This is a genomic window from Caulobacter sp. GW822-FHT07D08 (assembly GCF_058798735.1).
Genome location: NZ_JBXAKU010000005.1, coordinates 169,979 through 226,171 on the forward strand (window position 1 = coordinate 169,979; position 56,193 = coordinate 226,171).

The 56,193-nt window shown below is 68.2% G+C and carries 55 protein-coding genes (2 of these 55 only partly in view); 39 read left to right on the plus strand and 16 right to left on the minus strand.

Features of this window, described 5'->3' with window-relative positions; translation table 11 throughout:
* The 5 genes from aroB to AC1RJ9_RS11755 form a co-directional block, all read left to right on the plus strand.
* Positions 1–424, plus strand: partial view of a 3-dehydroquinate synthase gene (aroB, locus tag AC1RJ9_RS11735; protein ID WP_492837064.1) — the 3' end only. It extends 689 nt beyond the left edge of the window; only the last 424 of its 1,113 coding nucleotides appear in the window; its start codon lies beyond the left edge, outside the window; its stop codon occupies positions 422–424.
* 99 nt (positions 425–523) lie between these two features.
* Positions 524–1,363 carry a hypothetical protein gene (locus AC1RJ9_RS11740; RefSeq protein WP_492837065.1) on the plus strand — a complete coding sequence of 280 codons (840 nt, stop codon included), beginning with the start codon at positions 524–526 and terminating at the stop codon, positions 1,361–1,363.
* A gap of 28 nt (positions 1,364–1,391) precedes the next feature.
* Positions 1,392–2,678, plus strand: coding sequence for an HlyC/CorC family transporter (locus AC1RJ9_RS11745; RefSeq protein WP_492837066.1), 1,287 nt, complete (start codon positions 1,392–1,394; stop codon positions 2,676–2,678).
* Positions 2,679–2,847: 169 nt separating this feature from the next.
* Entirely contained in the window at positions 2,848–4,383 is a 1,536-nt protein-coding gene (locus tag AC1RJ9_RS11750; RefSeq protein ID WP_492837067.1) for an HWE histidine kinase domain-containing protein, read from the plus strand.
* Between the two features lie 3 nt (positions 4,384–4,386).
* Entirely contained in the window at positions 4,387–4,755 is a 369-nt protein-coding gene (locus AC1RJ9_RS11755) for a response regulator (RefSeq protein WP_125155551.1), read from the plus strand.
* Between the two features lie 51 nt (positions 4,756–4,806).
* Here AC1RJ9_RS11755 and cdd read toward each other — a convergent pair whose 3' ends face one another.
* Positions 4,807–5,235, minus strand: coding sequence for a cytidine deaminase (gene cdd, locus AC1RJ9_RS11760; protein ID WP_492837068.1), 429 nt, complete (start codon positions 5,233–5,235; stop codon positions 4,807–4,809).
* 88 nt (positions 5,236–5,323) lie between these two features.
* Positions 5,324–5,596: a BolA family protein gene (locus AC1RJ9_RS11765; protein WP_492837069.1), complete on the minus strand. Its 273-nt coding sequence runs from the start codon at positions 5,594–5,596 to the stop codon at positions 5,324–5,326.
* 58 nt (positions 5,597–5,654) lie between these two features.
* On the opposite strand from AC1RJ9_RS11765, the gene AC1RJ9_RS11770 reads away from it, so the two are divergent.
* Both AC1RJ9_RS11770 and AC1RJ9_RS11775 read left to right on the plus strand, forming a co-directional pair.
* On the plus strand, positions 5,655–6,311 hold the full coding sequence (locus AC1RJ9_RS11770) for a J domain-containing protein (protein ID WP_492837070.1): 657 nt from the start codon (positions 5,655–5,657) through the stop codon (positions 6,309–6,311).
* 116 nt (positions 6,312–6,427) lie between these two features.
* Positions 6,428–6,859, plus strand: a complete 432-nt coding sequence (locus tag AC1RJ9_RS11775; RefSeq protein ID WP_492837071.1) for a hypothetical protein — start codon at positions 6,428–6,430, stop codon at positions 6,857–6,859.
* Here the strand turns inward: AC1RJ9_RS11775 and AC1RJ9_RS11780 are convergent.
* The gene (locus AC1RJ9_RS11780; RefSeq protein ID WP_492837072.1) at positions 6,831–7,538 is read right to left on the minus strand and encodes a phosphatase PAP2 family protein; all 708 of its coding nucleotides are present in this window, start codon (positions 7,536–7,538) and stop codon (positions 6,831–6,833) included. The two genes, AC1RJ9_RS11775 and AC1RJ9_RS11780, sit on opposite strands and share 29 nt — an antisense overlap.
* Positions 7,539–7,661: 123 nt before the next feature.
* Between AC1RJ9_RS11780 and AC1RJ9_RS11785 the strand changes: the two genes are divergently transcribed.
* Both AC1RJ9_RS11785 and cobS read left to right on the plus strand, forming a co-directional pair.
* Positions 7,662–8,042 (plus strand): RcnB family protein, encoded by a 381-nt coding sequence (locus AC1RJ9_RS11785; RefSeq protein ID WP_492837073.1) that lies wholly within the window; start codon positions 7,662–7,664, stop codon positions 8,040–8,042.
* Between the two features lie 145 nt (positions 8,043–8,187).
* The gene (gene cobS / locus AC1RJ9_RS11790; RefSeq protein WP_492837074.1) at positions 8,188–9,198 is read left to right on the plus strand and encodes a cobaltochelatase subunit CobS; all 1,011 of its coding nucleotides are present in this window, start codon (positions 8,188–8,190) and stop codon (positions 9,196–9,198) included.
* 4 nt (positions 9,199–9,202) lie between these two features.
* On the opposite strand, the gene AC1RJ9_RS11795 is transcribed toward cobS, so the two are convergent.
* Together AC1RJ9_RS11795 and AC1RJ9_RS11800 are read right to left on the minus strand one after the other, a co-directional pair.
* On the minus strand, positions 9,203–9,529 hold the full coding sequence (locus AC1RJ9_RS11795) for a HigA family addiction module antitoxin (protein ID WP_492837075.1): 327 nt from the start codon (positions 9,527–9,529) through the stop codon (positions 9,203–9,205).
* A complete protein-coding gene (locus AC1RJ9_RS11800; RefSeq protein ID WP_492837076.1) occupies positions 9,504–9,785 on the minus strand; it encodes a type II toxin-antitoxin system RelE/ParE family toxin in 282 nt (93 codons plus the stop codon). The genes AC1RJ9_RS11795 and AC1RJ9_RS11800 overlap by 26 nt, the downstream gene beginning before the upstream one ends.
* 204 nt (positions 9,786–9,989) lie before the next feature.
* Here AC1RJ9_RS11800 and AC1RJ9_RS11805 point away from each other — a divergent pair, with 204 nt between their 5' ends.
* A complete protein-coding gene (locus tag AC1RJ9_RS11805) occupies positions 9,990–10,232 on the plus strand; it encodes a DUF2188 domain-containing protein (protein ID WP_492837077.1) in 243 nt (80 codons plus the stop codon).
* Between the two features lie 78 nt (positions 10,233–10,310).
* A complete protein-coding gene (locus AC1RJ9_RS11810) occupies positions 10,311–10,862 on the plus strand; it encodes a bactofilin family protein (RefSeq protein WP_492837078.1) in 552 nt (183 codons plus the stop codon).
* A gap of 69 nt (positions 10,863–10,931) precedes the next feature.
* Here the strand turns inward: AC1RJ9_RS11810 and AC1RJ9_RS11815 are convergent, their stop codons facing one another.
* Both AC1RJ9_RS11815 and AC1RJ9_RS11820 read right to left on the minus strand, forming a co-directional pair.
* Positions 10,932–11,159, minus strand: a complete 228-nt coding sequence (locus AC1RJ9_RS11815) for a hypothetical protein (RefSeq protein WP_492837079.1) — start codon at positions 11,157–11,159, stop codon at positions 10,932–10,934.
* 184 nt (positions 11,160–11,343) lie between these two features.
* Positions 11,344–11,736 carry a hypothetical protein gene (locus tag AC1RJ9_RS11820; protein WP_492837080.1) on the minus strand — a complete coding sequence of 131 codons (393 nt, stop codon included), beginning with the start codon at positions 11,734–11,736 and terminating at the stop codon, positions 11,344–11,346.
* 206 nt (positions 11,737–11,942) lie between these two features.
* Here AC1RJ9_RS11820 and AC1RJ9_RS11825 point away from each other — a divergent pair, with 206 nt between their 5' ends.
* From AC1RJ9_RS11825 to AC1RJ9_RS11840, 4 genes are all read left to right on the plus strand, one after another.
* Positions 11,943–12,416, plus strand: a complete 474-nt coding sequence (locus AC1RJ9_RS11825) for a chemotaxis protein CheW (RefSeq protein WP_492837081.1) — start codon at positions 11,943–11,945, stop codon at positions 12,414–12,416.
* A gap of 89 nt (positions 12,417–12,505) precedes the next feature.
* Entirely contained in the window at positions 12,506–13,606 is a 1,101-nt protein-coding gene (locus AC1RJ9_RS11830; protein WP_492837082.1) for a Zn-dependent alcohol dehydrogenase, read from the plus strand.
* A gap of 81 nt (positions 13,607–13,687) precedes the next feature.
* Positions 13,688–15,742 (plus strand): phosphocholine-specific phospholipase C, encoded by a 2,055-nt coding sequence (locus AC1RJ9_RS11835; RefSeq protein ID WP_492837083.1) that lies wholly within the window; start codon positions 13,688–13,690, stop codon positions 15,740–15,742.
* Between the two features lie 170 nt (positions 15,743–15,912).
* Positions 15,913–17,205, plus strand: a complete 1,293-nt coding sequence (locus AC1RJ9_RS11840; RefSeq protein WP_492837084.1) for a M20/M25/M40 family metallo-hydrolase — start codon at positions 15,913–15,915, stop codon at positions 17,203–17,205.
* 70 nt (positions 17,206–17,275) lie between these two features.
* Here the strand turns inward: AC1RJ9_RS11840 and AC1RJ9_RS11845 are convergent, their stop codons facing one another.
* A complete protein-coding gene (locus AC1RJ9_RS11845) occupies positions 17,276–18,235 on the minus strand; it encodes a DMT family transporter (RefSeq protein ID WP_492837085.1) in 960 nt (319 codons plus the stop codon).
* Positions 18,236–18,553: 318 nt separating this feature from the next.
* On the opposite strand from AC1RJ9_RS11845, the gene AC1RJ9_RS11850 reads away from it, so the two are divergent.
* From AC1RJ9_RS11850 to AC1RJ9_RS11860, 3 genes are all read left to right on the plus strand, one after another.
* A complete protein-coding gene (locus AC1RJ9_RS11850) occupies positions 18,554–20,113 on the plus strand; it encodes an ATP-binding protein (protein WP_492837086.1) in 1,560 nt (519 codons plus the stop codon).
* Between the two features lie 59 nt (positions 20,114–20,172).
* A complete protein-coding gene (locus AC1RJ9_RS11855) occupies positions 20,173–21,027 on the plus strand; it encodes a LytTR family DNA-binding domain-containing protein (RefSeq protein ID WP_492837087.1) in 855 nt (284 codons plus the stop codon).
* A 115-nt stretch (positions 21,028–21,142) separates the two neighbouring features.
* Positions 21,143–22,345, plus strand: coding sequence for a serine hydrolase domain-containing protein (locus tag AC1RJ9_RS11860; RefSeq protein ID WP_492837088.1), 1,203 nt, complete (start codon positions 21,143–21,145; stop codon positions 22,343–22,345).
* A 23-nt stretch (positions 22,346–22,368) separates the two neighbouring features.
* On the opposite strand, the gene AC1RJ9_RS11865 is transcribed toward AC1RJ9_RS11860, so the two are convergent.
* The 5 genes from AC1RJ9_RS11865 to AC1RJ9_RS11885 form a co-directional block, all read right to left on the minus strand.
* On the minus strand, positions 22,369–23,760 hold the full coding sequence (locus AC1RJ9_RS11865) for a M23 family metallopeptidase (RefSeq protein ID WP_492837089.1): 1,392 nt from the start codon (positions 23,758–23,760) through the stop codon (positions 22,369–22,371).
* 259 nt (positions 23,761–24,019) lie between these two features.
* Positions 24,020–24,715 (minus strand): response regulator transcription factor CtrA, encoded by a 696-nt coding sequence (gene ctrA / locus AC1RJ9_RS11870; protein ID WP_492837090.1) that lies wholly within the window; start codon positions 24,713–24,715, stop codon positions 24,020–24,022.
* Positions 24,716–25,154: 439 nt separating this feature from the next.
* On the minus strand, positions 25,155–25,931 hold the full coding sequence (locus tag AC1RJ9_RS11875; protein ID WP_492837091.1) for a LytTR family DNA-binding domain-containing protein: 777 nt from the start codon (positions 25,929–25,931) through the stop codon (positions 25,155–25,157).
* 39 nt (positions 25,932–25,970) lie between these two features.
* Positions 25,971–26,291, minus strand: coding sequence for an addiction module antidote protein (locus AC1RJ9_RS11880; RefSeq protein ID WP_492837092.1), 321 nt, complete (start codon positions 26,289–26,291; stop codon positions 25,971–25,973).
* Positions 26,285–26,581 carry a type II toxin-antitoxin system RelE/ParE family toxin gene (locus tag AC1RJ9_RS11885; protein ID WP_492837093.1) on the minus strand — a complete coding sequence of 99 codons (297 nt, stop codon included), beginning with the start codon at positions 26,579–26,581 and terminating at the stop codon, positions 26,285–26,287. Before AC1RJ9_RS11885 ends, AC1RJ9_RS11880 begins: the two co-directional genes overlap by 7 nt.
* Positions 26,582–26,803: 222 nt before the next feature.
* On the opposite strand from AC1RJ9_RS11885, the gene AC1RJ9_RS11890 reads away from it, so the two are divergent.
* The 6 genes from AC1RJ9_RS11890 to AC1RJ9_RS11915 all read left to right on the plus strand — a co-directional run bounded on the left by AC1RJ9_RS11890 (position 26,804) and on the right by AC1RJ9_RS11915 (position 33,708).
* Positions 26,804–27,808, plus strand: a complete 1,005-nt coding sequence (locus AC1RJ9_RS11890; RefSeq protein ID WP_492837094.1) for an alpha/beta hydrolase family protein — start codon at positions 26,804–26,806, stop codon at positions 27,806–27,808.
* 56 nt (positions 27,809–27,864) lie between these two features.
* Entirely contained in the window at positions 27,865–29,199 is a 1,335-nt protein-coding gene (fliI, locus tag AC1RJ9_RS11895; RefSeq protein ID WP_492837095.1) for a flagellar protein export ATPase FliI, read from the plus strand.
* Positions 29,199–29,618: a flagellar export protein FliJ gene (locus AC1RJ9_RS11900; protein WP_492837096.1), complete on the plus strand. Its 420-nt coding sequence runs from the start codon at positions 29,199–29,201 to the stop codon at positions 29,616–29,618. The genes fliI and AC1RJ9_RS11900 overlap by 1 nt, the downstream gene beginning before the upstream one ends.
* A gap of 63 nt (positions 29,619–29,681) precedes the next feature.
* Positions 29,682–30,746, plus strand: coding sequence for an endo-1,4-beta-xylanase (locus AC1RJ9_RS11905; RefSeq protein ID WP_492837097.1), 1,065 nt, complete (start codon positions 29,682–29,684; stop codon positions 30,744–30,746).
* Between the two features lie 57 nt (positions 30,747–30,803).
* Entirely contained in the window at positions 30,804–32,981 is a 2,178-nt protein-coding gene (locus tag AC1RJ9_RS11910) for a hybrid sensor histidine kinase/response regulator (RefSeq protein ID WP_492837098.1), read from the plus strand.
* A 223-nt stretch (positions 32,982–33,204) separates the two neighbouring features.
* Entirely contained in the window at positions 33,205–33,708 is a 504-nt protein-coding gene (locus AC1RJ9_RS11915; protein WP_492837099.1) for a VOC family protein, read from the plus strand.
* A gap of 81 nt (positions 33,709–33,789) precedes the next feature.
* On the opposite strand, the gene rpoD is transcribed toward AC1RJ9_RS11915, so the two are convergent.
* Positions 33,790–35,751, minus strand: coding sequence for an RNA polymerase sigma factor RpoD (gene rpoD, locus AC1RJ9_RS11920; RefSeq protein WP_492837100.1), 1,962 nt, complete (start codon positions 35,749–35,751; stop codon positions 33,790–33,792).
* 493 nt (positions 35,752–36,244) lie between these two features.
* Here rpoD and AC1RJ9_RS11925 point away from each other — a divergent pair, with 493 nt between their 5' ends.
* Positions 36,245–36,529, plus strand: coding sequence for a GIY-YIG nuclease family protein (locus AC1RJ9_RS11925; protein WP_492837234.1), 285 nt, complete (start codon positions 36,245–36,247; stop codon positions 36,527–36,529).
* A 174-nt stretch (positions 36,530–36,703) separates the two neighbouring features.
* Here AC1RJ9_RS11925 and dnaG read toward each other — a convergent pair whose 3' ends face one another.
* The gene (gene dnaG / locus AC1RJ9_RS11930; protein WP_492837101.1) at positions 36,704–38,632 is read right to left on the minus strand and encodes a DNA primase; all 1,929 of its coding nucleotides are present in this window, start codon (positions 38,630–38,632) and stop codon (positions 36,704–36,706) included.
* A gap of 232 nt (positions 38,633–38,864) precedes the next feature.
* Here dnaG and AC1RJ9_RS11935 point away from each other — a divergent pair, with 232 nt between their 5' ends.
* The 13 genes from AC1RJ9_RS11935 (at position 38,865) to AC1RJ9_RS11995 (ending at position 54,683) form a co-directional block, all read left to right on the plus strand.
* A complete protein-coding gene (locus tag AC1RJ9_RS11935; protein WP_492837102.1) occupies positions 38,865–39,728 on the plus strand; it encodes a BON domain-containing protein in 864 nt (287 codons plus the stop codon).
* Between the two features lie 198 nt (positions 39,729–39,926).
* Entirely contained in the window at positions 39,927–41,870 is a 1,944-nt protein-coding gene (locus AC1RJ9_RS11940) for a M61 family metallopeptidase (protein ID WP_492837103.1), read from the plus strand.
* Positions 41,871–42,133: 263 nt separating this feature from the next.
* A complete protein-coding gene (locus AC1RJ9_RS11945) occupies positions 42,134–42,640 on the plus strand; it encodes a hypothetical protein (RefSeq protein ID WP_492837104.1) in 507 nt (168 codons plus the stop codon).
* A 52-nt stretch (positions 42,641–42,692) separates the two neighbouring features.
* Positions 42,693–43,757, plus strand: a complete 1,065-nt coding sequence (locus AC1RJ9_RS11950) for a tetratricopeptide repeat protein (protein WP_492837105.1) — start codon at positions 42,693–42,695, stop codon at positions 43,755–43,757.
* 112 nt (positions 43,758–43,869) lie between these two features.
* Positions 43,870–46,290: a glycoside hydrolase family 3 N-terminal domain-containing protein gene (locus AC1RJ9_RS11955; protein ID WP_492837106.1), complete on the plus strand. Its 2,421-nt coding sequence runs from the start codon at positions 43,870–43,872 to the stop codon at positions 46,288–46,290.
* Positions 46,291–46,529: 239 nt separating this feature from the next.
* Positions 46,530–46,919 (plus strand): group III truncated hemoglobin, encoded by a 390-nt coding sequence (locus AC1RJ9_RS11960; protein WP_492837107.1) that lies wholly within the window; start codon positions 46,530–46,532, stop codon positions 46,917–46,919.
* Positions 46,916–47,623: a 2OG-Fe dioxygenase family protein gene (locus AC1RJ9_RS11965; protein WP_492837108.1), complete on the plus strand. Its 708-nt coding sequence runs from the start codon at positions 46,916–46,918 to the stop codon at positions 47,621–47,623. The genes AC1RJ9_RS11960 and AC1RJ9_RS11965 overlap by 4 nt, the downstream gene beginning before the upstream one ends.
* 114 nt (positions 47,624–47,737) lie before the next feature.
* The gene (locus AC1RJ9_RS11970) at positions 47,738–49,696 is read left to right on the plus strand and encodes an HWE histidine kinase domain-containing protein (protein WP_492837109.1); all 1,959 of its coding nucleotides are present in this window, start codon (positions 47,738–47,740) and stop codon (positions 49,694–49,696) included.
* 111 nt (positions 49,697–49,807) lie between these two features.
* Entirely contained in the window at positions 49,808–50,437 is a 630-nt protein-coding gene (locus AC1RJ9_RS11975; RefSeq protein ID WP_492837110.1) for a PepSY-associated TM helix domain-containing protein, read from the plus strand.
* A gap of 11 nt (positions 50,438–50,448) precedes the next feature.
* Positions 50,449–50,985, plus strand: coding sequence for a DUF2271 domain-containing protein (locus tag AC1RJ9_RS11980; RefSeq protein ID WP_492837111.1), 537 nt, complete (start codon positions 50,449–50,451; stop codon positions 50,983–50,985).
* Between the two features lie 8 nt (positions 50,986–50,993).
* A complete protein-coding gene (locus tag AC1RJ9_RS11985; RefSeq protein ID WP_492837112.1) occupies positions 50,994–51,896 on the plus strand; it encodes a DUF4198 domain-containing protein in 903 nt (300 codons plus the stop codon).
* A 274-nt stretch (positions 51,897–52,170) separates the two neighbouring features.
* On the plus strand, positions 52,171–53,172 hold the full coding sequence (locus AC1RJ9_RS11990) for an FAD:protein FMN transferase (protein WP_492837113.1): 1,002 nt from the start codon (positions 52,171–52,173) through the stop codon (positions 53,170–53,172).
* On the plus strand, positions 53,172–54,683 hold the full coding sequence (locus AC1RJ9_RS11995; protein WP_492837114.1) for a sulfite reductase subunit alpha: 1,512 nt from the start codon (positions 53,172–53,174) through the stop codon (positions 54,681–54,683). The genes AC1RJ9_RS11990 and AC1RJ9_RS11995 overlap by 1 nt, the downstream gene beginning before the upstream one ends.
* 109 nt (positions 54,684–54,792) lie before the next feature.
* Here the strand turns inward: AC1RJ9_RS11995 and mobA are convergent, their stop codons facing one another.
* Complete coding sequence (gene mobA / locus AC1RJ9_RS12000; RefSeq protein WP_492837115.1) at positions 54,793–55,308, minus strand: molybdenum cofactor guanylyltransferase; 516 nt, start codon at positions 55,306–55,308, stop codon at positions 54,793–54,795.
* 87 nt (positions 55,309–55,395) lie between these two features.
* Between mobA and xylR the strand changes: the two genes are divergently transcribed.
* On the plus strand, positions 55,396–56,193 hold the 5' portion of the coding sequence (gene xylR, locus AC1RJ9_RS12005) for a transcriptional regulatory XylR (RefSeq protein WP_492837116.1). 258 nt of this gene lie beyond the right edge of the window; 798 of the gene's 1,056 nt are visible here — the first part of the coding sequence; it begins with the start codon at positions 55,396–55,398; its stop codon lies beyond the right edge, outside the window.

The window sequence follows — 56,193 nt, forward strand, 5'->3', positions numbered from 1 at the left end:
TGAAATCGTCGAGGAGGACGAGAAGGAAGCGGGCCGTCGCGCCCTGCTGAACCTCGGCCACACCTTCGGCCACGCCATCGAGGCCGAGATGGGCTTTGGCGACGCGCTCAAGCACGGCGAGGCGGTGGGCGTCGGCATGGCCCAGGCGTTCCGGTTCTCGGCCAAGCTGGGCCTGTGCCCTAGCCAGGACGCGGTCCGCGCCGAGGCGGCGATCAAGGCGGCGGGGCTGCCGACCCGGATGAGCGACGTCCGCCCCGAACCGTTCAGCGCCAACGCCCTGATCGCCCACTGCGGCCAGGACAAGAAGGCCGAGGGCGGCAAGCTGACCTTTGTCCTCGTGCGCGGCATCGGCGACGCCTTCGTGGCCAAGGACGTGGATCGGGAAGCGTTGAAGGCGTTCCTGATCGAGGAAGGCGCGGTCTAGTCTAGGCCGGCTTGCGGCGGGATCGCGAATGCCCCTAAGGTTGAGCGACAATCGCTGGTTTACCGGCGGCAATGCGAGACGCCCACGACGGAGGCCTCGATGCTGAGCCACCCAAGCGCCGATGCCCCGGTGCTCGTCGACCGCGCCGCCTTCGCCAGACTGGTTGCGGCCGCCGAACGGGCCGCGCAGGACCCCGCCGCCGTCAGCAAACTGGTCGAGGCCGTCCGCGCCCTGGAGGCCGAGCGGCACGCGATCGAATGGGACGAGGCGGACGCAGAGGTGGTCGAGGGGACCTATTTCGGCGACGCGCACGGCTACCACCGGGCGCACCCCGCGCCCGACCTGGCGGGCGTGCGGCCCGACATGCCGCCCGCGAGGGTGCTGTTCAGGTCAGATCGGGCCTTCGGCGACATCATCGTCGCGGACGAGCCGCCCGTCCCGGTCGAACGGATCGCCCGGCTGGAGGCGCTTGGCATCGCCGCGCCCAGCGCGTGGGTTCTCTACCCGATACCCTACCGGACCATCTCCGTCAGCAAACCCCTACAGATGGGCTTCAGTTGGAGGACGCCGCGCGCGGTCGCCAAGGTCGAGAGCCCGCCCGGCGGCGCCTGGCTGGTTTCGGGAGCCGAGCGCCGGCCGTTCGCCTGGTTCGCGAATAGCGCCGACGCCGACTACATGGCCGCCAGCCTCGACATGGTCAGCACCCTATCCGGCGAGGTCACGCGGTTCGGCGGCGGCTCGTTCACGCCGCAGGACATCATCAAGAGCGGCTTCCTGGGCCTGATCCGGGCGCTGCGTTGGTCGGTGGAGCCCGGCGATCGCTGGGAGCGCGAACCGCCCGAAGCCCTGCGCGCGGTCGGGGTTGAGCTTGAGAAACGCCTTGTAGAGTTTCTAGCGGGCCGCGAGGCTTGGCGCTCCGGCGCCTCGACGGCTACCTAAGCTCCCGGAAGGGCTCTAGAACACCCCCATGCTCACCGCCCTGCTCGGCCTCGCGCCCATCGTCATCGCCCTGTTGGCCCTGTCGGCGATCTTCTCGGCCGCCGAGACGTCGATGACGGGGGCCAGCCGTTCGCGGATGCATCAGCTGGAGCGCGAGGGCGACGCGCCGGCCCGGCGGGTCAACAAGCTGCTGTCCGACCAGGAGACGATGATCGGGGCGGTGCTGCTGGGCAACAACCTGATCAACATCCTGGCCTCGGCCCTGGCGACCCAGGTGCTGACCCGTCTGATCCCCGGACCGTGGGGCGTGGCCGTGGCCACCGCCGCCATGACCGTGCTGGTGCTGGTGTTCGCCGAGGTGCTGCCCAAGACGGTGGCCATCGTCCGCCCGGACGACACGGCCCGCGCCCTGTCGGGCCCAACCCTGTTCATCGTCCGCGCGTTCGGGCCGATCATCTACGTGATCCAGTGGATCGTGCGCCGCGCCCTGCGGGTGTTCGGGGTCAAGCTGGACATGGCCGTCGACGTGCTGGCCGCCCACGAGGAGATCCGCGGCGCGGTCGACTACCACCATTCCGAGGGCCTGGTTGAGACCGACGACCGGCGGATGCTGGGCGGGGTGCTGGACCTGTCGGACATGGACGTCTCGGAGATCATGGTCCACCGCAAGTCGATGGTCCTGCTGGACGCCGACCAGCCCACCCGCGACCTCGTCGAGGAAGTGCTGGAGGCCCAGCACACGCGCATCCCGCTCTATCGCGACGAGCCGGACAACATCATCGGCGTGCTGCACGCCCGCGACCTGCTGAAGGCCCTCGCCCAATCGCCGACGGGCGTCGAGGGCCTGGACATCGCCGCCATCCTGCGCGAGCCCTGGTTCATTCCCGACACCACGAACCTGAAGGACCAGCTCAACGCCTTCCTCAAGCGCAAGAGCCACTTCGCCCTGGTCGTCGACGAGTACGGCGCCCTGCAGGGTCTGGTGACGCTGGAGGATATCCTCGAGGAGATCGTCGGCGAGATCGACGACGAGCACGACACCGCACTGGAGGGCGTGCGCCGCCAGCAGGATGGCTCGGTCTATGTCGACGGCCACGTCACGGTGCGCGACCTGAACCGCGCCATGGACTGGCGCCTGCCCGAAGGCGACGCCGTCACCATCGCCGGCCTGGTCATCCACGAGGCCCAGATGATCCCCGAGCCGGGCCAGACCTTCATCTTCCACCACCACCGCTTCCAGGTCTTCCGCCGGCAGAGGAACCAGATCACCGCCCTGCGGATCAGCGCGCCCCTGGACGAAGACGCCGAACTCTGAATCTCTACAGTCAGGGTCGCCCATTTCTGTGACTGGGAACCGGATCGAAAAAGGCGCGTTTTGCGTCCTTGCGGACCAGGGGCGGTCCGGACTTTAGGGGGCGCGTTTGGCCAGCTTGGTGGCTGAGAGCAGGGTTCGCGACGGCGATGAGCCGGACGCGCGAGCGCGCTTGGCCCAGCTGGAAGCCGCCCTCGCCGACGAAATCCGTAAGTCCGAAACCCTGGCCCGGGTGAACGCGGCCGTGACCAGCAGCACCGACATCGACACCTGCGTACAGGTGGTGCTGGACGGGGCGCGCGAGATCATCGGCGCCGCGTACGGGGCGTTCTTCTACAATCAGGTCGAGCCGGATGGGGAATCCTACGCGCTCTATCGCCTGTCGGGCGCCGCGCCCGAAGCGTTCGCCAGCTTCCCCAAGCTCCGCAAGACCGAGGTCTTCGCCCCCACCTTCGAGAACGCCGGCGTCGTGCGGTCGGACGACATCACCCAGGACCCGCGCTATGGCAAGAACGCCCCGCGCAAGGGCATGCCGGAGGGGCATCTTCCGGTTCGCAGCTACCTGGCCATTCCGGTCGCCACGCGGCGGGGCGAGGTGCTGGGCGGCCTGTTCTTCGGCCATCCCGAGCCGGGCCGCTTCAGCCTCCATGACGAGACCCTGGTCATCGGCCTCGGCGCCCAGGTGGCGGCCACCATCGATTCGATCAAGCTGAACGCCGGAGCCGTGGCCGAACTGACCCAGCGCCGGCGGGCCGAGGAGCGGCTGAAGTTCGCGCTCGACAGCGGCCGCATGGGGTCGTGGGATCTGGACGTCGCCACCAAGACCTACGAGGCCTCGGACCTCTGCAAGCTCAACTACGGGCGCCGGCCGGACGAGACCTTCACCTTCGCCGACCTGATCGAGACCATCCATCCCGAGGATCGTCCGCGCGTCCTGGCGGCGATCGAGAGCGCCATCCGTGACGGGACGAACTACGACATCGAGTATCGCGTGGTGCACCCGACCGGCGAGCTGCGCTGGCTGCACGCCCGCGGCCGCGCGGCCACGAGCGCCGACAACGGCGGCGTGCGGCGCCTGGCCGGGGTGTCGCTGGACATCACCGAGCGCAAGCGCGCCGAGGAACGTCAGAAGCTGCTGGTCAACGAGCTGAATCACCGGGTGAAGAACAGCCTGGCCACCGTGCAGTCGATCGCCGCCCAGACCCTGCGGTCGGTCGCCGCGCCGGAGTTCTTCCGCGACGCCTTCGAGACCCGGCTGATCGCCCTGTCGCACACCCACGACCTGCTGACCCGCGAAAGCTGGGCCGGCGCCAGCCTGCGCGAGGTGTTCGACCTCGAGCTGCTCGCCATGGCCGGCGAGGATCGCGTCGGCTTCACCTATGCCGGCGACGTGCGCCTCAATCCGAAGGCCGCGGTGGCCCTGGGCATGGGCATCCATGAACTGACCACCAATGCGGCCAAGTACGGCGCTCTCTCGACCCCGAACGGCCGCGTGGCCGTCGATTGGGCCATCGAGGACGGCGTTTTGCGTCTCACCTGGACCGAAAGCGGCGGTCCGCCCGCCTCGCCGCCGGCCCGTCGCGGCTTCGGCGTACGCCTTCTGGAGCGCGGCCTTGCGGCCGAGCTATCCGGCGCGGTCGAGCTGACCTATGATACCGTCGGCCTCGTCTGCCAAATGGCGTTGCCCCTGCGCGCGCTGGAGCCCTGAAACATGAAGACTCTTACGTCCCTGAAGGTCCTGGTCGTCGAAGACGAGGCGCTGGTCTCGATGCTGGTCGAGGACATGCTGACCGACCTCGGCTGCACGATCGTCGGTCCCGCGGCCGAGATCGAGGAAGCCTTGCGCCTGGCGGGGTCGGCCGACATCGACGCGGCCCTGCTGGACGTCAATCTGGGCGGCCGCCCGATCTTCCCGGTCGCCGACGCCCTGAAGGCGCGCGGCGTGCCCTTCGCCTTCGCCAGCGGCTATGGCGAGGCGGGCCTGACCGACGACCACCGCGGCGCGACCGTGCTGCAGAAGCCCTTCCGCGAGGCCGATCTGCGCCGTGTGCTCGAGACCCTGGTCGGCCAGACGGCTTAGGCCGCTCCCCTCCCAGGGAAACGGCTCATGGCGTGAATTTCGCGCGGCGGGTCAGTCCAGGTCGCGTGGCCCGAAGGAATGGGGCAGCAAGGTCCAGAAAGGGATCCGCTCGGTCGTCCGGCCGCCCTGGACCGAGACGATCTCGCAGGCTTCGCCCGCGAACTCGGCGATGCGCTGACGGCAGGCGCCGCACGGCTGGACCACCGCGTCGGAGCCGGCGGCGATCAGCACCTTGTCGATCTTCCGCGAGCCGCCGGCCGTGATCATCGCCCCGATCGCCGTCTGCTCGGCGCACGTGCCCGCCGGATAGGCGGCGTTCTCGACATTGACGCCGTAGTGCGCGCGGCCCTCGTCGTCGATCACCGCCGCGGCCACCGTGAAGTTCGAATAGCGGGCGTAGGCGCGCGACAGCAGGTCCGGCAGGATCCGCGCGGCGTCCTGTTCGACGGATTCGGGGCTTTGGGTGACGTCGGCGCTCATGCGGTTTCTGGCCTGCCGGCAGGATCGCGCCGGGGAGAGAGGCAATCAGCCGCAGAGCCGTCAGGCAAGCAAAAAAGTAAGCGCCGCCTTACGCTTCGCCGGGCGCCTTGGCGATGATCGACAGGGCGTGGACCGGCCCCGCCAACTCTTCGGCCAACACCTTCATCACCATGCGCTGGCGCATCACCCGGGCCTTACCGGCAAAGGCCTCGGCCTCGATTCGCAGATTGAAGTGGCTCTCGCCCGAACCGGTGTGGCCCGCGTGGCCGTGATGGCGGTCGCTGTCGTCGACCAGTTCGAGCTTCGAGGGCGAAAAAGCCTCGTTCAGCTTGCGAAGGAGGGTGTCCGTGACGTCGCCCATGTGCGTCTCTTGCATGTCAATCCTTGAACGGAAATAGCGCGGGATTACTCTAAGCGCCATGAACCGGCCGTTCGAGTATCGCCCCAAATTCACCGACATCCGTGTCCGCCCTCCCAAGAAGGGCGAGGACGACGTGGTCAACGACGTCCTGGGCCTCAAGCCCGGCGAAAAACGCTGCGATCATCCCGACTGCCGACTGGCGGGATCGACCAAGGCGCCGAAGTCGCGCGACCTGCCGAACCAGCACTACTGGTTCTGTCAGCAGCACGCGGCCGAGTACAACAAGAACTGGAATTTCTACGCCGGCATGAGCGAGGCGCAGATCCGCGCCGCCCAGGAGGCTGAGCGCCAGACCGGCGGTCGCCCGACCTGGAGCTTCAAGGCCGACGCCAACTCCCGGGAAGCCGCCGCGGCGGCCGCCCGCGACGCCCGCGCCTTCGCCGACCCGTTCGGCATCTTCCGGGCCCAGCAGCGCAAGGCCGAGTCCGCGCGCGACGCCGCCGAGCGCAGCCTGGGCAAGCTGGAACGCCAGGCTCTGGCCGACCTCGACCTGGAAGCCGGCGCCGACAGCGCCGCGATCAAGGCCAAGTACAAGGAACTGCTCAAGCGCTGCCACCCCGACGCCAACGGCGGCGACCGCAGCGCCGAGCACAAGCTCCAGAGGGTCATCAAGGCGTACAAGACCCTGCAGAAGTCGGGGATGGTGAAGGCTTAGGGCCTTCCCCTCCCCGCGCTCCCGGCCGCGCGACGGCCAAATCGCTCCGAGCTTGCGGAACGGCCCGCGCCTGGGCCATCCTCGCGCCGCCTTTCCGGGCGAGGGACAGACATCTCATGACCGACCCAGATTGGCGCGCGCCGGTCGATCCGCCGACGCCGGTGACCCCGGTGCCGTTCGGCAAACCCTGGAGCATCTGGGCCTGGGGCGGCCTCATCTCGACGGCGGGCCTGGCCCTGGCCGTCGCGCCGCGCCCGGTGCTGGCGCTGCTGCACGCCCACGTCGAGACGGCCTCCCTGCCCTGGGTGCGATTCGCCGGCCTGCTGCTGATGGCCTACGCCATGGGCTACCACGTCGCCGGCTGGACCGGGCAGCGCACCTATATGCGAGCGTCGGTGGTGCTGCGGGTGTTGTCGCTGGTGGTGATCGGCGCCTTCGTCCTGCTGGACTGGCTGCCCAAGGCCTGGCTGGCCGTGGGCTTGGCCGACATGGTCGGAGCCGTGTGGACGACGCTGGAACTCAGGTGGCGGCCAAAGCCGAAGGCCTGAACCGCCGCTGGACGAAGAACGCCGCCAGCCAGCAGGCCATGGCCCAGGCCGCGCCCATGCACCAGCCGGCCAGGACGTCGCTGGCCCAGTGGACGCCCAGATAGACGCGGCTGAGGCCGACCAGCAGGCTGACCAGCACCGCCGCCCCGACCGCCAGAACCTTGACCCGCCGACGGTCCGCGAAGCGCGCGGCCAGCACGCCCAGGGTCAGGAACACGACGGCCGACAGCATGGCGTTGACCGCCTCGACCGCGCGGTAGACCAGATCCGGCCGCTCGCGCTCGAACACCCGCTTCAGGCCCTGGCTGATCAGCAGGCCGCCCCCCGCCCCGGCCACCAGCAGCAGTCCCTCGCTCCAGCGGCGCAGGGACGCCAGCAGGGCGAAGGCCAGCAGGATGATCAGGCCCAGCACCGTCACCGAGCCCAGAGCGGTGATGTCGGCGGCGGCCACGTGCAGCCATCCGGGCCCGATCAGTTCGTGCGGCTGGCCGTCGACCCGCAGGGCTTTCAGCACCGAGAGATCCAGCGCCCGGGTCTCGCCCTCGGCCACCTCATCCGCGATCGACAGGAAGCCCCAGCCGCCCAGCGTGACCACCAGCAGGGCGCTGGTCGCGCCCAATTCGCGGCGCGCGGCGGACAGCAGTCCCGGAAAGCCGATACGGATCAAACGGATGGTCATCTAGTCGACACTTCTCGCAACAACATATCTCAAATGAAACATGAACTTAAGCTGAGCGGGGCCGTTCATCCCGCCTCTAGGTCGAGCATCCTAGGGTGCTCTCACCTTCCAAGGAGACCGACCATGAAACGTCTTATCACCGCTTCGCTCGCCGTTCTGATGCTGGCCGGCGGCGCTGGCGCCGCTTCGGCCCAGGACTATCGCAACGACAACCATCGCGGCAACCAGGCCTATGAACAAGGCCGCCGCGACCAGGCGCGTCACGAAAACCGTATGGATCGCCGCGACGACCGCCGTGACGACCGACGCGAGTATCGCCGCTGGGCCAAGGGCCAACGCCTGGACCACCGCTATCGCGGCAACAGCTATTACGTCAGCGACTATCGTCGCTACGGCCTGCGCCAGCCGCCGCGCGGCTATCGCTGGCAGCGCGTGAACGATCAATACGTCCTGGCCGCCGTCGCGACCGGCCTGATCGCCTCGGTGATCATCGCCAACCACTAGAAAATAGCGCTGGAGCGGGCGCCGCGACGCGGCGCCCTCTTCCCCTGCCCCAAAGCGTGACTTTGGTCGCGCTCCGCGGACTCAAACTTTCGTTTCAATTGGATTCCAATTGAAACGGGGGGGCTCAAGCGTTTAATCCGATGTCATGCCCGAGTTCGCCGAAACCAGCTCCGCCGCCGATCCGCTGATCACCCTGGTCCCCGACAAGTGGGTGACGCTCCGAGACGCGTTCGGCGTCGACAGCGACATGAAGGTTCCAGCCTTCTCGCACCGCGACCCGCACGTTCCCGAGATCGACACGGCCTACAAGTTCGATCCCCAGACGACCAAGGCCATCTGCGCCGGCTTCGCCAAGGATCGCCGCGTGATGGTCCAGGGCTATCACGGCACCGGCAAGTCGACCCACATCGAGCAGATCGCCGCGCGCCTGAACTGGCCGCTGGTCCGGGTGAACCTGGACAGCCACGTCTCGCGGATCGACCTCGTGGGCAAGGACGCCATCGTCCTGAAGGAAGGCAAGCAGGTCACCGAATTCCGCGAGGGCATCCTGCCCTGGGCCCTGCAGCGCCCGATCGCCCTGGTGTTCGACGAATATGACGCCGGCCGTCCGGACGTGATGTTCGTGATCCAGCGCGTGCTGGAAGCCGGCGGCAAGCTGACCTTGCTCGACCAGAACCGCGTCATCCGCGCCAATCCGTATTTCCGGCTGTTCTCGACGACCAACACCATCGGTCTGGGCGACACCACCGGCCTCTATCACGGCACCCAGCAGATCAACCAAGGCCAGATGGACCGCTGGTCGATCGTCACCACGCTGAATTATCTGGAGCACGACGTCGAGGCGGCGATCGTCCTGGCCAAGAACCCGTCCTACGACACGACGGAAGGCAAGCGCACGATCTCGGCCATGGTCCGCGTCGCCGACATGACCCGCAACGCCTTCATGAACGGCGACATCTCGACAGTCATGAGCCCGCGCACGGTGATCACCTGGGCCCAGAACGCCGAGATCTTCGATCACGACGTGGCCCTGGCCTTCCGCCTGACCTTCCTGAACAAGTGCGACGAGCTCGAACGCCCCACGGTGGCCGAATTCTTCCAGCGCGCGTTCGGAACGGACCTGCCGGAAAGCGCGGCGCGGGTGAAGGTGGCCTAAAAGATCACGCCGCCCGCGGCGTGATCTTGTCCAGCTCCGCGCCCATCTTCCGCTTCTGCTCCATCAGGTCGAAATCCGTCTGCAGGTGCAGCCAGAAGCCTTCCGACAGGCCCCAGTAGCGGGCCAGCCGCAGGTCGGTGTCAGCCGTCACCGCCCGCTTGCCCAAGACGATCTCGTTGATACGGCGCGGCGGCACGCCGATCGCCTTGGCCAAGGCCGTCTGGCTCATGCCGATCGGCTTCAGGAAGTCCTCCAGCAAAATATCGCCCGGCGTGGGATTGTGCAGCCAATCGGCCGGGTCGATCTCAATGGTAGTCGCAGATTTCGACATCCTCGGCATTCCCGTCGCGCCAGCGGAAGCAGATTCGCCACTGGTCATTGATGCGAATGGAGTGTTGCCCGGCGCGATCGCCCTGCAACGCCTCCAACCGATTGCCCGGCGGCGCGCGCAATTGATCGAGGCGCGCCACGCGATTGAGAATACGCAGCTTCCGCAGAGCCGAGGCCTGTATGTCACCAGGCAGTCGACGCGCGCGCACGCCTTCCCAGATGAGCTGGGTTTCGCGATTGGCGAAACCTCTGATCACCTTGGGGAACCATAACGCATAACGTTATGCGGTTCAATCATGGCGCTCTCACTAAGCTCGCTATAGTAGATTTATATTACCATAGATTGCAGCGCAATCGATGGACGGCGATCGTCATCTGCCGCACGATCCGACAAGACTCGCCATCCGGAACCCCCTCCCCTGGCGCCCCGTTCACCTGCGACGCTTACCTGGAGACGCCCCATGACCGACCTCACCTACATCATCGTCGAGCACGACGGCGGCTGGGCCTATAAGGTGGGCGACACCTTCTCCGAGACCTTCGCGAGCCACGACGCGGCGCTGAAGGCGGCCCAGCGCGCGGCCGGCGAGCAGCGGGTCTCGGGCGAGACCGAGGGCATCACCTACGAGGACAAGAACGCCGTCTGGCATCAGGAAGTCTCGTCCGGCGAGGATCGCCCCACCACTCACGTCAAGGACGCCTGACGGCTCAGTCCTGAAATCGGCCCGGTTCTTGCGGCATGGTGCTTCCTGAAGCCCATTTTGAGACAAAGGTCGCCGCCGATGTTCGCCAAGAAGAAAGACACCGCCGCGCCGCTGGCCCTGACCCCGCTGGATCAAGGTCGCGCCGCGGCGCCGCAGCCTCAGCAGGCCGCGCCCGCGCCCGCGCGCCCGAAGCCGGCCTCGATGTTCAGCCAGGGCCTGACCATCCGCGGCGACATCGTCGGCGACGTCGAGGTGCATCTCGACTGCGTGGTGCTGGGCGATGTGAAGGTGGGCAAGCTGATCGTCGGTCCGAACGCCCGCATCGAGGGCTCGATCATCGCCCAGGCCATTGAGATCCACGGCCTGGTGATCGGCGCGGTGACGGCCCAGGCCGTGCGCCTGTACGGCACGGCGCGAATCGACGGCGACATCACCCATGAGCAGCTGGCCATGGAGACCGGCGCTCAGTTCCAGGGCCGCAGCCTGAAGTTCCGCCGCCCGGCCCCGGCTCAACCGCAACCGCAAGCGGCTCAAGCTCAGCCCCAGGCCCACGCCCAGCCGGCCCCGCAACCGGCGCCGACCGCTCCGCCGTCGGCTTCGCAGACGCCGTACAGCCACGTCGCGCACTAGGTGTGTAGTCCCATGGCGCGTCATCGGTCCTGACTCGTCAGGAGTAGGATGGCCTATGGCAAGCGAAGCTCAGGCCGTCGCATTGGCCATCTTGCGCAGGCGGCGCGCCAGATCCTCGGGCCGGTCGGCGATCTGGTCGAACAGCGCCTGGACCTCGGCCTCGCCGAACCCGGCCGCGCGCAAGGTGCGCCACGCCCCCGCCAGCACCGCCTCGGCGATGTCCAGCCGATCGTCTGTCAGGCGCAGGCCAGCGCCGAACGGGCTCTGGAAGACGGAAGTCTGATCGGCGAACGACATGGGCGATCCTCCTGCGGCGCGGTAATGTTCCTTTTTTGTTCTTATTGTTCGCCAGAGTCGAGTCCCCGAATCCTCAAAACGAAAAGCCCCGACGTCCGAAGACGCCGGGGCTGGACGGCGATGTCGGGGCGGACAGCGCCTGTCGGATCGCCGGCTCACAACGGCGATCCGATTTCATGAACGCTTAGCGGCAGACAGTCCGTTCGTAGTACGCGCCGTTCCAGCGGTCGTACTCGCGGGTCGTCCAGCAATCGCGAGCGGGGCGGCCGTAGTACGGTCGCGGGGCGTAGCCGTAGCCATAGCCATAGCGCGGCGGGGGCGGCGGCGGGGCGTAGTAGCCTTGGTCGTAGTAGCCGCGGTCGTAGCGATCGTTGCGGTTGCCGTCCGAGATCGCCGCGCCGACCGCCAGACCAACGATGCCGGCGGCGACGGCCACGGCGGCGGTGTCATTGCCGCGATGGCCGCGATAGTGGCCGTAGCGCGGGTCGGCCGAGGCCGTGGTCGCGGCGGCGACCAGCGAGAGCGCGGCGACGCCGGCGGCGACCCGACCGACCGTGGTGATGATCTTGCTGGCCATGATGGCCTCCTTGGCTCTCTCGAACTTGGGTCCTTCGCTTCCTGGCGGCGCGGCGCGTCGTCTCAAGCGTCATGTGGACGATCGGACTCCGAGCCTGAACGGCGCCTGAACGGAGTCTTTCAACGATCGTCGGAACGGGTTTGTTCATCTTTTTCAGAAAAGGTGGGTCGGAACAGATCTTTGCGACCTCCACGGAGACCGCCCTCATGACCGACACCGTGTCCTACGCCCAAGGCCAAGCCCTGCAGGTCCTCTCGTTCGAGGTCGGGGCCCAGACCTATTGCGTCCCCGTCAGCGCGGTGCGCGAGATCCGCGGCGTGACCCCGCCGACTCCGCTGCCCGAAGCCCCGCCCTACGTGCGCGGCGTCATCAATCTGCGCGGCCAGGTCATGCCGGTCATCGACCTGTCGTGGCGCCTCGGCAAGGGCCCCGCCCAGGACGGCGCGCGCCAGGTGATCATCGTGGTCGAGAACCATGACGACGTCGCCGGCCTGCTGGTCGACGCGGTCTGCGACAGCTTCACCGTCGAGGCCGAGCACATCAACGCGCCCCCGTCCCTGGGCGACGGCGAGGACTCGCCGCTGGTCGCCGCCGTGATCACCAGCGGCGAAGGCGACATGACGGTCCTGCTGGCCGTCAGCCGCATCCTGCCGGAACGCCAACAGGCGCTGGCCGCGTAAAGCCGCCCAGTCCAAACATTTGTTCGAATACCTCTTCCGTTTGGGCTGGACGGAACGCTAGTCTCCCCGCAGGTCAAAGGGAGACACGCATGAAGGCCGCTGTTCTGCGCGAGGTGGGCAAGCCCCTCGAGATCGAAACCGTGGCCATCGGCAAGCCGGGACCGCGCGAGGTGCTGATCCGCACCAAGGCCGCCGGCGTCTGCCACTCCGACCTGCACTTCGTCGAGGGCTCCTACACCCATCCCCTGCCCGCCGTGCTGGGCCATGAGAGCGCCGGGATCGTCGAGGCGGTCGGCGACGAGGTGCGGACCGTGAAGGTCGGCGACCACGTCATCACCTGCCTCAACCCCTACTGCGGCCACTGCGAGGTCTGCCTCACGGGCCACATGAACCTGTGCATCAGCCCGGAGACCAAGCGTCCGAAGGGCGGCGAGCCGCGCCTCTTCAAGGAAGACCTGGGCGGCGGGACCGGTCCGATGGCCCAGTTCCTGAACCTGTCGTCCTTCGCCGAGTACATGCTGGTGCACGAGCACGCCTGCGTCGCCATCCGCAAGGACATGCCGTTCGACCGCGCCGCCCTGATCGGCTGCTCGGTGATGACCGGGGTCGGGGCGGTGATGCACACCTCCAACGTCCGGCCGGGCGAGACCGTGGCGGTGATCGGCTGCGGCGGCGTGGGCCTGGCCACCATCAACGGCGCGGCGATCGCCGGCGCGGGCCGGATCATCGCCATCGACCGCATGCCCTCCAAGCTGACCCTGGCCAAGACCTTCGGCGCGACGGACGTGATCGACGCCTCGGCCGTCGACGACATCGCCAAGGCCGTGGTCGAGCTGACCGGCGGCGGCGTCCACCACAGCTTCGAGGCCATCGGCCTGAAGGCCACGGCGGAAGCCTCGTTCAAGATGCTGCGCCGGGGCGGCACGGCCAATGTGATCGGCATGATCCCGGTCGGAACCAAGATCGAGCTGCACGGCGTCGACTTTCTCGGAGAGCGCCGGATCCAGGGCAGCTACATGGGCTCCAACCGCTTCCCGGTCGACATGCCGCGCCTGGTGGACTTCTACATGCAGGGCCGGTTGAAGCTGGACGAACTGATTTCGCGCCGGATCAAGCTGGAAGACGTCAACAGCGCGTTCGACGAGCTGAAGCGCGGGGAACTGGCGCGGTCGGTGATCGTGTTCGACTGATCGCCCTGGTCTAGTCCAGTTGTCACATCACTGACCAAATAGCTGTGCTAATTCCGGCGAAACCTTCTCCGGAGCCTCGCCATGCCCCAGCTCGACCGCCGCAGTCTGCTCGCCGCGATCGGCGCCATGGCTTTGCCGCCAGCCCTGGCCCGGGCGGCGGCGATCGACGCCGACGTCCGCACCGGCACGATCAAGGACGTCGAGCACGTGGTGATCCTGATGCAGGAAAACCGCGGCTTCGATCACTATTTCGGGACCATGGCGGGGGTGCGCGGCTTCGGCGACCGCTTCCCGGTTCCGGTCAGGGACAAGGGCGCGCGCAAGGGCGGCTCGGTGTTCGTCCAGAGCTATGGCGACCAGTTGCTGGCGCCGTTCCCGCTGGAGACCACCAAGACCTTCGCCCACATGCGGGTGGAGAGCACGCCGCACAGCTGGACCGACGCCCAGGACGCCTGGGACCAGGGCCGCATGGACCGCTGGCCCGACGCCAAGCACGCCTGGTCGATGGGCTATTTCGAGCGGGCCGATATCCCGTTCCAGTTCGCCCTGGCCGAGACCTTCACCCTCTGCGACGCCTATCACTGCGCGACCCAGACCGGGACCAACACCAACCGCCTGTTCCTGTGGACCGGGACCAACGATCCGTCCGGCACGCAAGGCGGCCCGTCGATCTCCAACTCGCACGACGACTTCCCGGACAAGGGCGGCGCGGCGGAGTCCTACACATGGACTAGTTATCCCGAGCGGCTGCTGAAGGCCGGCGTCTCCTGGCGGATCTACCAGGACATGGCCGACAACTTCACCGACAACCCCCTGGCCGGCTTCAAGGCCTATCGCGACGCCCACAAGGAGGTTCCGGGCTCGGACAAGCGCCTGAAGGACCTGGCCCTGAGCACCTGGCACCTGGACAAGCTGCGCGAGGACGTCGTCGCCGGCCGCCTGCCGCAGGTGTCGTGGATCATCGCCCCGGCCGCCGACAGCGAGCACCCCGCCCCGTCCAGCCCGGCCCAGGGCGCGGACTATACCGCCCGGGTCATCGACGCCCTGACCGCCGATCCCAAGGTCTGGGCGCGGACGGTGCTGATCGTCAACTTCGACGAGAACGACGGCTTCTTCGACCACATGCCGCCGCCGTCGCCGCCGTCCAAGGACGCGGACGGCAAGCTGATCGGCGGCTCGACCATCGACCTGACGGGCATGCACCACACCGTGCGCAACCCGACCGAGGCCAAGTCCGAGCGCGACGACCTGATGAACCGACCCTATGGCCTGGGTCCGCGCGTGCCGCTCTACGCCATCTCGCCGTGGAGCCGGGGCGGCTGGGTCGACAGCCAGGTCTTCGACCACACCTCGGTGATCCGCTTCCTGGAGACGCGCTTCGGGGTGATGGAGCCCAATATCGCGCCCTGGCGGCGGGCGGTGTGCGGCGACCTGACCTCGTGCTTCGACTTCAAGACCCCGAACCACAAGCCCTTCGCCCCGCTGCCGCCGACCGCCGAGACCGCGGCCCGCGCGGCCAAGCTGAAGGAGATCAAGCCGCCGACGCCGACGACGATCGTCGCCCCGGTCCAGGCCAAGGGCGTGCGGCCCTCGCGCGCTCTGCCCTACGCCCTGGCCGTGGACGGCCGGGTGAAGGACGGGGCCATGACCCTGACCCTGACCAATGCGGGCGCCCAGGCGGCGGTTCTGCACGTCTATGACCGCCAGCGGCTGGACGCGGTTCCGCGCCGCTACACGATCGGTCCGCAGGCCTCGCTGGAGGACGCCTGGCCCGCCGGGCCGCACGACCTGTGGGTGCTGGGGCCGAACGGCTTCCACCGCCGTTTCACCGGGACCGCAACGGGGGTCGAGGTCACCGGGCGGGCCAGCGGCGGCGCGATGCGGCTGACCCTGACCAATACCGGCCACGAACCGCGCATCGTCTTCGTCGAGGGGGGCGCCGAGCCCTGGCGCGTCAGCCTGGCGGCCGGCGCGACCCAGGCCAAGACCTTCGCCACCAAGCAGGGCTGGTACGACCTGACCGTCCGCGACGCCGCCGATCCGGCCTGGCTGCGGCGGCTGGCGGGCCGGATCGAGACCGGCAGGGATTCGATCAGCGACCCGCTGATGGGAGGCGCGGCGCGGCTGACCCTCTAGATTCCGATTTCCCCGGCGAAAGCCGGGGCCCAGATCGAACCCACGGACGCCGAAGAATTGGCTCGGCTTTAGGCGGCCCCACCCAAACCGCTCCGGAAGAACCTGGACCCCGGCTTTCGCCGGGGAAATCGGTTAGGGGTTAGGTCTGGGATTCGTTCAGGACCATCATCATGCCCCTCCGCCCGTCCCTCATCGCGCTGTCGCTGGCCCTCATCGCCACGCCGACGCTCGCCGCCCCCAAGCCTGACGCCGACAAGACCGTCGCCAGGATGGTCGCGTCGCCCGCCTTCAAGGCGGCGGCCGCCAAGCTGGACGCCGACTTCGATCGCACGGTCGCCGACATCGTCACCCTGACGCAGATCCCGGCCCCGCCGTTCAAGGAAGAGGCCCGCGCTAAGGCCTATCTCGAAATGCTGAAGGCCCACGGCCTCACGAGCGTCGAGATGGACGCCGAGGGCAATGTCATGGGCGTGCGCCCGGGCACGGTGACCAAGGGCAAGGGCCCGTTCGTGGTGCTGGCCGCCCACCTCGACACCGTCTTCCCCGAAGGCACGGACGTGAAGGTCAAGCGCGAGGGGACCAGGCTGATGGCCCCCGGCATCGGCGACGACACCCGGTCCCTGGCCACCCTGCTGGCCTATATGCGCGCCCTGGACGCGGCCAAGATCTCGACCAAGGCCGACATCCTGTTCGTCGGCAATGTCGGCGAGGAAGGCCCCGGCGACCTGCGCGGTACGCGGTTCCTATTCAACAAGGGTCCGTACAAGGGCAAGATCAGCGCCTTCTTCTCGATGGACGGCTCAGACCCGTCGCGGATCGTCGACCGGGGCGTCGGCTCCAAGCGCTATCGCGTGACCTTCAAGGGTCCGGGCGGCCACAGCTACGGCGCGTTCGGCCTCGTGAACCCGATGACCGCGATGAGCCAGGCCGTGGTCGACCTCTACGCCGTGCAGGCCCCCAAGGAGCCCAAGGTCACCTATTCGGCCAGCGTCACCGGCGGCGGCACCTCGGTCAATTCGATCCCGAACAGCGTGTTCATGGAGTTCGACATGCGCTCGGAAAGCGCCGCCGAACTGGCCAAGCTGGACCAGACCTTCATCGGCATCCTCGACAAGGCCGTCGCGGGCGAGAACGCCGCCCGCTCCACGGGGGCCGGCAAGATCAGCTACGACGCCAAGGTGATCGGCGAGCGCCCGGCCGGGACCACGCCCCAGACCTCCGACATCGTGGTGCTGACCGCCGCCGCCATCTCGGCCCTGGGCATGAAGCCCGAGCATCAGGACAGTTCGACCGACTCCAACGTGCCGATGAGCCTGGGCATCCCCGCCGTCACCATCGGTTCGGGCGGCAAGGCCGGCCGCGCCCACGCCCTGGACGAATGGATCGACGTCGAGAAGGCGCCCAGCGTGCAGGGCATGCAGGTGGGCCTGGCGGCGCTGCTGGCCGTGGCGGGGGTGAACTGAGAAGCGAAACCTCGTCCTTCGACAAGCTCAGGATGAGGTTTCTACTCAAGCCCCGCGCTAAAAGTCGTCCTCACCCTGAGCTTGTCGAAGGGCGAGGACGGCCGCGCCGCGTCACCAGCCAGATCCCCCCGCACACCAGCGCCAGCGCCGCCGCGTTCTTCCAGGCCAGCACCGGCTCGTGCAGGAACAGCCCCGACAGCAGCACGCCGAACACCGGGATCAGGAAGTTGAACACCGCCAGCATTCCGACCGGATTGTGCTTCATCAGCAGGCTCCAAAGCGCGAAGGCCGCCGCCGACAGGCCGGCCATATAGGCCAGCAGCGCCAGCGACCGGACATCGAAGCCGGAGAGGTGGCCGCCCCCGATCTCGCCGATCGCCAGAAGTCCCGCGCCGCCGATGGCCAGCTGCCAGCCGGTCATCACCATCGGGTCGAGCTTCTGCGAGAGGGTCTTGCCCCAGATCGAAGCCGCCGCCAGCACGAAGGCGGCGATGACCACGAAGCCCTCGCCCAGCAGGGTGAACTCGAAATCGAGGCCCTTCACGCCCTTTGAGCCGCCCAGGTTCACCACCAATACGCCGGCGAAGCCCAACAGGCAGCCGGCCGCCTTGCGGGCGGTGAGGCGGTCGTTGGCATAGAGGACGTGCGCCAGGATCACGCTGAAGAACGCCCCCGTGCCGTTCATGATCGACGACTTCACGCCGCTGGCGTGGGCCAGGCCGACATAGAAGAAAACGTACTGCAGCGTGGTCTGGACGAGGCCCAGCCCCACCACCGAGGCGATCCGGTCGCGCGGCACGGCGATCGACCGGCGGCCCAGCAAGGCCAGGACCAGCAGGATCAGCCCCGCCCCCAGGAAGCGCCAGCCGGCGAACAGCATCTGCGTGGCCATGTCGGTCTTGGCCACATGCAGCAGGGCGTAACCCGCCTTCACCGCCGGGAAGGCGCTGCCCCAGAGCAGGCAGCACAGCACGGCGACGCCGACGACGAAGCGACGGTCGCGATAGAGATCGGCGCGGGGCTGGGACAACGCTGGCTCGCTCGAGGTTGCGGGCGAAACACCTCGTCCGAAGCGGAGCTTCTAAAGCCTGGGTCAGCGCGCTTCAATCGTCGCCTGAAACGCGACTTCTAGAGGCCAGCACGAGAACACTCGCCAAGTTCTATTGAGATAACGACGTTTCCCTCAAGTTCTCTCCACCTTAAGTGGATAGCCCTCAACGCAGAACGCCCGTCCTTTCGCAAACCCCCTCTTGGTTGTTCATCTATTCGAGCGTCACTGATATCGACGTCTTTACTGGACGCTTCGCCCTTGGCGAAACTTTCGGCGGCAGCAAGGATCCCGTTCACCATGGCTCAGACGACCCCGCACGAGAATCTGGCTGGCGACATCAGCGCCTTCTTCGATGTCTCGCTGGACCTGCTGATCATCCGCGACATCAATGGGCGCGTGCTGAAGGCCAGCCGCTCGTGGGAGGCGCAGCTGGGCCACCGCCCAGAGGACATGGAGGGCCGCCCGCTGCTGCGTCTGGTCCATCCCGAGGACATGCCCGGCACCCTGAGCAGCGTCATGGAGGTGGAGAACCGTCGGGATAGCGACACGGTGCTGGGTTTCACCAACCGGTATCGCCACAAGGACGGCCATTACCGGACCCTGGAGTGGCGCGCCCAGCGGTTGGGCGACCGCATCTACGGCGTGGCGCGCGACGTGACCGAGCGCGTGGCCGCCGAACGGGCGCTGGTCGAGGCCAAGGCGGCGGCCGAGGCGGCCAACCGCGCCAAGACCGACTTCCTGGCGAATATCAGCCACGAGATCCGCACGCCGCTGAACGGCGTCATCGGCATCGTCGACGCCCTGGCCCGCACGCCGCTGAACGCCGACCAGACCGAGATGGTCGGCCTGATCCGCGACTCCGGCGCGACCCTGGAACGGCTGGTCTCCGACTTCCTCGATATCGCCAAGATCGAAGCTCGCCAGATGGAGCTGGAGAATCGTCCCTTCGACCTCGACCAGGCCCTGCGCCCGTGTATCGAGGTCATGCGCCATCGGGCCGAGGAGAAGGGTCTGACCCTGCGGCTGCACGGCCTGGACGCGACGGCCAGGGGAACGGACGGCCGCTATCTGGGCGACGGCACACGGATCGGTCAGGTGATCGGCAACCTGCTGTCCAACGCCGTCAAGTTCACCGAGGCCGGCGAGGTCACCCTGCGCGTCCGCGCGGAGACGGCCGGCGAGAAGACCACCCTCACCTTCGAGATCGAGGACACCGGCATCGGCTTCGACGCCGACCACGCCGCCGGCCTGTTTGGTCGCTTCCACCAGGCCGACGCCTCGATCAGCCGCCGGTTCGGCGGCACGGGCCTGGGCCTGTCCATCTGCCGCTCGCTGGTCGAGATGATGGGCGGCGAGATCTCGGCCGCCTCGACCCCCGGGGCCGGCAGCCGCTTCACCGTCGTGCTGGACCTGCCCCACGCGCCGCCCGAGCAGGCCGATGACCCGCGCGACGCCCAGGCCGCGCCGATCGAAAACGAAGACACCCCGCTGCGGGTGCTGCTGGTCGAGGACCACCCGACCAACCAGCGCGTGGCCCAGCTGATCCTCGCGACCCTGGGCGCCGAGGTGGTGACCGTCAATGACGGACTTGAGGCCATCGACGCCTTCCGGGCCGGGACCTTCGACGTGGTGCTGATGGACGTGCAGATGCCGCGCATGGACGGCCTGGCCGCCACCCGCGCCCTGCGCGCCCTGGAGGCCGAAAGCGGCGCGGCCCGCACGCCGATCATCATGCTGAGCGCCAACGCCCTGAGCGCCCACCGCGAACAGACCCTGGAAGCCGGCGCCGACCTGCACGTCGCCAAGCCGATCACGGCGGCGAACCTGCTGGCGGGAATCCGGGCGGCGGTAGGTTAGACCGGATAGACCGGAGCCATTGCGAACTCCGACGCGCGATGTGACCTTGGAGGATGCGCTTGCAACGTCGCCTCATGATCGGAAACCCAACCGGACCAGATGCGGCGGCGGCCGGTGGGCTGCTGGGTCTGGCCTTGCTGTTTCTCGGGTACTTGATGGCGTTCGCCGCCACCTTGGACCAGCCGTTCGTTCGGTCGGCGGGCTTCGCCGCCGTCAACACACTGGGCGCCGGCGTCACGGCGCTTCTCTTCCAGCCCGTGCTGAACCGCCTGGTCGTGGGCCGTCGCGCCCGCGGGCTGGTGTTGCTCCACCCGCTTCTCGCGGCGGCGTTCTCCATCAGCTGGTATTTCTGCACCTTGGCCGGCTACGCGCTGTCGCCGGAGTGGCTGAGCCGAGGCCTGAAGGCCGCGCCGTTCGCCCAAGGCGCGCTCAGCTGGCAGATCTTCCAGGGCGTGACGGTCTATGGGGTCCTGGCGCTGTTCACGGCCTGGCGCGCCGCCGCGCGGGAACTGGAAGCCTTGCGTCGATCGAGCACCGTCCTCGCCCCCCGGGCCGCCGCCCGGCCGTCCGGCGCCGCCAAGCCCCCAGCGTCCGCCTCGCTACTGATCCGCTGCGACAGGGAGGTCGTGCCCATCCTGGCCAACGATCTCATCCGGATCACGGGGGCCGACGGCTATTCGGAAGTGGTCACGCGCCAGCGCCGCATCCTGTCGACCACGCCCCTTTCGCGGTTCGAGGAAATGCTCGAGTCCGATCAGTTCGTGCGGGCCCACCGCTCGCACATCGTCCGCTTGGGCGCGGTGGCGCATGCCGAGCCGGCCGGCAACGCCCGCATGCTGCTGCACCTCGAGGACGGCGAGAGGATCATGACCAGCCGCGCCGGCGCCAGGCGGTTGCGGGAGCTGACCGTTTAACCGGCCCAGCACGTCGGTTCGCGCGCGCCCGTGTCGATTGACGGGTTTTTCCTCGGCGCCTCTCGCCGCGAGGTTAGACCCATGAGCTCGATCTCCGAGCCTGGTGGGTCCTGTCATGAGTTCCAGACACCTCGGCGCGATCTCGCGCCTCGCCGTCGCGTTCCTGCTGCTCGCCAGCGCCCATCCCGCACAGGCGAAGGCCCGCCGGAGCGCGCTTCCGTCGACGGCCGACGCCCGCGCCATCGATCAGCTCGTCAAGCGCCACGGCGTGGTCACCGCCGGCATGGGCCTCATTCGCGACGGGGTCCTGGTCTGGCAGCATCATGCTGGCGAGCAGTCGCCGGGCGTTCCGGCCAGCGCCGCGACGCGCTACAACGTCGCCTCGATCACCAAGACGGTCACGGCCGAGACGATCCTGCGCCTCGTGGGCCAGGGTCGCCTGGCTCTCGACGAGTCCATGGCGACCTATTGGATCGATCCCGATCTGGCCAGCGACCCGCGCGTGGGGCTGCTCACGCCGCGCATGGCGTTGAACCACACGACCGGACTGCCCAACTGGCGTTTCTTCCTGCGCGGCGGCAAGCTGGCCTTCCAGCAGACGCCCGGCCAGCGCTACGGCTATTCCGGCGAAGGCCTGGACTACGTCGCCCGCTACGCCGAGCGGAAACTCTCCGCGTCCTTCCCCGACCTCGTCGACGAAACCGTCTTCAAGCCGATCGGAATGACCCACAGCAGCATCGTGGTGCGTCGCGGCGACACCGAAACGATCGCACGCCCCGTCGACGAAGACGGCGTCTTCCACGGCTATTACTGCCGTCCAGCGGGCAAGGCCGCGTGCCGAGCCGAGGGAAGCTATGCCGCCGCCGACGACATGGTCACGACGGTGGGCGACTACGCGGCCTTCCTGCGCGCCGTGGTCGACGCCGAGGGCTATGGCCCGGCCCTAGCCGCCGATCGTGATCGCATCCAGACGGACAAGGCCGACCAGCGGACCGTCGACTGCGCCGCGGTCCCGGCCCCGCCCTGCCCCGACGCCCAAGGCTACGGCCTGGGCTTCAACGTGCTGCGCTACGGCGACGTGATCATCCTTGAGCACGGCGGCGCCGACTGGTCGGAACTGGCCGTGGCCTATATCGCCAGGCCGTCGCGCTCGGGTGTGATCGTCTTTCTCAACGCGCCCAACCGCCGCGCCCTCGCCGCCATGCCCGAGATTCTGCAACGGATCGATCCCGGCTCGCCATTCCTGCAGGAATACCGCCGCTGGCTCGCCGAAGCCCAGGCTCAAGAGGCAAAGGCCGCGGAAACACCGAAGTCCTAGGGCCTGTCAGGTTTGATGACGCCCTACCGCAGGCTGCTCTTGGCCTTTTCCAGGTCCGCCATCGCCAGCTTCGGCGTGTCCTCGCCGCTGACGGCCTGGCCGCCTTCGGCCAGCATGCGGTCGATGCGGGACTTCTGGGACTTGAACGAGGCCAGCTCCGAACCGGCCAGGATCGTGCCTTGCGGGACCTTGGCGCCGATCGGGTTGACCCGCTGCCCCTTCAGCCAGACCTCGTAGTGCAGGTGCGGACCCGACGCCAAGCCGGTCGAGCCGACATAGGCGACCACCTGGCCCTGACGGACACGCGAGCCGGCGTGGATGCCGGGCGCGTAGCGCGAGATGTGGCCGTAGCCGGTGTCCCACTGGCCCGCGTGGCGGATGCGCAGCCAGTTGCCGTAGCCGCCCCAGCGCTTGGCCTCCAGCACGACGCCGTCGCCGGCGGCCAGGATCGGGGTGCCGGTTCCGGCCCCGAAGTCGACGCCCTGGTGGGCGCGGGTGTAGCCCAGCACGGGGTGCTTGCGCATGCCGAACACCGAGGTGATCCGCGCGCCGTCCACCGGGGTGCGCAGCAGGAAGCCTTTGATGTTCTTGCCCAACTCGTCGAAGAACTGAGGCTTGCCGTCGCTGTCGCGGCGATCGAAGGCGTAGAATTTCTGGCCCTTGACCTCGGCGTATTCCAGGTCGCCGGCCTCGATGGTGCGGCCGCTCTCGGTGACCTTGCGCTCGAACACCAGGCAGAAGCGGTCGCCCTCGTGGATGTCGCGCGAGAAGTCGATCTTGTGCGAGAACAGCTTGGCCGCCTCGCTGATCACGGCCGGGGTGCCGCCGACATTGGCCACGCTCTCGTAGAACGAGCCGTTCATTTCGCCGCAGGCGACTTTCTTCTCGTCCTTCACCTTCTCTTCCAGCTCGCGCAGGCGCAGGGCGCCGTCGAAGGTGCGCGAGACGGTCAGGGTCGAGTTGGGGCTGGTGCGCATGGACAGGCCGATCAGGCGGGCCGGACCACCCCCAATTCCTCCACGACCACTGCGGCGCTGAGCGACCGCGGCCTCGAAGGCCATGCCGGCCTTGATGTTGACGGTGTCGATGGCGCCCTGAAGGGTGGCGACGACCGCTTGCGCGTCTTCCGGGGCGACGCCGGCGCGCTGCACGGCGCCTTGCAGGGTCTCGCCCGGCCGGACCTTGACGGCGATGTTCTCGGGACGCTCGAAGCCGGGCTGAGCCTCGGCGCTGGCGAAGGCCACGTGCTGCAAGGCGGTGAGGGCGGCCGGATCGAGCGGCGCGCGGACCGCGGTCGGCTGCGCATCGTCGGCGGTCAGTTTCCAGCCCAGCGCCAGGGCGGCCATGCCGGCCACGGCGGTGAAAACCCTCGGCGCCCAGCGCGTGGCGCTGCGTCGCGGATCAAATTCCTGCATCGTGCCCCCGTCGGTTCGATGCCGCGCAAGTCAAAATGACACGGCCGGGTAGCCCCCCAGCAATCGTCGCGCCGGACCATGCGCGAGGCGTGCTCTCGTCGGCAAGGACTATTCGGCGCTTCGGTCATTTTGTCACGACTTGGCTAACGGTCGTTAAAGAATGGAGCACAACCATATGATCCATAAAAGAAAACGCCCACCGTTTCCGGTGGGCGTCTTGGGTACGCGGTACTGTTACGCTTACTGAATTCGTCCGAGACTAGGCCGCGTTGACCTGCTCGTTCGGGTCGCGCAGCACATAGCCGCGGCCCCAGACCGTCTCGATGTGGTGCTTGCCGTGGGCCGAAGCCGCCAGCTTCTTGCGCAGCTTGCAGATGAACACGTCGATGATCTTCAGCTCGGGCTCGTCCATGCCGCCGTACAGGTGGTTCAGGAACATTTCCTTGGTCAGGGTCGTGCCCTTGCGCAGGGAGAGCAGCTCGAGCATCTGGTACTCTTTGCCGGTCAGGTGAACGCGGTTGCCGTTCACTTCGACCGTCTTGGCGTCCAGGTTAACGATGATGTCGCCGGTCTTGATGACCGATTGCGCGTGACCCTTCGAACGACGGACCACCGCGTGGATGCGAGCGATCATCTCGTCCTTGTGGAACGGCTTGGTCATGTAGTCGTCGGCGCCGCCCGAGAAGGTCTTGACCTTCGTGTCGATCTCCGACGAACCCGACAGGATCATGATCGGCGTGTTGATCTTCGCGACCCGCAGGGTGCGCAGAACATCGAGGCCGCTCATGTCCGGAAGATTGAGGTCGAGCAGGATCAGATCGTAGTCGTAGATCTTGCCCAGATCGACGCCTTCTTCACCCAGATCCGTCGTATAGACGTTGAAGCCTTCAGACTTCAGCATCAGCTCGATGGTCTGCGCAGTCGCGCTGTCATCCTCGATCAACAGTACGCGCATGAGCCCCTCCACGCCAAATCTGGCGTATTCGAACGTCTTAGGCGGAAGCCCGCCGGAAAACCCTTCGGCCACTCTGCCGGTGAGTTAATTTAAGACTGGTTAATGGTGAATGTTTCCGTTGGTCGAATGGTTAATCTGATTTGCGAATCGGGTGCAAGCCGTGGACGGGACGCTGGACACATTGGTCGCAGGCGTCGCGAGGGCCCTTTCCAAGTCCCTAACTGGGCCGCTCAAATCCCTAAAATCCGTGCGCTCGCAACGATCCAAACAGCGTTATGCGGTTAAGACCCACCCGACCGGCGTTCGCCTTTGAGGCGAGATTGCGACGTTCCGCCGCGAAAATTTGCACGCCATGCTCACGCCTTGAGTGCGTCCCCGGCGAAAGAAGCGGGGCGACGGCTCGACGATCGGGGAGGCCCGCGACGCCCTGCCGCAGCCTTTAGAGTGAATTTTCCTCGGCCAGCCAGCCGGCGGCCCGCAGCTTGGCGACCGAAGCGCGGCTGACAGGGGCGGTTTCGCCGTCGACCAGCCGCAGGCGCAGGTTGCGGCCGTCGCGCTCGACGCCCGCGATCGCCCGCCGGGCGACCCACCACGAGCGATGGGTCTGAAGTCCCTCAACGCCGATGAGGCCCGCCGTCACCCGCGCCAGCGGCCCCATCTCCAGCCGCGAGCCGTGTTCGGTGCGGATCCGGACATAGTGGTCCTCCATCCTCAGATAGAGCACCGCGCCCGGATCGACGGCGGGGATCGTGGCCTCGACGGCGGTAAGAGGCGCGGGCCTCGCCTCCCGCGCCCGGACGCGGAGGAAATAGTAGGCGATGACGATCGGGGTTGTGGTCGCCACGCACTGGCCGTACCACTCCAACGGCGGCACGGCGCGCTCCAGGTGGGGCCAGATGGCGATGGCGGCGGCTCTGGACAGAGGGCCCTGGATCGCGCTGCCGACCAGGACAACGACCGGGATCACCGTCCAGTCCGGCGCGCGCATGCGTTCGGCCAGCACCACGGACACGCGCGTGAGGCAGCCAAACAGCACCATGCCGACCATGATGCTGACGATCCAGTAAGCGATCCGAAGCGCCGGACTGTCATTGAAGAAGCTACCGTACGGCCCCATCAGCCCCAGCAGCAGCCCGACCGCCAGGGCGACGACAAGGTCGACCGCCCATTGACGGGCGGTCCCCAGCAGCGGCGGGTCGGAAGGGCGTATGGCCATGCCCTCCTATAGAGCGACGCCATGCGGGATCGCCACTCCCTAGGCGGCCGCTTCGGCATCCTGGTCGCGGCTCGCTGCGGTCGCATCGACCAGGGCCAGCTTCAAACCCAGCGCGTGGATCACCCGCAAGATCGTGTCGAACCGCGGCGAGGCGCCGTCCTTCAAGGCCTTGTAGAGGCTCTCCCGACCCAACCCAGCCTTCTCGGCGACCTCGGCCATGCCTTTGGAGCGGGCGATCAGGCCGAGGACGTGTTGAATGTAGTCGGCGTCGCCGGTGTCGAAGGCGTCGGCCAGGAATGCGACGACGGCCTCGGCGTCCGTGATCATCTCGACGGGATCGAAACGGGTAAGCATCACCATTCGAGGCTCCTTGCGATTGCTTTTGCCTTCTCGATATCCCGGCCCTGTGAACTCTTGTCGCCGCCATGAAGCAGCACGATCAGGACATCTCCGCGTTGAACCAGGTAGATTCGATAACCAGGTCCGAAGTGAATCCGTAACTCACTAACGCCGTCGCCCACCGGTCGATGATCACCGAGCAGCCCACGGGCCAGGCGGGCCAATCGCACGCCGATGGCCAGCAGGGCTTGCCTGTCCCTCAGGCCAGAAAGCCAGGCCTTGAACTCATCGGTCTCAAGAACCTCGATCATTATCGTATCCATGTAGATACAAAACGCAAGAGCGCTCGGCGCGGCGCATTCGCTCACGCAGGAACAATATGAGAACATCGTAGAGGCGGCCGCAACTGGCGATATGCGAACCTCAACCCATCCGCCCGCCCGCGAACCCGTTCGCCCATTCGCGCAAACGCCCTGGCGAGGCGGGGCGCCGGCCATCACAGCGACCTCATCGTCATTCGCTGAAGGGCCGCCATGTCGTTCCGTACTTTCCTGTTCGCCGTCCTGCTGACGGCCGCCGCCTCGTCCCAGGCGATCGCCGCCAACGCCGGGTTCATGGTGCTGCACGAGCCCCGCCCCGACGGACCGCCAGTCGAGGTCGGGGTCTGGTATCCCACCGACGCCACGCCCGCCTTCATGGCCTTGGGCTCCTGGGGCCATACGGTCGCGGCCGGCGCGCCGATCGTCGGCGAGCACCTGCCGCTGATCGTCATGTCGCACGGCAATGGCGGCTTCTTCGGCGGCCACGCCGACACCGCCCAGGCGCTGGCGGAGGCGGGCTTCGTGGTCGCCGCCCTCACCCACCCCGGCGACAACTACAAGGACCAGAGCCGCGCCACCGCCATGGCCGACCGTCCGGCGGCGCTGTCGGCCCTGATCGGCTGGATGCTGGAGAGCTCGCCGCTGAAGGCGAAAATCGATCCGAACAAGGTCGGCGCGTTCGGCTTCTCGTCGGGCGGCTTCACGGTGCTGGCGGCGGCGGGCGGCGAGCCGGACCTTTCCAGGATGCCCGGCCACTGCCTGGCCCATCCGGGGAACTTCGACTGCAAGCTGACCGCCAGCCATCCGATCCCGGCCGACGCCCTGACCGCCAGTTGGGTCCACGACGTCCGGATCAAGGCCGTGGTCTCGGCCGCCCCGGCTCTGGGCTTCACGTTCGGCAAGAACGGACTGACGGGGATCAAGGCCCCGATCCAGCTGTGGAAGGCCGCCGACGACGAGATCCTGCCCGGCGACGACTATGCCGAGGCGGTGCATCGCGACCTCGGCCGTCCCCACGACTATCACGTCGTCGAGGGCGCCCGGCACTTCGACTTCCTCACGCCCTGCGACACCGCTCCGCAAGGCGCGAGCCAGGCGCTGTGCGAGAGCGCGCCGGGCTTCGACCGCCGCGCCTTCCACCGGACGTTCAACACGGCGGTCACCCGGTTCTTCACCGACCAATTGGTCGCACCGGCCAAGCCGCTTCCGAAGGGCTGACTTCACACCCGGTTAACCACGATGGCGGAGTCTGCGCGTGCTGTTTAGGAGCCGTCTTGCGTAGCCTCATCGCCGCCGTCGAACGTATCGATCCGCTGACCATCTATGGGCGCGTGGCGGCCGTGAACGGTCTGCTGATCGAGGTTCGCGGCGGCCTGACCCGGCTGACGGTGGGAGCCCGCGTCGAGATCGAGCGCCCCGGTCAGAAACCCCTTCCGGCCGAGGTGGTCGGCTTCCGCGAGACCCGCGCCCTGCTGATGCCGTTCGGTCCGGTCGAGGGCGTGGGGCCCGGCGCGGAGATCCGCTTCATGCCGGAAGGCGCGGTGGTCCGCCCGACCAAGGCCTGGCTGGGCCGCATCATCAACGCCTTCGGCGAGCCGATCGACGGCCTCGGGCCCCTGCCCCAGGGCGAAGTCCCCTATCCGCTGAAGACTCCGCCCCCGCCGGCCCACGCCCGCGGGCGGGTGGGCGAGCGCCTGGACCTGGGCGTGCGCTCGATGAACGTCTTCACCACCACCTGCCGCGGCCAGCGCCTGGGCATCTTCGCCGGCTCGGGCGTCGGCAAGTCGGTGCTGCTGTCGATGCTGGCCAAGGAGGCCACCTGCGACGCCGTCGTCGTCGGCCTGATCGGCGAGCGGGGCCGCGAGGTCCGCGAGTTCGTCGAGGAGACCCTTGGCGAGGAGGGCCTGAAGCGGGCCGTCGTGGTGGTCGCCACCTCGGACGAACCGGCCCTGACTCGCCGTCAGGCCGCCTACATGACCCTGGCGATCAGCGAATATCTGCGCGACCAGGACCAGGAAGTCCTGTGCCTGATGGACTCGGTGACCCGCTTCGCCATGGCCCAGCGCGAGATCGGCCTGGCCGCCGGCGAGCCTCCGACCACCAAGGGCTATACGCCCACCGTCTTCACCGAGCTGCCCAAGCTGCTCGAGCGCGCCGGTCCTGGCCCGATCCGCGCCGACGGCACCACCGCCGCGCCCATAACCGCGCTGTTCACCGTCCTCGTCGACGGCGATGACCACAACGAACCGATCGCCGACGCCACGCGCGGTATCCTGGACGGCCACATCGTCATGGAGCGGGCCATCGCCGAGCGCGGCCGCTTCCCGGCCATCAACGTGTTGAAGTCGATCAGCCGGACCATGCCGGGCTGCCAGCACCCGCACGAGCGCGAGATCGTCAAGAGCGCGCGCCAGGTGATGTCCGCCTACGCCAACATGGAAGAACTGATCCGCATCGGCGCCTATCGCGCCGGGGCCGACCCCGTGGTCGACCGCGCGATCCGTTTAAATCCCGCGATCGAGGCTTTCCTTAGCCAAGATAAGGAAGAAGCAACGTCTCTGGACGACTCTTTCAGTCATCTGGGGCAGATCCTGGCGAGTGAGTACTGATGACCAAGTGGGCCGCCTCGCTGATCCGCATCTCGAACCACGAGGTCGAGACGCTGCAAAAACGCCTCGCCGACATCACGGAACGCCGCATGGCGGCCGAGCTGCGTATCGCCATGATGGACGCCGAAGCCGAAGCCGAGGCCAAGAGCGCCGAGGGTGACGCCAGCGCCGGCTGGTACATGATCGGCTACCGCGAGGGCCACAAGCGCCGCAAGGCCGACATGCTGGTCCAGATCGAGCAGTGCCGGCAGGAAGAGATCGGCGCCCGCGACGCTCTCTCCGAGGCCTTCGAGAACCTCAAGAAGTACGAGCACGTCGCCGAACAGGCCAAGATCCTGGCCGCCAAGAAGCTGGGCGCCTACGAAGCCGCCCAGATGGACGAAGTGAGCATCCGCCGCGCCGCCATGGGCGTCCGCTAGAGCGCGATCCGCAAAAGTGGGGACGGCCTTGCGATGAGATCGCGCTCCAACCAAGATTCCGCGATGCGGCTGACCCGCCGCTCAGCGATCGCTTCGGCGCTGGCTCTCTCGGCCTGCGGTCAGGGGGCCAAGAGTCAGCCGGCCCCGCCGCCGATCTCGCCGCTCAAGAGCCTGACGCGCTTCCCGATCGGCTGCTGCGTGCAGGAACGCTGGCTGCAGGAGCCGGACTACGCCGACCTGCTGGCCGAGCAGTTCTCCCAACTCACCGCCGAGTGGGAGATGAAGATGGAGTACATCCTGCGCGAGGATGGCGGCTTCCAGTTCGACCGCCCCGACAGCATCGCCCTGTTCGCCAAGGCGCGCGACATGGCCCTGCACGGCCACACGCTCGTCTGGTACGCCGGCGAGCCCGAGCCCTTCAAGAAGCTGGACGGCAAGGGCGCTGTCTTCGCCAACGCCTATCGCAACTACATCCTGGCGGTCGTCGGCCGCTACAAGGGCCAGGCCCGCAGCTGGGACGTGGTCAACGAGCCGATCACCGACGACGGCGAGCGCCTGCGCGAGAGCCTGTGGTCGCGCAACCTGGGCCTGGACGACCACATCATCCGCGCCCTGGAGCACGCCCGCGAGGCCGATCCGGCGGCGGTGCTGTTCATCAACGACTATCATCTCGAGCTGAAGCCCAACAAACGCGCCACCTTCATGCGGCTGGTCGAGCGCCTGCTGAAGCGCGGCGCGCCGTTGGACGGCCTGGGGACCCAGACCCATATCGACTACGACCTGCCGGCCGGCGCGGTCGGCGCAGCGCTCAAGGACCTGGCCAGCTTCGGCCTGCCGATCCACCTGTCGGAGCTGGACATCTCGCTGGGCGACCGCTTCGTCCCCGCCCTGCCCGGCGACCGGGTGAAGCGCCAGATCGCCAAATACGCCGAGATCGCCGAGGCCTTCGTGGCCCTGCCCGAGCGCCAGCGCTTCGCCTTCACCGTCTGGGGCCTGCGCGACAGCGAAACCTGGCTGCGCGGTCCGTCGGGCCAGCGTCCCACGGACCAGCCGCTGCTGTTCGACGACGCCGGCCAGGCCAAGCCCACCGCCCGCGCCCTGGCAGACGCGTTCTCGCGCCCAGCTTAACCAAACACCGACCTTTTGTCGCGCATAGTCCGGGACGTGGAGCGCCCAGGGGGATAGGTGACTACCATCAGACCACGGACAATCGAGGGGCTGAACGACTGGGCCAAGCCCTTCGCCCTGCTCTGCGCCTATGCGGCGGCCATGGCCTACAGCCTGTTCCTCGCCAGCTTCCTGCGCAACGTGCCAACGCTCTGGACCGCCAACGCGGTGGCGATCGCGGCCCTCATGGTGCTGCCGCGCCGCCAGGCGATCGACTTCCTGATCGCCTCCACGCTGGTGCACATCGGGCTGGAGCTGGCGCTGGGCGTGCCCTGGCGCTTCGTGGCGATCGTCTCGGTGCTGGACGCGCCCCAGACCATCGCCATCGCGGCCCTGATGCGGGCGATGCGCGTGCCCTCCAGGGTCCGCGACGCGCGCGGCCTGCTGATGGTGATCGCCTCCGCCTCGATCCTGACCGCCATCGGCTCGACCCTGGTCAACGGCCTGCTGATGGCCAGCCGGGCCCGGCCGTTCTTCCAAAATTGGAGCGAGTGGACCGCCTCGAACGTTCTGGGCGCGGCCATCGCCCTGCCCGTCGTCCTGATCCTGATGGATCGCCGCCATCGCGAAGGCTTCAAGGTCCGGCCGCTGGAAGGCGTCGCGACCCAGTTCCTGGTCGTCGCGACCTCGGCCGTCATCTTCGCCATCGACGGCGGATACAGGGTGATGCTGTTCGCCCCGGTCCTGCTGGCCGCCTTCCGGGGCGGACCGCGCGCCGTGGCGATCGCGGTGACCGGCTCGATGGCCGTGGCGATCCCGGCCGTGCTCTTTCGGACCGGCGCGGACATCAATGCGGCGCTGGGCCCGCTGCGCCACGCCCTGATCTTCCACATCGTGCTCTACGCCGTCGGCCTGGTCTCGGCCCTGGCCCTGGGGCGCCAAGCCCGCCTTCAGGCCCTGCTGGTCCGCCGGACCGCCGTCGCTCGCGCCGCCAAGGCCAAGGCCCAGGCCGCCAACCGCGCCAAGTCCGACTTCGTGGCCACCATCAGCCACGAGATCCGCACGCCGCTGAACAGCATCCTGGGCTTCGCCGCGCTGGTGGCCGACGATCCCACCCTGTCGGTCGAGAGCCGTCGCCGCCTGGATCTGGTCAGCCGCGCCGGCCGCTCCCTGGCCGAGATCGTCGGCGACCTGCTGGACTTCGCCAAGGTCGAGGCCGGCCGCCTGGACCTGACCCTGACGCCCGTCTCGCCCGCCGCCCTGCTGCGCGACGCCGCGGACATCATCGCCCCCGAGGCGGCCGCCAAGGGCCTTTATCTGCGGGCGATGTTCGAGGGCGATGTCGACGCGCCCGTGGCCCTCGACGAAACCCGCCTGCGCCAAGTGCTGCTGAACCTCCTGGCCAACGCCGTGAAATTCACGCGCGAAGGCGGCGTGGTCGCCCGCCTGACCGCCGGCCCCGCCCCCGGCGCCCTTCGCTTCGAGATCACCGACACCGGCATCGGCATCGCCCCCGAGGTTCAGGCCAGGCTCTTCCAGCGCTTCTCCCAGGCCGACAGTTCGATCAGCCGCAGCTATGGCGGCACGGGCCTGGGCCTGGCGATCAGCAAGGCCCTGGTCAGCGCCATGGACGGCGAGATCGGCGTCGAGAGCCAGTTGAACCATGGCGCCCGCTTCTGGATCACCCTGACCGCCGGTCCCTGCGGCCCCGCCGCCCAGGCGGCTGGCTGCTGCACCACGCCGGAGGCCGCGCCGGCGCGCGCCGCCCGCGTGCTGCTGGTCGACGACCATCCGATGAACCGCGAACTGGGCATGGCCCTGCTGACCCTGGCCGGCTGCGAGGTGACCACCGCCGGCGACGGCGCCCAGGCGCTGGAGGCGGTCACGGCCGGCGGCTTCGATCTCGTCCTGATGGACGTGCACATGCCAGGGATGGACGGCCTGACCGCCACGCGCGCCATCCGCGCCCTGCCCGGCCCGGTGGCCGGCGTCCCGATCATCGCGCTCAGCGCCGATGTCCTGCCCGAGCAGATCGCCCGCTGCCACGCCGCCGGCATGAACGGCCACGTGCCCAAGCCAATCCGCCGCGAGGAGCTGTTCGCGGCCGTCGCCCGGGCGCTGGAAGGCCGGTCAGAGACCGCCGACCACGCCGAGCGGGGCGACGCCAGAGCGCCTGAGTTCCATCGCCTCGTCTCATCCACGGCCCCGTCCGTCGCCAACGCCGAGACGGGCGCGCCGGCCGCGTCTAACCCTTAACCGTCACGCTCGCCAAGGTTACGCGAGGTTCGGGGTAGTCCAGCTCAAGGTTAAATCGGCTTCATGACGGTCTTGTAAGTTGAGACTTACCCGGCCCACCCGTACATCGCGCGGCCTCGGCGCGTAACGCCGATCAGTGAACAGCAAAATGCGAGCTTAAATCCCGCGCGCGGCGGTCGTCGCGCGCCACGGGATCGGCCGCGCCTCGACCAAGGGAAACGAAATGATCCATCATCTGTCCGTCGCCGCCGCCGATCCTCAAGGCGTGGGCCAGTTCTTCGCCGACATCATGGGTGGCGTCGTCGTCGACTTCCCGCCCAACCCCGGCAGCTGCATGGTGTTCAAGGCCGACGGCCGGGGCACCGCCATCGAGATCTATCCCGCCGGCAGCGTCATGATCCCCAACGGAGAGCCGGGGGCGATCTTCCTGCGCCAGCCCGAGGCCTTCGGCCGCTCGCCCACCCACTTCGCGCTGAGCATCGACCTGCCCCAGGACGAGGCTCTGGCCCGCGCCAAGGCCAAGGGCTGGGACGCCTTCATCTGCGATCGCGGCGGCCACTTCCGCGTGGTCGAGGTGTGGATCGAGAACACCTGGCTGGTCGAGCTGCTGCCACCGACCTTCGCCGCCGAATATCTCGGCTTCGCCAAGGCGGTGACCCAGATGGCCGACCCGAACATGGCCCTCGACGACCACCAGCCCCAGGCGCGAACCCTCGAAAACGCCTGACGGGCTGCTCCCCCGCGAGAACGAAAAACGCCCCGGCCTTCGCGACCGGGGCGTCTTTTGTTTTCGGGCTGAACCGGACTCCTACGAGTCCAGGAAGCTCCGCAGCTTCCGCGACCGCGAGGGGTGCTTCAGCTTGCGCAGGGCCTTGGCTTCGATCTGGCGGATGCGTTCGCGGGTGACCGAGAACTGCTGGCCGACTTCTTCCAGGGTGTGGTCGGTGTTCATGCCGATGCCGAAGCGCATCCGCAGAACCCGCTCTTCCCGCGGCGTCAGCGAGGCCAGCACGCGGGTGGTGGTTTCCCGCAGGTTGCTCTGGATGGCCGCGTCGATCGGCAGGATGGCGTTCTTGTCCTCGATGAAGTCGCCCAGGTGGCTGTCTTCCTCGTCGCCGATCGGCGTTTCGAGCGAGATCGGCTCCTTGGCGATCTTCAGGACCTTGCGGACCTTTTCCAGCGGCATGGCCAGCTTTTCGGCCAGCTCTTCCGGGGTCGGCTCGCGGCCGATCTCGTGCAGCATCTGGCGGCTGGTGCGGACGATCTTGTTGATCGTCTCGATCATGTGGACCGGGATGCGGATGGTCCGCGCCTGGTCGGCGATCGAGCGGGTGATGGCCTGACGGATCCACCAGGTGGCGTAGGTCGAGAACTTGTAGCCGCGCCGATATTCGAACTTATCGACGGCCTTCATCAGGCCGATATTGCCTTCCTGGATCAGGTCCAGGAACTGCAGGCCGCGGTTGGTGTACTTCTTGGCGATCGAGATCACGAGACGCAGATTGGCCTCGACCATTTCCTTCTTGGCCTGGCGGGCTTCGCGCTCGCCCTTCTGGACCGTCTGGACGATGCGGCGATAGTCGTCGATCGGCACGCCGGTCTCGGTGGCCAGGGCGGCGATCTCGCCCCGGATGTCGAGGACCGACTGGCTGTCGTTCTCGACGAACTTGGTCCAGCGCACGCCCATGGCCTTGACCTGATCCGACCAGGTCGGGTTCAGCTCCGAGCCGAAATAGGCCTTCAGGAACTCGCCACGGCTGATGCCGTAGCTGTCGGCCAGGCGCAGCAGGCGACCTTCCAGGCCGATCAGACGCTTGTTGATCGCATAGAGCTGCTCGACCAGCGCCTCGATGCGGTTGTTGTTCAGCTTCAGCGTCTTGAGGTGCTGGATGATCGTCTGCGACAGGCCTTCGTAAGCCTTGCGATCGGCGTCGGTCAGGTCCTCGCCCTTCAGGCGGCTGCCGACCAGCTTGTCCTGCAGCTTGCGGAAGCTTTCGAACTCGCTGGCGATGGCGTCCAGGATGGCCATGACGCCTTCGCGCAGCTCGCCTTCCATGGCGCTGACGGTCGGGCCGGCGCCGTCGTCGAAATCGTCGTCGTCGTCGCCTTCGCCCTCGGGCTTGGGTTCGGCGCCGGCTTCCTGGTCGACGGGCTCGGCCGGTTCGGCTTCTTCCTCGTCCGCGGCCGGCTGGGCGGCGACGCCGTTGATGGCGGCGTAGGTGCCTTCCAGATCGATGACTTCACGCAGCAGGATGCGGCCCGTGCCCAGTTCCTCGCGCCACACCATGATGGCTTCGAAGGTCAGGGCCGACTCGCACAGGCCGCGGATCATGGTGTCGCGGCCGGCCTCGATGCGCTTGGCGATGGCGATTTCGCCCTCGCGCGACAGCAGCTCGACCGAACCCATTTCGCGCAGATACATCCGCACGGGGTCGTCGGTGCGGTCGTAGGCGGCCGGCTTCTCGCTGGTGATGACCGTGGTGTTCTCGTCGCGGGTGGCGACTTCGCCGCCTTCCGAGCCCTCGGCGTCTTCTTCGGCCTCGACCACGTTGACGCCCATCTCGCTCAGCATGGCGAGGGTGTCTTCGATGGCGTCGGGGCTGACTTCCTCGGACGGCAGCACCTTGTTCAGCTCGTCCATCGTGACGTAGCCGCGGGCCTTGGCCTGCTTGATGAACTTCTTTACGCCGGCGTCGGTCAGGTCGAGCAGAGGGCCGTCGCCGCCGTTGGTTTCGGGCGCTTCCGTCTCGGCCGAGGAATTGTTGCTCATCAAGCTCTCCGAAATCGACACCGCCGTCGTGCAAGAGCGGCGCCGAAAAAATCCGTATCGAAAAGGAGTCGCCTGCCCGTCGCGCGCTTCCCCCAATAGGTCAGGGTTCTGAGTCAGCGCTTTCCCAAGGATCACGTTCCCGTCAGAATTCGCCAAGCGCGTCCGGATACGCCATGTACAAGCGCTCCGCGAGAGACCCGGCGGAGACCATACGGCGTGGACGCGGCCTGACGCTTTCCCTGATCGGGTCGGCGACCGCTGGGGACCTGGGGCCGCGGCGAGGGTGACATCCTGTTTCGATGAGGGCGCGCGCAACGGCGGCCCGAGCGATGTCAATCAGCTGCTTGGCAAATCCTTGAGTCGGCAAATGGCTTTGGGTGACGCCGGTGTCAAGATGGGATGCACGGGTTTTGGCATAGGAAGTTCCAATTTCCGGATGCTCCACACCAATATTTCAATTTATGGTGGAGTTCAAACGCCGGACCGATGGCAAATGGCCTTCTACGTCTACATCATGGCCAGCCGCCGCAACGGTACGCTCTATATCGGCTCCACGGACGATCTTGCCCGGCGCGTATTCGAACATCAAAGCCGCGTACGAGGGTTCACCGCCAGGTACGGCTGCACGATGCTGGTCTGGTTCGAACAGCATGAGACACGTGAAAGCGCCCTGATCCGAGAGCGACGGATGAAGGAATGGCGCAGGTCTTGGAAGCTGATGGTGATCGAGGAAAACAATCCCGATTGGCGGAATCTCGCCTTGGAATTCCTGGGCTAACGGCCATCCCAAAATCCGATCTCCCCGGCGAACGCCGGGGCCCAGATCGAACCCGCAAGCCTTTGGATCTTGGGCAAGGTCGCAGGCGCGTCCACCCAAACCGTTCCGGATGTATCTGGGCCCCGGCATTCGCCGGGGAAATCGGGGTTGGGAGACCGGATAGGGACAGGAAAACTAGTGCAGGACCTGAGAGACCATCTCGGGATCGGTCCATCCGCCGCTGTCGATCAGGCGCTTGACCGCGTCCCTTTCGGTCTTCAGGCGCAGCAGGGTCTGGAAGTCGCTGTCATCGACGAGATCGATCTTGGCGTCGTCGACCGCGCGCTCCAGGGCCGTCAGGCGGATCAAAAGGTCGAAGGCCTGCGACCAGAGGACGCGGATGGCTTCTTCCGGGTTCTGGGCGGCGCTTTGGGCGACATCCAGCGCCTTGACGCCGGCGGCCGACCGCTCCAGCAGCGCCAGGACCCCCGCGTCGTAGCCGATCGAGGCCAGGCGGCCGCGCACCATGCCGGTCTCGACGTGGTCGACCTCCATGCGCAGGTTCACAAGCTCGTGGGCGATGCCGTCCAGGCGCGCGTCGCCCAGGCCCTGGTTCATCAAGACCTCGATGCGGTCGTCGACGACCTTGGGATCGCGGATGGCGGCGATCAGCAGAGCGGCCGAGAACGGCTTGGGGGCGTGCTGCAAGGCCTGGGCGGCCGCGCGTCCCTCGGCCGTGGAGCCCTCGATCCGGGGCTTGCCGAACTTGCGGGGCGTGTTGTCCCAGCGTTGGCGCGACAGCTGCCGGCCCGCGTCGCTGGCGTCGGTCTTGACCCGTCGCGCCGCCCGCATCTCGTCGAGGCGATCCAGCAGCTCCTCTTTATAGGCGTGCGCCAGGTCCTTGTCGGCGATGGTCGCCGCCAGGGTGCGCAGGCGGACCTTGAGGTTGGTGCGCTGCTCGGGGGTGTCGAAGGGTTCGACGTCGCGCTCGCGCTCGAACAGGGCCTGGACGAAAGGCTTGGTGTCGCTGAGCTGGGCCTTCAGCGCCGCCGGCCCCTGATCGCGCAATATGTCGTCGGGATCCTTGCCGCCGACCGGCATGGAGAACAGGAACGAGCGGCCGGGCTTCAGCAGCGGCAGGGCGCGGTCGATGGCGCGGTGGGCGGCGCGCTGGCCGGCCTTGTCGCCGTCGAAGCAGAGGGTGGGCGTCGGATGCAGGCGCCACAGCCCCTCCATCTGCTCCTCGGTCAGGGCCGTGCCCATGGCCGCCACGGCTGGCACGCCGGCGCGCTGGCAGGCGATGACGTCCATATAGCCCTCGACCACCACCATCGGCGGCTTGCCCCCGCCGCTCTGGCCGTCGTGCAGGATCTTGCGGGCCTCGAACAGGCCGTAGAGCACCCGCCCCTTATGGAAGAGTTCTGTTTCGGGGCCGTTCAGGTATTTGGCGCGGGCGTTGGGATCCATGGCCCGGCCGCCGAACGACACCACCTTCCCCCGGCTGTCGGTGATCGGGAAGATGATCCGGTCGCGGAAGCGGTCGTACGGCTGGCCGCCGTCCTCGGGCGAAATCAGCACGCCGGCGTCCACGAGATCGCCCGGCTTGGCGCCCTTGGCGACCAGGTAGTCCTTCAGCCCCGTGCGGCTGTTGGGCGCGAAGCCGATGCGGAAGCGGCTCCACTCGGTCTCGGGCAGGCCGCGCTTTTCCAGATAGGCGCGGGCGGCCTGGCCCACCGGGCGGCGCAGCTCGGCCTCGAACCAGGCGGAGGCCAGCTCCATCCAGTCGCCCAGCGACGAGCGCTTCTGCTCCTCGCGGGCCGCGTGCGGATCGACGGCGGGCAGGCTCATGCCGGCCTCGGCCGCCAGCCGCTCGACGGCCTCCGCGAAGGTCAGCCGCTCGGTCTCCTGCAGGAAGCTGATGATGTCGCCGTGCTTGCCGCTGGAGAAGCAGTGATAGAAGCCCTTCTCGTCATTGACGAAGAACGACGGGCTCTTCTCCTTGGTGAACGGCGACAGCCCCGCATATTCGCGCCCCTGCCGGCGCAGCTTCACCGTCTTGCCGACGACGTCGGACGGGCGAAGGCGGGACTTCAGTTCTTCGAGGAAGCGGTCGTCGAAACGCATTGAGGCTGGGCGGTACTTCACGGACTTGAACCCGACACCTTATCTGGCGAGCCGTCTCGCCAGAACCGGACGTGGGCGACCGTCCAAGCCAATATGGCGAGTCCCTCACAAGTTACCCACAGATTAACCGATTGAAGCTCGGCCTTAGGAACATCGACTCCGCCCTCTTCGTTTGGAGAGCCGGGGCGCCTCGACGCGCCCGCAGCTTCCAAGCCCGCCACGGAGAAGACCCATGCCCCAGAAGTGGAATGACCGCGAAGGCCGCTTCGACGTCGAAGCCGACGGTGATTTCGACCGCCAGCAAGGCTATGGCTACGACGCCGCGCGACGTCGCGATCCGGCCTATGACACCTCTTACCGCAACGAAGGCGGCTATCGCGTCGAGCGCGGTCCGCGCCGCCACGGCGGCGAGTTCCTGCGCGCGGCGCAAGCGGGCGGCGATATCGGCTATGGCCGCACGCGCTCGGGCGCCGACTACGGGGCCGGCGCGACGGGTTATCGCTCGCCGGGCGACTATGGCCGCGTGGGCGGTCACGACTTCGGCGGCGCGACCGGCGACTACGGCTCCAGCGGCTATTCCGGCCGCACCCCCGACTATGGCGACGAGCGCTATTTCGATGGCCACGACCGCGATCGTTCTGGCCGCGAGGGCGCCTATGGCCGTGACTACAACCCCTATCGTTCGTTCAGCCCGCGCGGCCAGCGGCCCCACCAGGAGGAGCGCACCTGGTTCGACCGCGCCCGCGACGAAGTGTCCTCGTGGATGGGCGACCAGGACGCCCTGCATCGCCGCGAGGCCGACGGCGCCCATCGCGGGCGGGGCCCCAAGGGCTATCGCCGCTCGGACGAGCGCATCCGCGAGGATGTCAGCGACCGCCTGACCGACGACAGCTGGCTGGACGCCAACGGCATCGAGGTCGCGGTCTCCGACAGTGACGTCACCCTCACCGGCACGGTCCGCTCGCGCGAGGACAAGAAACGCGCCGAGGCCCTGGCCGAGAGCGTCTCGGGCGTCGACAATGTCCAGAACAACCTGCGGGTCGACCGCGGGACCGACACAACGGCGACCACCGTTCCGCCGTCGCCGCTGGGTTAAGGGCCAGAAGCTCCGCCCGTCACCGACGGGCGGAGCGCCTTTTCGCGTTACCCTTCCGACGCTTGATTTCAGCGCCGAAACGCAAATTGGGCCGCATACCCACGTTCTTGCCCATCCGGCCAACTTGCCCTCGACAAGCGAGGGTTAACGCCACAAACATCCCGGCTTCTCTTCGCGGGAGCACGCCCGCGCGTCGCATTGGGGTGTTTCGTGAAAGCGCTGTTCTTCTCGGTCTCCGTCCTGTCCCTGGTCGCCACGGCGGCCATGGCCCAGACTTCTCCCCTGCCGGAGTCCGCGCCGCCTACCCCGCCGATCGAAGCTCCGCGGGATGTGCCCTACGCCGGCACGCTGAAGGTCGCCGTCGACGCCACCGATCTTGACCGCAAGATCTGGAACGTCACCACGACCATGCCGGTCAGCAAGGCCGGCGACTTCGTGTTCCTGTATCCGCAGTGGGTCCCGGGCGGCCACTCGCCGCGCAACGACCTGGACAAGCTGGCCGGCCTGGTGGTCACCGCCAACGGCAAGCGCATCCCCTGGACCCGCGACGTGGTCAGCGTCCACGCCTTCCACGTCGACGTTCCGGCCGGCGTCACCGAGCTGCAGATCAGCTACCAGTTCCTGACCGCCGTCGAGGGCAAGGTCGGCCGCATCGAGGTCACGCCCGAGATGCTGAACCTGCAATGGCTGCAGGTGACGATGTATCCGGCCGGCTACTACACCCGCCAGATCCCGATCGAGGCCAGCGTCAAGCTGCCGGAAGGCTGGAAGTTCGCCACCGCCCTGGAAACCGCCAAGACCGAAGGCCAGGTCACGACCTTCAAGCCGACCAATGTCGAGATCCTGGTCGACTCGCCGATGATGGCCGGCAAGTACTTCAAGTCGATCGAGCTGGATCCGACCGGCCCGGCCCCGGTGCGCCTGAACCTGATCGCCGACAGCCCCGAGAACCTCGAGGCCAAGCCGGAATACATCCAGATCCACAAGGATCTCGTCCAGCAGGCCTACAAGCTCTACGGCTCGCACCACTACGACCACTACGATTTCCTGGTCGCCATGTCCGACAAGCTGGGCGGCATCGGCCTGGAGCACCATCGCTCCAGCGAAAACCGCGTCGCCCCGAAGTACTTCAACGAGTGGGACAAGAACTTCGTCGGCCGCGACCTGCTGAGCCACGAATACACCCACTCGTGGAACGGCAAGTTCCGCCGCGCCGCCGACCTGTGGACCCCGAACCTGAACGTGCCGATGCGCGACAGCATGATGTGGGTCTATGAGGGCCAGACCCAGTACTGGGGCAATGTCCTGGCCGCCCGCTCGGGCCTCCTGACCAAGCAGCAGGCGATGGACTCGCTGGCCGCCACGGCCGCCGCCTACGACAACCGCCGCGGCCGCGACTGGCGTCCCGTGCAGGACACCACCAACGACCCGATCATCGCCAACCGCAAGCCGCTGTCGTGGCTCTCCTGGCAGCGCAGCGAGGACTACTATTCCGAAGGCCTGCTGGTCTGGCTCGACGCCGACACCCTGATCCGCGAGAAGACCGGCGGCAAGAAGTCGCTGGACGACTTCGCCAAGGCCTTCTTCGGCGTCGACAACGGCTCGTACAGCGAGAAGACCTATACGTTCGACGACGTGGTCAGCACGCTGAACGGCGTCTACGCCTATGACTGGGCGACCTTCCTCAAGACCCGCATCCAGGAGGTCCAGGAGAAGGGTCCCCTCGATGGCTTCGAACGCGGCGGCTACAAGGTCGTCTATACCGACACCCCCACCGAGTTCATGAAGTCGGCCGAGACCAAGGCCAAGAACACCCCGCTCAGCTACTCGCTGGGCCTGACGGTGGGCGCGGACGGCGTGCTGACCGACGTGCAGTGGGGCGGCCCGGCGTTCAAGGCCGGCTTGACGCAAGGGCTCACGGTCGTGGCGGTCAACGGCGAGCAGTTCGACGGCGACAAGCTGAAGGCCGCCGTCAAGGCCGCCGCCAAGCCGGACGGCCAGCTGGTCGAGCTGCTGATCAAGGACAGCGGCCGCTACAAGATGGTCAAGATCGACTATCGCGGCGGCCTGCGCTACCCGCGCCTGGAGCGGATCGCCGGCGCGCCGGACCGCCTCGGGGACATCCTGACGCCGCGCAAATAAGGCCAAGCATTTTCGAGCGAAGTGGATGCCGGTTCGCGTGAAGAAAATGCGTAGAAGGAAAGAGAAGTTCGCCAGCAGGCTGCGAGCCGCTCGCAGCCTGCGACGATTTGGGGAAGGGCGGGAAGCCGACATCCGTGCCACCTTCCTGACTGTTCAATCCCTCTGAACGCGTACCGAAAAGGGCCCGTGCCCCTCTCCCAAACGGGCCCTTTTTTACGTCTGGAGTCTTGGCGCTCGGCGGATGACCCCGATATCAGTCGTCCATGCAGGATTGGCCCGAACTCCAGCGCGTCACCACGGAATATGTGGCCACCGAGGATCGCCTCCGGCTGTCGGGCGAGACGGCGGACGGGCGGACCCTGGTGCTATGGCTGACCCAGCGGCTGATGAACCTGTTGGCGCCGCAGTTGACGGGCTGGCTGGAGCGGCAGGACGCGGCCGGCGGCGAGGCCTTGCAGGAGTTCGCCCAGCAGGCCGCCGAAGCGTCGCTGGCCGCGCAGCCGCCGGTGCAGGCGACCTCGCCCGAGACCGAGTGGCGGTTGATCACCGTCGACATCGTCCACGGGCCGGAGGGCGTCACCCTGATCCTGAAGTCCGACGACGATGTTCCACGGGCTCGCCTGCCGATGCCGACCCACGCCCTGCGCCAATGGCTGGGCATCGTCCGCAACCAGTACCTCCTGGGCGCCTGGCCGACAACGGCCTGGCCCGCCTGGATGGACGAGACGCAGGCCGCGTCGGTCGCGCCGGCCCCGGCGGTCCTGCACTAGCCGGCTGGCCGGCATCTTGCGAGACAGACCCCGATTGAGCAGGAGTCGAGCTTTGCATCCTAGAGTCGTGCCAAAATGGCTGCGCGCGTCCCTGGCCGGGACGGTGCTGGCGGCAGCGCTCGCGGGTTCGGCCTTGGCCCAATCGACTGCGGTCCAAGCCGCCGATCCATTCGACGCCGCCTTCGAGCAGCGGGACTACACGACCATGCTGGCCCTGCTGCGCCCGCTGGTCCAGGCCGGCGAGCCACGGGCCGAAGGCCGGATGGCCCTGATGTACTACCAGGGCTGGGGCGTTCCGCGAGACCTCGACAAGGCTCAAACCCTTTACCAGAGCTCCGCCGAAAAGGGCTGGCCTCGCGCCATGTACGCCCTGGGTCGCCTGTACCAACGTGGCGAAGGCGTGCCCGTCGATAAGGCTAAGGCCCTGCACTGGCTGGGCTTGGCTGCGGAGGCCGGCGACCTTCCCGCCGCCAAGGCCGCGGGGGATCTGGCCATGGACATGGCGGTCTATGGCAAGGCGGCGCGCTGGCTGCGCATGGCCGCCGACCATGGCGACGCCAAGTCGATGTTCGCGCTGGGTCTGATGTATGGTGAGGGCATAGGCGTCCCCAACGACAAGCCGACGGGCTACGCTCTGATCCGCCGTTCGGCCGAGGCGGGCTACGCCTTCGCCCAGGCCGCCGTCGGCGAGATGTACGTCCTCGGCGAGGGCGTCACGCCAAACAACGCCGAGGCCTTCGCCTGGTACAGCCGGTCTGCCGCTCAGGGCGACCGCGACGGGCTGGCGGGACTCGCCGAAGCCTACGCGCTGGGACGCGGGACGCCGGTCGACCTGACCAAGGCCGCGCCTCTCTACGAACGCGCCGCCGACGCCGGCGTCGGCCTGGCCCAATGGCGGCTGGGTCAGATGCTGCAGGCCGGGCGCGGCGTCCCCAAGGACACGGTCCAGGCCTACAAATGGCTGTCCCTGGCGCTGAAGGCCAACAACCACTCGGCGATCGACTATCGCGACTCCGCCGTGGCCTCACTGGACGCCCTAGCCGTCGAGATGAGCGAGGACGAGATTGCGCGCGCCCAAGCCTTTGCGGCCAACTGGACCCGACGTCCCGGCGATTGAATGAGACCGGTACCATTTCTGGCTTGAGTGGTCTGACAACTGCCTCCATAGTGCCTTGACGAAGGCGGCCCCAGAGCCGCCGGCCATTGCGCACCTTCGGGGAAACAAACGGATGACCACCACCCTCACCCGCCGCCTGTTCGGCGCGAGCCTCGCGGCGCTGTCGGCCGCCGCCATGCCCGGCCTCGCGCAAGCCGCCGACAGGGCCGCCAAGGCCAAGTCCGACAAGCCGCTCTACAAGGACGCCGCCCAGCCGATCGACGCCCGGGTCCAGGACCTGCTGGGCCGCATGACGCTGGAAGAGAAGGCCGCCCAGCTGATCGGCATCTGGCTCACGAAGAACAGGATCCAGACCTCCGAGGGCGAGTTCTCGCCGGAGGAGGCCAGCAAGAACTTCCCCAATGGCCTGGGCCAGATCTCGCGTCCGTCCGACCGCAAGGGCGCCAAGCCCGCCACGGTGATCGACGCGGCGGCCGGCGCCGACGACGGCGCGGTCAACCGCAACGCCAAGGAGACGGCGCGCTACACCAACGCCGCCCAGAAGTGGGCCGTGGAGAAGACGCGCCTGGGCATCCCGCTGCTGATGCACGACGAGGCCCTGCACGGCTATGTCGCCCGTGACGCGACCAGCTTCCCGCAGGCCATCGCCCTGGCCTCGACCTTCGACACCGAGCTGACCGAGAAGATCTTCGCCGTCGCCGCCCGCGAGATGCGCGCCCGCGGTTCGAACCTGGCGCTGGCGCCGGTGGTCGACGTGGCCCGCGACCCGCGCTGGGGCCGCATCGAGGAGACCTATGGCGAGGACCCGCATGTCTGCGCCGAGATCGGCCTGGCCGCCATCCGCGGCTTCCAGGGGACGACCCTGCCGCTGGCCAAGGACAAGGTCTTCGTCACCCTCAAGCACATGACCGGCCACGGCCAGCCCGAGAACGGCACCAATGTCGGCCCGGCCCAGATCGCCGAGCGCACCCTGCGCGAGAACTTCTTCCCGCCGTTCGAACGGGCGGTGAAGGAGCTGCCGGTCCGCGCGGTCATGCCGTCCTACAACGAGATCGACGGCGTGCCCTCGCACGCCAACCGCTGGCTGCTGACCAAGATTCTGCGCGAGGAGTGGGGCTACAAGGGCTCGGTCCAGAGCGACTACTTCGCGATCAAGGAGCTGATCGCCCGCCACAAGCTGACCACCGACCTTGGCCAGACGGCGGTGATGGCCATGCACGCCGGCGTCGATGTCGAGTTGCCCGACGGCGAGGCCTACGCCCTGATCCCGCAGCTGGTGAAGGCCGGCCGCATCCCGCAGTTCGAGATCGACGCCGCCGTCTCGCGCGTGCTGACCATGAAATTCGAGGGCGGTCTGTTCGAGAACCCCTACTGCGACGAGAAGACGGCCGACGCCAAGACCGCGACGCCGGACGCCGTCGCCCTGGCCCGCGAGGCCGCCCGCAAGGCCGCCGTGCTGCTGAAGAACGACAAGGGTCTGCTGCCGCTGGACGGCAAGAAGATCAAGCGCCTGGCCCTCCTGGGCACCCACGCCAAGGACACGCCGATCGGCGGCTATTCCGACATTCCGCGCCACGTGGTCTCGATCCACGAGGGCCTGACCGCCGAAGCCAAGGCCCAGGGCTTCACGCTCGACTACGCCGAGGCCGTGCGGATCACCGAACAGCGCATCTGGGCGCAGGACGAGGTCAAGCTGGTCGACCCGGCCGTCAACGCCAGGCTGATCGCCGAAGCCGTCGAGGTCGCCAGGAAGGCCGACGTCGTGGTCATGGTGCTGGGCGACAACGAACAGACCAGCCGCGAGGCCTGGGCCGACAACCACCTGGGCGACCGCGACAGCCTGGACCTGATCGGCCAGCAGAACGACCTGGCCAAGGCGATCTTCGACCTGGGCAAGCCGACGGTGGTGTTCCTGCTGAACGGCCGCCCGCTGTCGATCAACCTGCTGGCCCAGCGCGCTGACGCCATCATCGAGGGCTGGTACCTCGGCCAGGAGACCGGCAACGCCGCCGCCGACGTGCTGTTCGGCCGCGCCAATCCGGGCGGCAAGCTGCCGGTCAGCATCGCCCGCGACGTCGGCCAGCTGCCGATCTACTACAACCGCAAGCCCACGGCCCGCCGCGGCTATCTGCTGGGCGACACCAGCCCGCTCTATCCGTTCGGCTTCGGTCTCTCGTACACGACCTTCGACATCTCGGCCCCGCGCCTGGCGAAAGCGAAGATAGGGCAGGGCGAGAGCGTCAAGGTCGAGATCGACGTGGCCAACACCGGCAAGGTCGCCGGCGACGAGGTGGTCCAGCTTTACATCCACGACGAGCAAGCCTCGGTCACCCGTCCGGTGCTGGAGCTGAAGCACTTCAAGCGCGTCACCCTGGCGGCCGGCGCCAGGACGACGGTGAGCTTCGAGATCAAGCCGTCGGACCTGTGGTTCTGGAACCTCGACATGCAGCGCGTCGTCGAGCCGGGGGACTTCTCGATCCTGGTCGGGCCGAACTCGGTGGACCTGAAGAAGGCGACGCTGACGGTGGCGTAAGCTTCCACATCCGTCTTCCCGATGAAAGCCGAGACCCAGATCGAACCCACGAGCGTGGGAGGGTTCGCCAAGCCTTTAGCAGGCCAACCCAAGACGCTCTGGATGAATCTGGGCCCCGGCTTTCGCCGGGGAGACGAGTTTGGCGATCGGGTTCGGGCGAACCTTAAGTAACAATCGCAAGCCAATCTTTACCGCACCGGGACTTCAGTCCCGAGGCGTAAAGGGCCATCTTCCCAGCCATGGCCGTTCCCCCGCCCCCCTTCACCGACGCCGAGATCGACACCCTGGTCGAGACCTTCTATGCGCGCGTTCGTCGCCACCATCGCCTGGGTCCGATCTTCGAGACGGCGATCGGTCCCGACGGCTGGCCCGCGCACCTGGCGACCCTGAAGGACTTCTGGTCGTCGGTGCTGAACACCTCCGGCCGCTACAAGGGCCAGCCGGTGACCGTCCATCAGCACGTCGAGGGCCTGACCGAGGGCCTGTTCATGCCGTGGCTGAACCTCTTCCATCAGACCTGCGTCGAGCTGTTCGACGCCCCGCGCGCCGCCATCGTCGGCCAGAAGGCCGAGCGCATCGCCCGCAGCCTGAAGCTCGGCGTGTTCTTCAAGCCGGACGCGGTCGCTTGAGCGGCTTGGCCGACGAGGGCTTCGTCCGCTTCGAGGCTCCCGAAACCCAAGCCCTGCTCGGCGCCGAGGCCATGGCCCAGTGGCCGGCCTTCGCCGAAAGCTGGAACGACCTTCCCCTCGACGGCTTCATGGCCGACGGCGGCCGCTATCGTCGCCGGCGGTTCGCGGCCTTCGCCGCCCTGCCGGGCGAGGTCTCCCGCAAGCCGCACCAGCCGCACTGGCAGAGCCGCGACTACAACCCGCTGAACGGCGGCGTGCAGCGCTGGTTCGAGCCCGTCACCGACGCGATCGCCGAACACCCGGTAACGCAAGGCGTCATCCGCGCCGGCCTGGAGCGCTTCCACCCGCTGTCGGGATCGCCCGCCACGCCGTGGCACGTCGAGCTGCACCAGTTCCGCATCGAGGCCCGAGCCGACGAGGCGGGCCTGCCGACGCCCGAGGGCGCGCATCGCGACGGCGTCGACTGGGTGATCGTCATGCTGGTGGATCGTCGCAACGTCGACAGCGGCGTCACCGACATCTACGCGCCGGACGGGACCAGCCTGGGCTCCTTCACCCTGACCGCGCCCGGCGACGCCGTATTCCTGGACGACCACCGCGTGCTGCACGGCGTCACGCCGATCCGGCCGCACGATCCGGAACGGCCCGCCCTGCGCGATGTGCTGGTCGTCACATACAGGCAGGACCCGGACGCGCCACGGTAAAGCTCGCGGCGCGGTTGCGCCTGCGACCGTTTGCCTCACCGCGCGACCGTTTGGACGGCGATCACAACGTGACACGGTGAGGCTTGGCCCTTCGACAAGATTGAGCGTCCGCGTATGTCTCGAGACGACCAAGGCCTGCCGGGCGATCCGCCGCAGGAGCGACGCGCCGTCTTTTCCAGCGCGATGGCCGACGCCGTTCCGATCCTGATCAGCTATGTCGACCGCGAGCAGCGCTATCGCTTCGTCAACCGCGCCTACGAGCGCTGGTTCGGGGTCGACCGCTCGCAGATCGAGGGCAAGACCCTGGAGGAGGTTCTCGGCGCGCTGGCCTATGACCAGGTGCGCGACCATGCGGCCCGCGCCCTGACCGGCGAGAGCGTCATCTTCGAGACCGAGTACAACTACCAGCGCGTCGGGGTTCGCCACGTCGAGGCGCGGTACGTGCCGGACATCGCCCAGGACGGCGAGATTCCCGGCTACTACGTTCTCGTCAACGACATCACCGACCGCAAGACCGCCGCCGCCGAGCTGGAGCGGATGCTGGCGGGCGAACGGCGGCGCGGGGCCTTGCTCGATCTGGGGCAGCAACTGCGCGACGAGACCGATCCCCTGGCCATCGCCCAGACCGCCGCGCGGATGCTGACCGAGCACCTGAAGGTGGCGCGGGCCGGCTATGCGGAGATGGATTTCGTCAATGACGTGGCCGACATCGTCGCTGACGACGGGGGGGCCGATCGCAGCGTCGCCCCGTTGAGAGGGCAGCAAATCCGCCTCGAGGATTTCGGCCCCACGATGAGCGCCGACATGCGCGCCGGTCGCGCGGTCACGGTCGGCGACGTGGCGCTGGACGATCGCACCAACGCGGCGGACGCCCTGGAGGCCTACGCCACCCTCGGCGTGCGGGCCTTCATGACCATCTCCCTGGTCAAGAACGGCGCGCTGTCGGCCTATGTTTATATCTGCCACCAGAAACCGCGAACCTTCGCCCCCGACGAGGTCGCCTTCGCCGCCGAGGTCGCCGAGCTGATCTGGACGGCCCGGGAACGGGCCCGCTCGGACCAGGCCCTAAGGCGTGCGGCCGAGACCGAGCGCCTGCTGATCCGCGAGGTGGACCACCGGGCCAAGAACGTGCTGGCCGTGGTTCAGTCGCTGGCTCAGCTGACCCCGTTCCACAGCAAGGCGCAGTATGTCGAGGCGCTGTCGGGCCGCATCGGCTCGCTGGCCCGCGCCCACAGCCTGCTGTCGACGGCCCGCTGGAGCGGCGTCGATCTGCACGACCTGTTGCGGCTGGAGCTGGACGCCTATCGCTTCGAGGACGCCGCCCAGCAGACCATCGACGGCCCACCGGCCCTGATCGACGCCCGGGCCGCCCAGTCCCTGGCTCTGGTGATCCACGAACTCGCCACCAACGCATCCAAGTACGGCGCCCTGGCGAGGCCGGAGGGGCGGCTATCGGTGACCTGGAGCTGGGGCGCCGACGGCGCGCTGCATCTGATCTGGCGCGAGACGGCGAGCGTACGCATCACCCCGCCCCAGCGTCGCGGCTTCGGCTCGACCCTGATCGAAAGCGCCGTCAAGCAGGCCGCCGCCCGCGTTGCCCTGGACTGGCGGCCGGAAGGACTGGAGGTCCGCCTCGACATCCCGACCGGCGCCCAGGCCCGCACGGCCGAGAGCATCCCGGCCTATCGCCCCGGCCTGGCGGTCGACGACGGCCCGGCCCTGCGCGGCCAGCACGTCCTGATCGTCGAGGACGAGGCCGTGGTCGCCATGGAGCTGGCCCGCGTCCTGACCGCCGCCGGCGCCAAGGTCGTCGGCCCCGCGGGCACGATCGAAGAGGCGCTGGATCTGCTGAACGACGGCCAGCCGATCCACCGCGCCCTGCTGGACGTCAATCTGGGCGGCCGCCTGATCACCCCGGTGGCGGCGGCCCTGACCGACCAGCGCATCCCGTTCGTCTACCTGACCGGCTACCAGGAGCCCGACGTCGACGACGGTCCCATTCTGAGGAAGCCCGTCGCCACCAGCACCCTGTTGGGCGCCCTGGCCCGTGGCGCGCCAAGCGCGGCGCGGTAGGCTTCCGCTTTCTTTTGGGCGCGGGACAGCCCAGCCGAGTCTTGTGGCTTGAAATTGCAATTCGTTCTCAAGTAAGGACGAACCTTCAACGCCGAGGTTCGTCAGGACGCCGTGAAATCCGCCGCCGATCAGCATCGCCGCTCTTTCTGGCTGAAGCAGTTGCACCAGTGGCATTGGATCAGCGCGGCCTTGTCGCTGATCGGCATGCTGCTGTTCGCGATCACCGGCTTCACCCTGAACCACGCCGGCCAGATCGAGGCCAAGCCCGTGGTGGTGTCGCGCAAGGCGACCCTGCCGCCGGATCTGCTGGCCCTGCTGGCCAAGGGTCCGGAAGAGGGCAAGCGTCCCCTGCCCGTCCAGCTCGAGCCGTTCCTCGACAAGGCCGTCGGCGCCGAGGTGGCGGGCCGCGAAGGTGAGTGGTCGGCCGACGAGGTCTATGTCGCCCTGGCCCGGCCGGGCGGCGACGCCTGGGTCTCGATCGACCGCGAGACCGGCGCCGTCGAGCACGAGAAGACCACGCGCGGCGCGATCTCCCTGCTCAACGACCTGCACAAGGGCCGCAATTCCGGCAAGGCCTGGAGCTGGTTCATCGACATCTTCGCCGGCGCCTGCGTGATCTTCACGGTCACCGGCCTGATCCTGCTGCAGTTCCACGCTCGCGCCCGGCCGCTGACCTGGCCGCTGGTCGGGCTGGGCCTGGCCGCGCCCCTCATTCTCGTCATTCTTTTCGTCCACCTTTAGAGGCAGACCCCGTGAAGCGTTCGATCTCCCTGCTGACTTTTGCTGGCGCGGCCTTTGGCGCCGGCGCCGCCCCGGCTCTCGCCGCCGATCTCAACGTCACCGTCGAGGTGCCGAAGCTGACGGTCGCCGAGTACCACAAGCCCTACGTCGCGATCTGGATCGAGAACCCGGCCGACAGCACCGCCGCCGGCACCCTGGCCGTCTGGTACGACGCCGACAACCGCGAGGACAAAGGCGCCAAGTGGCTGAAGGACATGCGCCAGTGGTGGCGCAAGGCCGGCCGCGAAATGAGCTTCCCGGCCGACGGCGTCAGCGGCGCGACGCGCGCCCCAGGCCCGCAGAAGCTGGTCTTCGCCGGCTCCAAGGGCGCGCTGAAGGACCTCAAGCCCGGCGCCTATAACCTGGTCGTCGAAGCCGCCCGCGAGGTCGGCGGCCACGAGGCCGTCCGCGTGCCGTTCGTCTGGGGCCAAATGGGGGGCAAGCCCGGCAAGCCCGCCACGGTCAAGGGTTCCTCGGAACTCGGCGCCGTCACCGTTTCCGTGAAGTGAGAAAAGCCATGACCTTCAAGAAGCGCCTGCTCGCCGTCGCCGCCCCCCTGCTCATTGGGGGCGTGGCTCTCGCCCTGCCGATGACCGCCTCGGCCCACCGGGGCTGGATCGTGCCGTCGGCCACCGTGCTGTCGGGCGACGTCTGGGTGACGTTCGACGCGGCCATCTCCAACGAGCTGTTCTATCCCGACCACAACGCCATGCGCCTGGACGGCGTGGTCGTCACCGCGCCGGACGGTTCGGTCGACAAGATCCAGAACGGCGCGACCGGCAAGTACCGCTCGACCTTCGACGTGGCCCTGACCAAGCCGGGCACCTGGAAGATCGGCTCGGCCAGCCAGAGTGTGATGGCCAGCTACACCGAGAACGGCGAGGTCAAGCGCTTCCGGGGCTCGCCGGACGACTTCGCCAAGCAGGTCCCGGCCAGCGCCGCCGACCTGAAGACCATCAAGAGCTTCAACCGCAACGAAGCCTTCGTCACCCGCGACAAGCCGACGACCGAGGTCTTCAAGCCGACCGGCAAGGGTCTCGAACTCGTGCCGATCACCCACCCCAACGACCTGGTCGCCGGCGAACCCGCCAGCTTCAAGTTCCTGGTCGACGGCAAGCCCGCCGCCGATCTCGAAGTGACGATCGCCGAAGGCGGCTCGCGCTACAGCCCGCGTCCCGACATGAAGGTGAAGACCGGCGCCGACGGCGTCTTGAAGTTCACCCTGCCGGAAGCCGGCATGTACTGGATCAACGCCACGGTCCGCACCGGCGCCATGCCGGGTCGTGGTCCCGGTCCGGGCGGCCCCGGTGGCGCGATGGGCGGCGGGATGGGCGGCGGCCAGCAGGGCCCGGCCACGCCGCTGGCCGGCGACGGCTACAGCGCCGGCTACACCGCCACGATCGAAGCCCAGCGGCCGTAAAGGTCGACTGCTGAATGCTCCCTTCCCCCTTGGATGGGGGAAGGGTCGGGGATGGGGGTGGCGCCGCGTCAGGACTAGAGCCTGTCCCGTTTAGATGGAACCATCTAAACGGGATAAACAGGCTCTAGAATCAAACATTTAGAGCCCTTTTGAACGCTTTAGATGATTCCATCTAAAGCTAAAGGGCTCTAGCGACGTCGCGTCAGCCTCACCGCCGCATCACCCCCAACCCTGCCCTTCCCCCATCAAGGGGGAAGGGTTCGATTTGAGCGCCATGCCCCGCGTCCTCGTCCCCGCCCTGACCACGCCGCCCGCCCGTCCCGTCGGCGGGACCGTGCGCGCGTTCGGCGGCGCGACCATGGGGACGACCTGGGCGGTCAAGGCCGTGCTGCCGGCCACCACCGACCTCCCCGCCCTCGAGGCCATGATCCAGCGCGCCCTCGACGCCGTCGTCGCGCAGATGAGCCCGTGGGAGCCGCTGTCGGACCTCTCGCGCTACAACCGCGCCGCCGCCGAGAGCTGGACGATGCTGCCGGCCGAGACCGCCATCGTCCTGCGCCGCGCGATCGCGGTGGCGGAACAGTCGAACGGCGCCTTCGACCCGACCCTGGGCGCCCTGACCGACCTGTGGGGCTTCGGCCCGCGCCCCTTTTCCGGAGGGCCGCCGCTGGCGAGCGAAGTCGCCCCGCTGCGTGACGCCGGCGGCTGGACGCGCCTGACGCTGGACGGCGACGCCCTGTTCCAGCCGGGCGGCCTTCGCCTCGACCTCAACGGCGTCGCCAAGGGCTTCGGCGTCGACCAGGCCGCCGCGGCCCTCGATAGAGCCGGCGTGAAGAGCTACCTGGTCGAGGTCGGCGGCGAACTGCGCGGCGTCGGCGCCAAGCCCGACGGCCAGCCCTGGTGGGTCGAGCTGGAGCGCCCGCCGCCCAATGGCCTGACCGCCAATGACGCCGAACGCACCATGGTCGCCCTGCACGACCTGGCCGTCGCCACCTCGGGCGACTACCGCCGGTTCTTCGACCACGACGGCCGCCGCTACGCCCACACGCTCGACCCGGCCACCGGCGCGCCGGCCACCCACGCGACCGTCAGCGTCACGGTGCTGGCCAAGGACTGCATGAGCGCCGACGCCTGGGCCACGGCCCTGACGGTCATGCCCCCCGACGCCGCCCTAGCCTTCGCGGCGAGGCATGACCTGGCCGCGTTGATCGTCAGCCGAGGCGCCGACGGCCTGGAAGAACGTCTGTCCCCCGCCCTGCGAGCGATGCTGGACTGATGGTCGACCTCTCAGCCTTCGCGCCCGAGACCCGCCGCCTGATCGAGGCCGGCGCCGTGGCCGGCGTCTACGCCCTGTTCTGCGCGGGTGTCGCCCTGCGCGAGACCCTGCGCCGCCGCGCCACACGCAAGGCGACCCTGGCCCTGTCGGAAGGCGCCGGCGAACCCATCCTGGTCGCCTATGCCAGCCAGACCGGCTTCGCCGAGGAGCTGGCCAACGCCACCGCAAGGACCCTGGCCGAGGCCGGCGCGCCGGTGACCTTGCGCGAACTGTCCAGCGTCACCGCCGCCGACCTGACCGGCCCCGCCCTGTTCGTGGTCAGCACCACCGGCGAGGGCGACGCGCCCGATCCCGCCCGCGCCTTCATCCGCGACGTGATGAAGGACGGGGTCGACCTGGCCAGCCTGCGCTACGGCGTGCTGGCTCTCGGCGACTCGACCTATGCCGCGTTCTGCGCCTTCGGCCGCTCGCTGGACGCCTGGCTGGCGCGGTCCGGCGCCGCGCCGCTGTTCGACCGCGTGGAGGTCGACGACGGCGATCCGGCCGCCCTGCGTCACTGGCAGGGGCAGCTCAGCCTGCTCACCGGCGTCACCGGCGTCACCGGCGCGCCCGACTGGAGCCGTCCCGCCTACGGCCGCTGGACCCTGGCCGAGCGGACCTTGCTCAACCCTGGCAGCCCCGGCGGCGAGGCCTGGCATATCCGCCTCGTCCCAACAGACGGCGCGACCTGGGAAGCCGGCGACATCCTGGAGATCGGCCCGCGCAACGACCCGGCCGAGGTCGCCGCCTTGGGCCTGCCCGCGTCGCTCACCAACACCTTGTCGGGCCTGCGCCTGCCGCATGAGCCCGCCGCCATCGAGGCCCTGCGCGGCCTGTCGGCCCAGGCCGTGGCCGAGCGCCTGTCGCCGCTGCCGCACCGCGAATATTCGATCGCCTCGCTGCCCAGCGACGGCGGCGCCGAGCTGATCGTCCGCCTCATGCCCCGCGCCGACGGCGCGCCGGGCCTGGGCTCGGGCTGGCTGTGTCGTTTCGCCGAGATCGGCGGGACGATCGACGCCCGCGTGCGGACCAACCGCAGCTTCCACGCCCCCGAGGCCTCGCGCCCGCTGATCCTGATCGGCTCGGGAACGGGCCTGGCCGGCCTGCGCGCCCACCTGAAGGCCCGCGCGGCCCTGGGCGTCCGATGGAACTGGCTGGTCTTCGGCGAGCGCACCGCCGCCCACGACTATTTCCACCGCGAGGAGATCGAGGGCTGGCGGGCTTCGGGCCTGCTGGACCGAGCGGACCTAGCCTTCTCGCGCGACCAGGCCGAACGCGTCTACGTCCAGCACCGCCTGCGCGCGGCGGCCGACGTGTTGCGCCGCTGGGTGGCCAATGGCGCGGCCATCTATGTCTGCGGGTCGCTGGAGGGGATGTCACGCGACGTCCACGCGGCCCTGGTCGAGGTGCTGGGCGCCGAGACGCTGGAGCGGCTGACCGACGAGGGGCGCTATCGGCGGGACGTGTACTGAGCCCAAAATAGCTTGTCATCCCGGCCGCAGCGCGCCGATCCGGGACCGCAGTAAACGCGGCGCTTGTAGCGGTCCCGGCTCTCCGCTTCGCTGCGGCCGGGATGACAAGCTATTTTGGGCCTAGAAGAGAGTTTCGCTCCTCCGGCGTATTCGCCCCACGCAGCCTTCCCATCGCCCCCTCCGGCACAGGCAAGCTCACCAACCCCGCCCGCTCCACGAACCGACGCAGGGGCCACCCGGCCTCGGCGTCGGCCGGAATCGCACGCGTCTCGACCACCATCGGAACCGGCAGGCCCTCGTAGTAGCCGCCGCCCATCAGCAGCGGCGCCAGGTCCTCCGGCAGCACCGTCGGCGCATCCACGGCCAGCACCAGCAGCCGCGCCGTCCCCAGCGCCCGCGCCCCGGCCAGCACCCCGCCGACCGGTCCCGCGAAGTCCGCGTCGTCCGGAACCCACGGCAGGCCGAAATCCGCTCCCGCCGTCACCAACGCCTCCGCGCCGACCGCCTTCGCCAAGGCCGCCACCCGGTCCACCGCCCGCGCGCCGTCCCAATCGAGCAAGGCCTTGTCGCGCCCCATTCGCCGGGACGCGCCGCCACACAGAATGATCGCGCCGAAAGAGGTCATGTCCACGTCTTAGCAGGATTTTGCGCTGGTCTTCCAAGCTGCGCCCGAAGCGGTCTAGTGTCCGCCCCGCAAAGGGACGAAGTAACAATGAGCCAGCCTGTCGAGCGCCAGCGTCGTCGGACGACCCAGAGCGCCACCATCCGCGACGTGGCCGCCCGGGCGGGCGTCTCGCCGATGACCGTCTCGCGCGTCATCAACCGCGAGAGCACCGTCAAGGACGGGACCCGCGCCCTGGTCGAACAGGCCATCGCCGACCTCAACTACGCCCCCAACCCCGCGGCCCGCAGCCTGGCCGGCAGCGCGCCCTTCCGCATCGGCCTGCTCTACGACAACCCCTCGACCGGCTACCTGTCGGAGTTCCTGGTCGGGGCCCTGGATGAGAGCAGCCGCACCGGCGCTCAGATCGTCATCGAGAAGTGCGCCGAACCGGAGCTGGCTGGCGCCACCCTGGCTCGCCTGCTGAAGACCGGCGTCGACGGTCTGATCCTGCCGCCGCCGCTGTGCGAGTCGCCCGAGGTGCTGGCCGAGATTCGCGCCGCGGGCGCCGCCGCCGTGGCCGTCGCCCCGGGCATGACCAGCACCGACATGGCCACCATCCGCATCGACAACGAGGCCGCCGCCTACGAGCTGACCCAGCATCTGATCAGCCTGGGCCACAAGCGCTTCGGCTTCATCAAGGGCCATCCGAACCAGACCGTCAGCCAGCAACGCCTGGACGGGTTCATGGCCGCCCTGAAGGCCGCCGGGATCCCCATGGAGGACATCCGGGTCGAGCAGGGCTATTTCACCTATCGCTCCGGCCTGGAAGCGGCCGAGCGGCTGCTGGCCGCCGAGCCGCGGCCGACCGCGATCTTCGCCGCCAACGACGACATGGCCGCCGCCGCC

Coding starts and splice junctions, on each gene's coding strand:
- AC1RJ9_RS11740 (WP_492837065.1), top strand. CDS start 524: ATGCTGAGCCACCCAAGCGCCGATGCCCCGGTGCTCGTCGACCGCGCC.
- AC1RJ9_RS11745 (WP_492837066.1), top strand. CDS start 1,392: ATGCTCACCGCCCTGCTCGGCCTCGCGCCCATCGTCATCGCCCTGTTG.
- AC1RJ9_RS11755 (WP_125155551.1), top strand. CDS start 4,387: ATGAAGACTCTTACGTCCCTGAAGGTCCTGGTCGTCGAAGACGAGGCG.
- cdd (WP_492837068.1), bottom strand. CDS start 5,235: ATGAGCGCCGACGTCACCCAAAGCCCCGAATCCGTCGAACAGGACGCC.
- AC1RJ9_RS11765 (WP_492837069.1), bottom strand. CDS start 5,596: ATGGGCGACGTCACGGACACCCTCCTTCGCAAGCTGAACGAGGCTTTT.
- AC1RJ9_RS11770 (WP_492837070.1), top strand. CDS start 5,655: ATGAACCGGCCGTTCGAGTATCGCCCCAAATTCACCGACATCCGTGTC.
- AC1RJ9_RS11775 (WP_492837071.1), top strand. CDS start 6,428: ATGACCGACCCAGATTGGCGCGCGCCGGTCGATCCGCCGACGCCGGTG.
- AC1RJ9_RS11780 (WP_492837072.1), bottom strand. CDS start 7,538: ATGACCATCCGTTTGATCCGTATCGGCTTTCCGGGACTGCTGTCCGCC.
- AC1RJ9_RS11785 (WP_492837073.1), top strand. CDS start 7,662: ATGAAACGTCTTATCACCGCTTCGCTCGCCGTTCTGATGCTGGCCGGC.
- cobS (WP_492837074.1), top strand. CDS start 8,188: ATGCCCGAGTTCGCCGAAACCAGCTCCGCCGCCGATCCGCTGATCACC.
- AC1RJ9_RS11795 (WP_492837075.1), bottom strand. CDS start 9,529: ATGTCGAAATCTGCGACTACCATTGAGATCGACCCGGCCGATTGGCTG.
- AC1RJ9_RS11805 (WP_492837077.1), top strand. CDS start 9,990: ATGACCGACCTCACCTACATCATCGTCGAGCACGACGGCGGCTGGGCC.
- AC1RJ9_RS11810 (WP_492837078.1), top strand. CDS start 10,311: ATGTTCGCCAAGAAGAAAGACACCGCCGCGCCGCTGGCCCTGACCCCG.
- AC1RJ9_RS11815 (WP_492837079.1), bottom strand. CDS start 11,159: ATGTCGTTCGCCGATCAGACTTCCGTCTTCCAGAGCCCGTTCGGCGCT.
- AC1RJ9_RS11820 (WP_492837080.1), bottom strand. CDS start 11,736: ATGGCCAGCAAGATCATCACCACGGTCGGTCGGGTCGCCGCCGGCGTC.
- AC1RJ9_RS11825 (WP_492837081.1), top strand. CDS start 11,943: ATGACCGACACCGTGTCCTACGCCCAAGGCCAAGCCCTGCAGGTCCTC.
- AC1RJ9_RS11830 (WP_492837082.1), top strand. CDS start 12,506: ATGAAGGCCGCTGTTCTGCGCGAGGTGGGCAAGCCCCTCGAGATCGAA.
- AC1RJ9_RS11835 (WP_492837083.1), top strand. CDS start 13,688: ATGCCCCAGCTCGACCGCCGCAGTCTGCTCGCCGCGATCGGCGCCATG.
- AC1RJ9_RS11840 (WP_492837084.1), top strand. CDS start 15,913: ATGCCCCTCCGCCCGTCCCTCATCGCGCTGTCGCTGGCCCTCATCGCC.
- AC1RJ9_RS11850 (WP_492837086.1), top strand. CDS start 18,554: ATGGCTCAGACGACCCCGCACGAGAATCTGGCTGGCGACATCAGCGCC.
- AC1RJ9_RS11860 (WP_492837088.1), top strand. CDS start 21,143: ATGAGTTCCAGACACCTCGGCGCGATCTCGCGCCTCGCCGTCGCGTTC.
- AC1RJ9_RS11865 (WP_492837089.1), bottom strand. CDS start 23,760: ATGCAGGAATTTGATCCGCGACGCAGCGCCACGCGCTGGGCGCCGAGG.
- ctrA (WP_492837090.1), bottom strand. CDS start 24,715: ATGCGCGTACTGTTGATCGAGGATGACAGCGCGACTGCGCAGACCATC.
- AC1RJ9_RS11875 (WP_492837091.1), bottom strand. CDS start 25,931: ATGGCCATACGCCCTTCCGACCCGCCGCTGCTGGGGACCGCCCGTCAA.
- AC1RJ9_RS11880 (WP_492837092.1), bottom strand. CDS start 26,291: ATGGTGATGCTTACCCGTTTCGATCCCGTCGAGATGATCACGGACGCC.
- AC1RJ9_RS11885 (WP_492837093.1), bottom strand. CDS start 26,581: ATGATCGAGGTTCTTGAGACCGATGAGTTCAAGGCCTGGCTTTCTGGC.
- AC1RJ9_RS11890 (WP_492837094.1), top strand. CDS start 26,804: ATGTCGTTCCGTACTTTCCTGTTCGCCGTCCTGCTGACGGCCGCCGCC.
- AC1RJ9_RS11900 (WP_492837096.1), top strand. CDS start 29,199: ATGACCAAGTGGGCCGCCTCGCTGATCCGCATCTCGAACCACGAGGTC.
- AC1RJ9_RS11905 (WP_492837097.1), top strand. CDS start 29,682: ATGCGGCTGACCCGCCGCTCAGCGATCGCTTCGGCGCTGGCTCTCTCG.
- AC1RJ9_RS11915 (WP_492837099.1), top strand. CDS start 33,205: ATGATCCATCATCTGTCCGTCGCCGCCGCCGATCCTCAAGGCGTGGGC.
- rpoD (WP_492837100.1), bottom strand. CDS start 35,751: ATGAGCAACAATTCCTCGGCCGAGACGGAAGCGCCCGAAACCAACGGC.
- AC1RJ9_RS11925 (WP_492837234.1), top strand. CDS start 36,245: ATGGCCTTCTACGTCTACATCATGGCCAGCCGCCGCAACGGTACGCTC.
- dnaG (WP_492837101.1), bottom strand. CDS start 38,632: ATGCGTTTCGACGACCGCTTCCTCGAAGAACTGAAGTCCCGCCTTCGC.
- AC1RJ9_RS11935 (WP_492837102.1), top strand. CDS start 38,865: ATGCCCCAGAAGTGGAATGACCGCGAAGGCCGCTTCGACGTCGAAGCC.
- AC1RJ9_RS11945 (WP_492837104.1), top strand. CDS start 42,134: ATGCAGGATTGGCCCGAACTCCAGCGCGTCACCACGGAATATGTGGCC.
- AC1RJ9_RS11955 (WP_492837106.1), top strand. CDS start 43,870: ATGACCACCACCCTCACCCGCCGCCTGTTCGGCGCGAGCCTCGCGGCG.
- AC1RJ9_RS11960 (WP_492837107.1), top strand. CDS start 46,530: ATGGCCGTTCCCCCGCCCCCCTTCACCGACGCCGAGATCGACACCCTG.
- AC1RJ9_RS11970 (WP_492837109.1), top strand. CDS start 47,738: ATGTCTCGAGACGACCAAGGCCTGCCGGGCGATCCGCCGCAGGAGCGA.
- AC1RJ9_RS11985 (WP_492837112.1), top strand. CDS start 50,994: ATGACCTTCAAGAAGCGCCTGCTCGCCGTCGCCGCCCCCCTGCTCATT.
- AC1RJ9_RS11990 (WP_492837113.1), top strand. CDS start 52,171: ATGCCCCGCGTCCTCGTCCCCGCCCTGACCACGCCGCCCGCCCGTCCC.
- AC1RJ9_RS11995 (WP_492837114.1), top strand. CDS start 53,172: ATGGTCGACCTCTCAGCCTTCGCGCCCGAGACCCGCCGCCTGATCGAG.
- mobA (WP_492837115.1), bottom strand. CDS start 55,308: ATGACCTCTTTCGGCGCGATCATTCTGTGTGGCGGCGCGTCCCGGCGA.